The organism is Moorella naiadis (nom. illeg.) (genome assembly GCF_051020825.1).
Lineage (GTDB): Bacteria > Bacillota > DSM-521 > Neomoorellales > Neomoorellaceae > Neomoorella > Neomoorella naiadis.
In genome coordinates this window covers 1-44,048 of sequence record NZ_JAXGFQ010000029.1, presented here as the reverse complement: position 1 = coordinate 44,048, position 44,048 = coordinate 1, and the positions used below count along the sequence as shown (strand labels likewise).

The following is a 44,048-nucleotide window of genomic DNA, read 5'->3' as shown; positions in this document are numbered from 1 at the left end:
GGTGGGCTACCGGTACCGGGGCCTCCCGGGCGGCTTCAGCGAAAAGTTTAATTTCCTCCATGTCCAGATCAAAAGCCCTGCGAACCTTATGCAACCAATCCATGGGGTTGCCCTCCCTTAATATGGTTTATAATCCATTATATGCCGTGAAACCCGGGGCGTGACAGTTGGGCGGGCCAGAGGCGAACCGGGATTGACGTTGACGGGGGTATATTATAAGATTGACTGGTGAGGAGGAACGCCGGTGGATCTACAAATAGAAGGTTTTACCATTTATTTCGCCCGGGGAATCCGGGCCGCCCTGCCCATTGTCCTGGGCTATTTGCCCCTGGGTTTCGCCTATGGCGTCCTGGCCCGGGAGGCAGGGTTAAACCTCTGGGAAACGGTCCTGATGTCCGTCCTTCTCTATGCCGGTTCCGGCCAGTTTATTGCCGTTAGTCTCCTGAGTAGCGGTGTCGCCCTGGCGGCTATTATTTTTACCGTTTTCCTGGTCAACCTGCGCCACCTGCTGTTCAGTGCTTCCTTCGTCCCCCACCTGCGGCGCTTCAAGCCGGGAGTGCTGGCCCTCCTGGCCGCCGAGATCACCGATGAGACCTTCGCCGTGGCCATCAGCCACTACGCTGAACATGAAGTCCGCCTCCCCTACCACTTCGGTCTCCACCTGACAGCCCACTTCTCCTGGGTCCTGGCGTCTTTGCTGGGCGGGCTGGCTGGCAACCTCATCGGTGATCCGGCCAGGTTCGGTTTTAACTTTGCCCTGCCGGCCATGTTCATCATCCTGTTAGTCATGCAGCTAAAAGATAAAAAGATGCTGCTGGTTGCCGGGCTGGCGGCTATTTTTTCCGTTGCCATCGCCATCGCTTGGCCCTGGAATTGGAACATTATCCTGGCTACTATCCTGGCAGCTACCCTGGGGGTGATCCTGGAACCATGGACAGGCAGATCTTAATCCTTATCCTGGGTACGGCCCTGGTAACCTACCTGCCGCGGATGCTCCCCCTGGTTCTCTTAAGCCGGGCACAGCTGCCGGAGGTCTTTTTACGCTGGTTACGCTATATCCCGGCGGCTGTCCTGGCCGCCCTCCTGGCCCCAGGGCTCCTGTTGCCCGGGGGCAAGCTGGCCTTGGGTGGTAATCCTTACCTGCTGGCAGCCATTCCTACAGGGATCATAGCTGTCAAGACCCGCAGTATGGCCCTGACTATTTTAACGGGCATGGCGGCCATGGTCTTGATCCAGCACTGGATGTAAAGGGGGATTGACCGTTGACCACCTATCGTTCCGTCTGCCCCCTGGACTGTCCCGATGCCTGCGGCCTCCTCCTGGAGGTCAATGATGGCCGGGTGAAGGGAGTCAGGGGTGACCCGGAGCACCCCTATACCAGGGGCTTTATCTGCGCCAAGATGCGCCATTACGGGCCATTGATCCACTCTCCGGAGCGAATCCTGACGCCCCTGAAGCGTAACGGCCCCAAAGGCAGCGGCCTGTTTACCCCTATTTCCTGGGAAGAGGCCATGGAAACCATTGCCGGCCGCTGGGGGGAGCTTATAGCTCGCTATGGTCCGGAAGCGATCCTCCCCTACTTTTACGCCGGGGTCATGGGTCTTCTCCAGCGCAATGCCGGCCATCCTTTTTTCCACCGCCTGGGGGCTGCGGAACTCCAGCGCACCATCTGTTCCCCGGCCGCCGAGGCCGGCTGGCAGCAGGTCCTGGGTGCCACCTGGGGCAGCGACCCGGAGACCATTGTTGACGCGGACTTGATTATCATCTGGGGGATGGACCCGGCCGCTACCAGTATTCATTTAATGTCCCTGGCGCAACAGGCCCGGAGAAAGGGAACCCCGCTCATTGTCATCGACGCCTACCGCACCCGGACGGCGGCCCTGGCCGATGAGGTCGTCCTGGTGCGGCCCGGCAGCGACGCCGCCCTGGCCCTGGGCCTGATTCAGGTGCTGGTAGCGGAAGACCTAGTTGATAAGGATTTTATCGCCGCCCACGTCACCGGCTACGAAGAGCTCTGCCGCATCCTTCCCCCTTATTCCCCGGCCCGGGTAGCGGAACTTACCGGCGTTCCGGCTGCCACCATTATTAATCTGGCCCGGGCCTATGGCCGTGCCCGGGCGCCCTTTATCCGTATCGGCCACGGCTTTTCCCGCCACCGCCAGGGGGGCCTGGCCGTCCGCCTCGTTGCCTCCCTGCCAGCCCTGGTAGGGGCCTATGGTAAACCCGGCGGCGGAGCCCTGCAGAGTTCCGGCAGCGGCAGTGCCGTCAGGTTGGAGGCCATAACCAGGCCAGACCTGCGGCAGGGGCCGGTGCGGGCTATAAATATGGTCCAGCTGGGCCAGGTTTTGACCGGTAGCCTGGAGCCGCCTGTTATGAGCCTCTACGTCTATCACGGCAACCCGGCCACCGTGGCACCGGAGCAAAACCGCGTCCTGGTGGGCCTGCGGCGGGAGGACCTCTTTACCGTGGTTCATGAGCGTTTCCTGACGGATACGGCCCTTTATGCCGACATTATCCTGCCGGCTACCTTTGCTGTGGAACAGGAGGATCTCTACCGTAGCTACGGCCACTTCTACCTCCAGCGCACCCGGGCGATCCTGTTGCCACCAGGGGAGGCGCGCAGCAACTGGCAGACCTTCTGCCTCCTGGCCCGCGCCCTGGGTTTTGCTGAGGATATCTTCCGGCGTTCTGAAGCCGAGATGGTCGACGTTCTTCTCCAGAGGGTAGACCTCACCCCTGAGGAGCGGGAAGCCCTGGCGGCCGGGCGACCGGTGAAATTAAAATCGGCGCCGGGATTTGTCACCCCTTCGGGGAAGGTTGAGCTGATGGGCCCGACAGCTGGTTTACCTGCTTACCGGTTACCAGATGATGGCTGTCTGGCGGAGCGCTACCCTTTCTACCTCCTGACGACCCCGGCCCCCTTCGCTCTGAATTCCAATTTCAGGCAGTTGGCCGAACTGCGGGAGCGGGAGGGCGGTCCCCGGGTTCTGGTCAACCCCGATGACTGCCGGCAAAGGGGCCTGGTTGAGGGTGCCCTGGTGGAGGTTTATAACCAGCTTGGTTCCTGTCTCCTCCAGGTACAGGCCAGTAACGATGTGCCCCCGAGCGTCGTCGTTGCCCCCGGTGTCTGGTGGTGCCAGCACTCCCCTGGCGGGCGCAACATCAACAGTGTCGTTGGCGATGATTTAACCGATCTGGGTGGGGGCAGCACCTTTTACGGCCACCGGGTGGCCATCCGGCCCCTTTAAACGGCGGCGACAGACCGATGGCCGTGGGCTTTAAATTGGCCGCAGCCGGATGTTACTTTACCTGGCATCAAAAAACGCCCGGCCCTTTGGCGGCCGGGCGTTTATTTTCCAAGAAAACCAACAGGGCCTTGAACGTCATTGCTCAAGGCCCTGCTGGCTCAAGGAGGTCTTTGAAGAAGTGAGTGTGTATTCCTATTATAACCTCCCTGGTTAATCTTATACATGGTTGTTAAAAAATTTCTACCCCTGCCTATTCTCCTGTTTACAGCGGTGACTATCCCCCATGAGTGGTTCTTCCGAAATAAACTGCCATGAACCAAGTCGCCCTTCGCCTGTGCCGGCCAGTCCCTTCCCTCAGCCTACATTTCTTGGTTCGTAGAGGGGGGCGTTAGCCCTCCCCTGAGGGTTTCGTACAAAATGCGGCTCTACTGGTCATTGGCAGTTATCTCCTGGAAGGCCTCCCGGGCGGCTGTGATAGTCCGGTCGATGTCGGCTTCCGTATGGGCCAGGGACATAAAGGCTGCTTCAAACTGGGACGGAGCCAGGTAAATGCCCCGGCGAAGCATGGCCCGGAAGTAAGCGGCAAAGGTTAGGGTATCGCTGGCCGTGGCGGTGGCATAATCCGTTACCGGGCCAGGGTTAAAGAAGGTGGTGAACATAGCTCCTACCCGGTTGAGGGTCATCTGGACCCCGGCAGACGCGGCCGCGGCTGCCAGGCCATCAGCTAGGCGGGCGGAGAGGGCTTCCAGGCGATTATAAGTACCCGGTTTTTGCAGTACCTTCAGGGTCGCCAGGCCGGCGCTGACGGCCAGGGGGTTACCGGAGAGGGTACCGGCCTGGTAGACCGGCCCGGCCGGGGCGATGCGTTCCATGATCTCCCGCCGGCCGCCAAAGGCCCCTACCGGCAGGCCGCCGCCGATGATCTTCCCCAGGCAGGTAAGGTCGGGAGGGATCCTATAGAGGGCCTGGGCGCCGCCGTAGGCCACCCGGAATCCGGTCATTACTTCATCAAAAATCAACAGACTGCCGTACTGATTAGTTATGGCCCTCAGCCCGGACAGGAAACCCGGCGCCGGGGGGACGCAACCCATGTTCCCGGCAACAGGCTCGACAATGACGGCGGCGATATCCTCACCTGACTGGTGAAAGATGGCCTCCACGGCTGCCAGATCGTTATAGGGGGCGACGATGGTATTGGCGGCCGTGGCAGCCGGGACCCCGGGGCTGTTAGGGACGCCGAAGGTCAGGGCGCCGGAACCGGCCTGGATCAGGAAGTAGTCGGCATGGCCGTGGTAACAGCCGGCGAATTTGATTACCTTTTCCCGACCGGTATAACCCCGGGCCAGGCGCAGGGCGCTCATGGTAGCTTCGGTCCCGGAGTTGACCAGGCGCACCATCTCCACGGCCGGCATAGCGGCGGTGATCTCCCGGGCCAGATCGTTTTCCAGTTCCGTAGGGGCGCCGAAGCTGGTACCCATGGTCTGGATTACTTTTTCCAGGGCGGCCATGACCTCCGGGTGCCGGTGGCCCAGGATCAGGGGTCCCCAGGAGAGAACGTAGTCGATATATTTATGGCCGTCAATATCATAAAGATAAGCCCCTTCCCCCCGCTGGATAAAGGGCGGGGTCAGGCCCACGGATTTAAAAGCCCGGACCGGGCTGTTGACGCCCCCGGGCATAAGCTTGATGGCCTCGGCGTAGGCAGCCGCCGACCGCGGCCGGGCTTCTGGATCGATCAAAGAAGCTCCCACCTTCCTGCTGGTTTTCGATCTTAAAAACAGCCTTTTACCACTCTAGATGCACTACTGATGCCGCCAGGGTCGTACGGCCGCAGTTGTTTTAATGCCGCTTAAACGATATAAAAGCCTTTTAACGAGGGAAGCACGGCCGAATCTAAAAAGCGGTGGTAGTTAAGCACCGGGAGGGGCCCTGTGGCCTCCCGGCGTAACATTATCCTGCCGGCTCTGGTAAAGGCACCAGGGTTCGGCGGCCATGTAATCGCCGTGGTAATACCAGGCCCGGGCCCGGCAGCCGCCGCAGATCTTTTTATAGCCACAGCGGCCGCAGGCGCCGCTGTAGTTCTCGGTCCGCAGGCGCTGGAAGATCGGGCTCTCCTGCCAGAGGCGGCTGAAAGGCACCTCCCGGACGTTGCCCACCGGCAGGTTCAAATAGGCGCAGGGCTGGACATCACCCCGCGGGCTGATGATACAATAGGCAATACCGGCCAGGCACCCCCGGTTATAACGCACCGGGATCCCCATCTCCCGGGCAATGCGCATGAACTGGGGGGCGCAGGTAGGCTTTAACTCGATAGCAACCTGCTGTTGCTTTAGTAAGATACGCCGCAGGGTGGCTTCGTATTCAGCAGCCCGCAGCGACTCGGCCTCAATGCTTGCCGCCCGGCCAGTGGGTACCAGGAAAAAGAAGTGATGAGCCATAGCCCCCAGTTCCACCGCCAGATCGGTCAGTTGTTCCAGTTCGTCCTGGTTCCAATCGAAAACGGTGGTATGGAGCTGGAAGGGCAGGCCGGCCTCCCGGCAGGCCGCCATACCGGCCACGGCCTGCTGCCAGGCCCCCTCCTGTCGCCGCAGTTGGTCGTGGCAGCCGGGGTCGCAGCTGTCCAGGGAAATCCCTACGGCCCGGGCCCCGGCGGCCTTTAACTCCCGGGCCAGGGTCGGGGTCAGCAGGGTACCATTGCTACCCAGCACGGGGCGCAGGCCCCTGGCTGCCGCCCGGGCGATTAAATCCAGCAGGTCGGGCCGCAGCAATGGCTCGCCGCCGCTGAAGATCATAATCCGGAAGCCGGACCTGGCGGCCTCATCAATGAGGTTGCCGGCCTCGGCAGTAGTCAACTCATCAACAGCCCGGGCCCCGGCGTCGCGGTAACAGTGGTCGCAGTAAAGATTGCACTGGTTGGTGGTATTCCAAGATAAAAGCACGGTTGCTAAAACCCCTATCTCGTTTACTTAAGCCACTTAACTACTTCTTTAGCGTAGTAAGTGATAATGAGGTCCGCCCCGGCCCGTTTAATGGCCGTCAAGGTTTCCAGGACAGTTCTTTCTTCATCCAGCCAGCCGTTGGCGGCGGCGCTTTTCAGCATGGCGTACTCGCCGCTGACTTGATAGGCCGTTAGGGGAGCGTTAAAGTTGTCCTTCACCCGACGGATAATATCCAGGTAGGGCAGGGCCGGCTTGACCATGACCATATCGGCCCCTTCCTGGAGGTCGAGTTCGACCTCCCGCAGGGCCTCGTCGCTGTTGGCCGGGTCCATCTGATAGCCCCGGCGATCGCCGAACCGGGGCGTCGATCCGGCGGCGTCCCGGAAGGGACCGTAAAAGGCGGAGGCGTACTTGGCGGAGTAGGCCAGGATGGGTGTCTGGATAAAGCCGTGGGCGTCCAGAAGCTGGCGGATGGCCCCCACCCGGCCGTCCATCATATCCGAGGGGGCGACGATGTCGGCCCCGGCTTCCACATGGGAGAGGGCCGTTTTCGCGATTAATTCCAGGGTCGGGTCATTCAAGATTTGGCCGTCGTCCACCAGGCCGCAGTGGCCGTGGCTGGTATACTCGCAGAGGCAGACGTCGGTAAGGACCAGCAGCTCGGGGTAAGCCTTTTTGATGGCCCTGGTGGCCTCCTGGACGATGCCCCGGGGGTCGTAAGCGCCAGACCCCACTTCATCCTTCATGGCCGGAATGCCAAAGAGCAGGACGGCCGGGATCCCGGCAGCCACTACCCCTTCAACCTCTGGCACCAGGTTATCAACAGAAAGCTGGTAAACCCCGGGCAGGGAAGGTACGGGGTTCTTCACCCCCCGCCCGTGGATGGCGAAGAGGGGGTAGATCAGGTCACGGACGTTAACGTCGGTTTCCCGGACCATGGCCCGCAGGGTTTCGTTCTGGCGCAGGCGCCGTGGCCGGCAAATAGGAAAACCTGTCATGCTAATTCACCTCCGGCAATCTCTTTTTCCGTCAAATAGCAGGCTGGATCGGCATCCCAGAAATCGCCGGCGACGCTCTCCGCCCGGGCGCGACAGTTGCCGTTGCAGAGGTCCAGCCAGGCGCAGGTTGCGCAGCGACCCTTCAGCAGGGGTTTGCGGTCCCGCAGGCCCCGGAGCAAGGGGTTGCTTAAATCCGTCCAGATGGTGCCGAAGGGCCGTTCCCGGACGTTACCTAGGGTGTGGTGCATGGTGAACTGGTCCGGGTGGACGGCACCGGTCCAGTCGACAGCGCCGATAGCGATACCACTACGGTTGCCGCCATTCAAGCGCAATAACTCCCGGACGGCAGCCGCCCTTTCCGGGTCCTCCCGGAGCAGCCGCAAATATAAATAGATGCCGTCAGCGTGGTTGTCCACCGTTAGGATCTCTACATCCCGGCCCTGCCTTTTCAGGCGCCGGGTCGCGTCGATCAAGAAATCCATGGCCGCCCGGCTTTTTTCATGATCCAGGTCTTCGCCGGCCAGTTTGCTGCCCCGGCCGCTGTAGACCAGGTGATAGAAACAGGCCCGGGTGATATTCTCTTCCCGTAGGAGGTAGAAGATTTCTTCCAGCTGGTCGACGTTGTTCCGGCTGAGGGTAAAGCGCAGGCCCACCCGCTGGCCCACAGCCAGGCAGTTGCGGACCCCCTCCAGGGCCGCCTGGAAGGAGCCCCGGACACCCCGAAAGGCGTCGTGCTTATCCTCGACACCGTCCAGGCTGATGCCAACATAGCTGACATTAATTTTCTTCAGTTCCTTGGCGACGCTGGGATCGATAAGGGTACCGTTGGTGGAGAGGGTGACCCGCAGGCCCTGGCGTACGGCTACGGCCATGAGGTCAAAGACGTCCGGCCGCATCAGGGGTTCCCCCCCGGACAGGAGGAGAACCGGTACCCGGAAAGCCGCCAGCTGGTCCAGGAAGTCCCTGGCCTCTGCTGTGGTCATTTCCCCCGGGGCCGCCTCGTTCCCGGCGCCGGCGTAACAGTGGCGGCACTGCAGGTTGCAGGCCCGGGTACAGTTCCAAACGACTACCGGGCCGCTGTCCCGGCGGGCGCCGGCAGTTGATCCCCTGGCCTCCTGGCTGTAACGCAGGGAGTCACCATAGTAGTTATCATTAAAAAGTAGTTTGGTCAGGCTGATCAGTTCTTATCACCTGCCTTGGGTTTTGCCAAAAATGGTTATAAGTGGTTTCTTCTTGCGGGCTGGTGCTACAGGCTACAGGCTCCATGGTTCCGGCGAGCAAACGAGGCGTAGAGCCTTGCTCGGCGGTGGGGATGGCTTAACTTTTATAATAAGCCTCTATAGCCTGCGCCAGGCCTTCTTCCGTATATTCCGCCGCTGTGGCGGTTACTTCGAGGCCGGCTTCCCTGGCCGTGGCCGCGGTAACCGGGCCGAGGCAGAAAACGTCGACGCCGGCCATCAATTCCCCAGCCTCTTCCCCTAAAAGCCCAAGGAAAGCCTTAACCGTTGAAGAACTGGTGAAGGTGACGGCTGCCACTTTGTTTTCGGCCAGCATATCTTTCAGGCAGTCGGCGTCTTCTTGCACCATTACCGTCCGGTAGGCTGCCACCTCGGTTACCTTCGCCCCCCGGCGGCGGAGGTCCGCCGCCAGAAAGGTCCGGGCGATGTCGGCCCGGGGCAGGAGCACCCGCTGTCCGGCCAGCAAGGGACCCAGCCCCGCGGCTACCGCTTCGGCCACGTACTCCCTTGGTTGCCAGTCGGCCCGGATGCCCCGTTCCTGCAGGGCCCGGGCGGTAGCCGGGCCGATGGCCGCTATTTTAATTCCAGCCAGGGAACGGACATCTCGCCCCTTTGCCAGTAGGCGCTGCCAGCAATAGCGAACGCCGTTGGCGCTGGTAAAGATAATCCAGTCCAGGTCCTGGAGGGTATCCAGGGCCGCATCCAGGGGCTGCCAGTCGGCAGGGGGCTCTGTCCTGATTACCGGCATGGTTAGGACTTCCGCACCCATTTCCGCCAGGCGCCGGGATAACCCGGCAGCCTGGGGTCTTGGACGGGTAACGACCACCCGTCGGCCGAAAAGGGGTTTACCTTCCAGCCAGGCCAGGTTGGCCCGCAGATTAACCACCTGGCCGACAACAATAACGGCCGGGTTGCTGAAGCCGTTTGCTTGAGCCCGGCCTTCGACATCCGCCAGGGTAGCTACCAGGGTCTCCTGTTCAGCTCTGGTGCCCCAGCGGATCAGGGCCACCGGCGTCTCCGGTGGACGGCCGCAGGCCAGCAGGCGGGCGACGATATGGGGCAAGTTCGCCATGCCCATCAAAAAGACCAGGGTGTCCACGGCCCGGGCCAAGCCTTCCCAGTTAATGGCGCTGTTTTCTTTCCGCGGGTCCTCATTACCGGTTATCAAGGCTATGGTTGAAGCCAGGCCCCGGTGGGTTACCGGGATGCCGGCATAGGCCGGCACCGCAACGGCAGCCGTCACCCCGGGCACTACCTCAAAAGGAATACCCGCCGCCTGGAGGGCCAGGGCTTCTTCCCCGCCGCGGCCAAAGACAAAGGGGTCGCCCCCCTTCAGGCGCACGACCTGCTTCCCCTGCCGTCCCAGGCTGACCAGGAGAACATTAATTTCCTCCTGGCTCAGGGCGTGACGGTCAGGAGCCTTGCCGACATAAATCCTGTCTGCTTCCGGGGGCGCCCAAGCCAGCAGGGCCGGGTTGAGGAGTCGATCGTAGACAACGGCCTCTGCCCGGGCCAGGCATTCCCTACCTTTAATTGTTAACAAGCCCGCATCGCCGGGGCCGGCACCGACTAAATATACCTTGCCTTTACTATTTTCCACCTTTAGCCCTGACCTCCTGTAAAATCTCCCCCGCCCCTTGGACCAGGAGTTTCCGCGCCAGCTCCCGGCCGGCGGTCTCCGGATCCCGGGTGCTGCCGGAAGCAATATCCCGCAGCATTTCCCGCCCGTCCAGGCTGGCCACCATGCCCTGCACCACCAGGGCTTCGTCTTCTACGGTAGCCAGGGCGCCGATGGGTACCTGGCAGCCACCCTCTAATGCCCGCAAGAAGGCCCTTTCCGCCCGGACGGCGGCTGCCGTGGGGTGGTGGTTAATAGCAGCTACCAGTTCGGTTACCCGGCGATCATCAGCCCGGGTCTCGACGCCGATGGCCCCCTGGCCCACGGCCGGCAGGCAGATATGGTAGGGAATAGGTTCGCCTAGGGTCTGACCGTGATATAAACGCTTGACTCCGGCAGCCGCCAGGACAATGGCCGCCAGGCCATCCCGTTCCATCTTGGCCAGGCGAGTAGGTACATTGCCCCGCAGGTCCACCAGTTCCAGGTCCGGCCGGGCGTAAGCCAGCTGGGCCTTACGCCGCAGGCTGCTGGTACCCACCCGGGCCTTGATGGGCAGGCTGGCCAGGGTATAACCATCCCGGGAAATCAGGACGTCAGCCGGGTCTTCCCTCTGGCCCACGGCGCCGATGGCCAGGCCCTGCGGCAGGAGCGTGGGCATGTCCTTCATACTGTGGACGGCCAGGTCAATGGCCCCTTCCAGGAGGGCCAGCTCCAACTCTTTGGTAAAAAGGCCCTTATCGCCTATGCGCGCCAGGGCCACATCGAGGATTTTATCCCCTTTGGTTTTCAAGGTTACCAGGCGGCAATGCAGGCCAGGCCAGGCCTTTTCCAGGGCCTGGATGGCCCAGCGGGCCTGCCAGCGGGCAAGCTCACTCTCCCGGGAACCGACCTTCAGTTCAATCAAATCTATGGCCTCCTTCTACCCTGGCTGCTTTCTCTCCCGCGGGCCGGTCGTCATTAACCTGGAGCCCGAAGAGTTGCTGCAGGGCCTCGGTATAAAGGTGCCCCCGGGAAGTCAGGGCGGCTGTCTTCAAGTTAACGACGGCCTCATGGAGGAGCTGGTTGACAATAGTATTGGCCATGGCGGCGATTATATTTTGCTGCCTGGGTGTCAATTCCCCCAGGCGGTTGCAGGCCCGGCGCACCTCGGCGTCTTTGATGGCGCTGGCTTTTTCCTTCAGGGCCACGATAGTAGGTACGACGGACAGGGAACCCAGCCAGCGGAAGAAAGCCTCCACCTCGGCCGTAACAATGGCCTCGGCCTGCCGGGCGGCTTTCTTCCTTTCTTCCAGGTTGGCCAGGACCACCTGCTGGAGATCGTCAATATCATAGAGCTTGACCCCTGGCAGGCCAGCGACTGCCGGTTCGATATCCCGGGGTACGGCGATATCAATGAGCATCAGAGGCACCCCCGGGCGCGTCGCCACGGCCCGGGCCACCTGCTCCCGGTGCAGGATATAATGGCTGGCCGCTGTGCAACTGATGACAATATCAGCCCGGCTCAAGTAATCCTCCAGGGCATCCAGGCGTACAGCCCGGCCGCCAATGGCGTCTGCCAGGGCAACGGCCCGGTCATAGGACCGGTTGGAGACCAGGACTGTAGCCACGCCTTTATCCTTCAGGTAACGGGCTGCCAGGGTGCTCATCTTGCCGGCGCCGACCACTAAAACCGTCCGTCCGGCCAGGTCATCATGAAAAACCTGGCGGGCGAGTTCCACGGCGGCATAACTGACGGAGACGGTATTGGCATCAATGCGCGTCTCGGTGCGGACTCTCTTACCGGCAGTGATAGCCTGTTGCCAGAGGGTGTTGAGGACGTTATTGGTCGTTCCCGCTTCCCGGGCCACCTGGTAAGCCTCCGCTACCTGGGCCAGGATCTGGTCTTCGCCCAGGATCATGGAATCCAGGCCGGCGGCGACCCGGAACAAGTGACGGACTGCGTGATGGGTATTAAAGGTATAGAGATATCCCTCTAATTCCGCTGCAGCCAGGTGGCAGGAACGGCCCAGGAAGTTTTTTGCCGCCCTGAGGCCGGCTTCCTCCTGGCTGCAGGCTAAATAAACCTCCGTCCGGTTGCAGGTACTCAAAATTACGCAACCGGCTACCCCGGTTTCTCCTTTTAATTTACATAAAGCAGCCGGCAGACCGTGACGGGCAAAGGCCAGCTGCTCCCGGACGGCCACCGGCGCTGTGCGATGGTTTAAACCGGTGGCAACGATAAACACTGTTTAACTCGCTCCTTTGCCAGTTCTTCCTTGCCCCGGGCCACCAGGCGAAATAGAATCTCGTCCCCCGCCAGGCGACGCAGGAGTTCTTCCCGCCTGTGGGGATCATGGGGCCACACGGTTTTGAGAAAAGGGCGGAGTTCACCTAAAAAATCGACCCAGGGCCCATATTCGGGACCGATTTCGGCTTCGATTTGCTTGCGTAGCTGGCGGGCCAGGGCCGGGCTTTTACCGGCGGTAGAGATAGCAATCTGCAAATCCCCCCGCCGGACAACTGCTGGGACATTAAAAGAGCACAGCTCTGGGTTGTCGGCAACATTGACCAGGATGCCGGCCTGATGGCAAGTTGCAGCAATCCGGGCGTTGAGGTCAGGATTATTAGTGGCGGCAAAAACTAAAACCATCCCTTCCAGGTCACTCTCCCGGTACTCCCGCCGCCACCAGGCTACCTGGCTGGCCAGGGCGAGATCCGCCAGGGTACGGGTTACCTGGGGGCTAACAATGGTGATTTTAGCTCCTGCTTCCAGTAAATTCAAAACCTTACGCTCGCTAACATTACCCCCACCAATAACTAGGCAGGGGCGGTCGGTGAGCTCCATAACCAGCGGATATAAGCCCATTAAAAACCACGCGTCCTTACATAATAAGTCAGGCCGGTGAGGGTATCCCGGGCTGCCCCCGGGGGTAGGTAAGATGCCTGGCGCCTGGCCCGCTCTAGGTAACCCTCAGCTACGCCCAGGGCATATTTAATACCGCCACATTCCTTAATTATCTCGATGGCCTCCTGAATTTCGGCCGGGGTTTTATCCCGCTTTCCCAGGAGATGGATAAGTTTTTGCTTCTTCGGGCTGGCCTGCAGGGCATAGATAGCCGGCAGGGTAATGACCCCCTGGCGCAGGTCGCCGCCGGTAGGTTTACCCAGCTGTTCCGGGTCGGCTACCAGATCCAGGACGTCATCGGTAATCTGAAAAGCCAGGCCCAGGTTGCGACCGTAGTAACGCAGGTGGCGAACAGTTTCCGGATTCGCCCCGGCAGCGATGGCCCCTAGTTCACAACTGGCGGCTATCAATAAAGCTGTTTTCCGATAAATACGATCCAGATAATCCCTCAGAGTGATGGCGACGTCAAAGGTGGCTGCCAGTTGCTGGATTTCGCCCTGGACCATTTTGACGCTGACGCTAGCCAGCACCGAGGGTATCCGCGGGTCGTCATAGGTCGAGACCAGGATTAGTGAACGGGCAAAGAGATAATCCCCTGTATGCAGGGATAGTTCCTGACCCCAGCGGGCCCAGACCGTCGGGCGGCCGCGGCGGATAGGTGAAGCGTCGATAACGTCATCGTGGACCAGGGTGGCCATATGAATCATTTCCAGGGCCACAGCCAGTGGTAAGACGTCTTCCAGGGTAGCCCCACAGCACTTGGCCGCCAGGATGGCAAAGGCCGGCCGAAGTCTTTTGCCTCCCGCCTGGACCAGGTGCCGGGCGGCTTGGCTCAAGACCGGGTCAGGGGCGTCAATCTGCCGCAGCAGTTCAGCCTCTATCTGTTGTAAATCGGCTTGTACCTCCTGCCAGAGGGCTAACTCCTTCATAATTAGATTATACCACCTGTAGCTTTCCTTGCCGAATCTTTTCTTGCGAACTCCCTCATGCCGGGATCAGCCCTGGTTTATTACCGACGAATTGGACAAAGGCAGACAGATGGTGCGCCTACTTGACTGTCCGAATCGGGGCTTTTCAGCTCCCCAGGACGGGCAGGTTTTTCAGCTGGTCGTATTGTTTCGCCAGGTTGGCGTTGGCCTTTTGCACCCCGGCCAGGAGCTGGCCGGCCCGGACGTTATCCCCCTGGTGGAAGGCCAGCACGGCCTGCCACAGGTTGGCCTCAGCCTGGAGCTGTCCATCTTTAGCTGCCGCCGCTAGGTTGCCGGCCGCCTCCTGCTCCTGCCCCAGGAAGTACTGGGCGATCCCAGCCCGTAGCTGGATGGCTGGCGTTAAGGCTACACCACCGGGCTGGTGCAGGTCTTTAAATTCCCCCAGGGTATTCACTTTAGCCTCAACGGCCCCAGGCAGGGCAGCCGCCAGTTGGAACATCTGCCGCGCTTTATCCCGTTGCCCGGTCTGGAGATAGCGGACACCAGCGGCGTCATAGGCCTGGCCCAGGTTCTCCCAACCGGCCCCGGCCCAGGGGGCCAGCTGCCGGGCCCGCTCCATGGTGGCCACAGCCTGATCAACAGCACCCTCCTGCCAGTAGACCTCAGCCAGGCGATTTAAGACGGCCAGGTTGTAGGGGTCTTTGGCGCTGGCGGCCAGGGCCATGGCCAGGGCCTCCTTAGTTTTCCCTTGTTGCAGATAAATACCGGCCAGGTCGCTGTTATAGGAAGCAGTAAAGGGGTCATAGCGGCTGGCCTCTTCCAGGTAGGCAGTCGTGGCGGCAATATTCTGCCGCTGCAGGGCGGCGGCCGCCTGGCGGGCACTGGCAACCCCGGCCAGGTAAGAGCCGGCGAAGAGGATCAGCACCAGGGTCGCGATGGCTGCGGCCGTTGTCCAGGCCAGCTGCTGGTTTTTAAATACGTTTACAGGCAGTACGGGTTCCGGCCCCAGGCGCTGGCCTTCCAGGGCCCGGCTCAGGCCGAAGCAGGCCCAGAGCATGATGGAAACCGCCCCCAGGGCCAGGTCAAAATCGATAGCCGCATGGAGCCCCAGGTTAAGGGCGGCTATGCCGATGGCCAGGGCCTGGAGGCGCTCCGGACCCCGGCTGTGACGGTAGTTGCCGGCTGTAGCCAGCAAGAATAGCAACCATATTAGCGCCAGGACACCCAGGCCCAGCAAGCCCGTCTCTACAGCTACCTGGGCGTAATCATTATGCACCTGGGTAGAATTATAGAAGTAGCTCTGGTACTGGCGGTAAGCCGCTTCCCAGCCGCCACCGCCGAAGCCCAGGATCGGCCGCTCACGGATCATCTTCAAGGCGTCACCGGTCCAGAGAAGCCGTTCGCGGCTGCTCTTCGTCTCCAGGTTAATATCCTGGATGCGGGCCCGGATCTGGGACGGCAGGATCCTGGTGACGATGTTGGTAGCCTGTCCGCCGCTGGAGGCAGGGGTGACGGCCAGCTGGTGCTGGATGAAAAAGGCACCCGTTCCTACCAGGACGACCAGGACGGCTACCCCGGCTGCTACCCGGGCCCGGGGTGTAATTAACACTCGGCCTGCCCCCTGGATAAGCAATTGGCCAACCAGGGTTAGCGCCAATCCTAGGGCAAACCAGCCCCAGGCCGGCCCGTAGGCCTTGGCTGTAGCCAGGGGAATAAAGCGTACCATCCCCACCAGGGCGGCGGCAGCGCTGACCAGCAGGTGGGCCAGGGTATTAAGCCGGTAACCACCGGGGGTGAGGAGCCAGTAGAGGAAAACAATTATCGGGAAGATCAAATAGGCGCCCCGGGAGCCAGTCCCCAGGAAAACCATGAGCAACAGGTAGTTGGCTGCAGCATAGGGGTAGCGCCAGGGATTACTCGCCCGGGCCCAGAGGTAAAAGCCGAGGATGGCGCCAGCGCCTACATAACTGGCCAGGGCATTGGGGTACTGCAGGGTGGAATAAAAACGCCCGCCGACAAAACCGTCCTTGATATTGACCAGCCCCGTGGCCGTCAACAGGGCGGCCAGGGCCGCGCCCACGGCGGCCAGGTACAGGGCATGGATGATGTAGATGGTACGCCGCTGCCCGGCCAGGCGGGAGGTCAGCCAGAAGGTCAGGAAGTACAGGGCTATCTTGGCGACCTCGGCCATGGCCAGGCCCCGGCTGGCCGGTTTAATAGCCGCCAGGATGTAGATTGCCACCAGGGCTGCTGCCGCAAAATCCAGGGGCCGGGTGAGAAAGGCCGTCTCTCGGCGGGAGAGTTTCCAGAGGTAAGTAAGGAAAAAGAGAATGGCTGCCAGCATCAGGGTCCAGCGCTGCTCCACCGGAAAGAACAATCCCCGGAAGAAAGGCGGGTAAAATAGCAGGAGCAGCAGGCCGGCAAAGGCTACGACCATCAGGGTTTGACTGCCCCCCTGCGGCCAGAAGGGTTCCCTTGCCGTGTCCTGGCCTTGCTGGCGGCGCCAGGGAGCCACCGGGCTGCCTGTTGCCGCTTCTCTGGACGACTGGTCCTTGACCCTGCCCCTCGGACCTTTATTTATCGCTTTTTGCAGGGGGATAACCTTACCCCGGCGATTATCTTTACTTTTTTTGTTGTGTACCTGTGCCATGCGGCGGCCCCTTTCCTGTAGCATCTTTCTTAAGTATCCATTACATTTCATTCGCCGCGGGGGAGCCCTTTTCCTGCCAGAGGCAAGAATCATAGTCTGTACTTTAGTTTGACCTGATGGATGTTTAACTTGCACCAGTCCCATCCAGGGGCGCCTACACCAGATTCCTTTGACGCCGTGGGGCTCTGGTGCTATCCTTATATTACCTATTATCTTTTCCATACTTCTGGAATGGACTTCTACTGGAAAGTAAAGTACGTCGCCATAAGGTGGGCATCACAGCCCCCGGTAGTGATTCTCGGTTAGCAAATTTTGAGCCCATGTTGATATAATTGCGGAGGAAAAATAATGACGACTTTAAGCATCCTGGCCCTGCTGGCGGCCCTGATACTGGTAGTAAATGCCGGGTGGCACTTCATCCGCCGCGCCGGGAAAAAAGCCCGGCGCCAGATCCTATATGCCGTCTTGGCCTTTATCCTTTCGGTAGCAGCAGCTGCCGCGAACCCCGGAGGAACCCGCCCCCCCTCCCCGGTAGATAATCCGCATCCTCTCAACCAGATATTTGCCTCCGCTAAAGCGCCTGATGCTACGCCGGTACCAGCAGCCACTTCGGACACTGCTATCTCACCGGAACCCACCGCTACTCCTACCCCACCTCTAGATGCGGCCGGTAAATTGCGCGTCCATTTCCTGGATGTGGGCCAGGGGGATGCTATTCTGTTGCAGTTACCCGACAACAAGAATATCTTAATCGATGCCGGCAGCAACGAAGCCGGTCCTACGGTAATTAAGAACCTGAAGGAATATGGGGTGACGCAACTAGATTATGTTATCGGCACTCACCCCCATGAAGACCATATCGGCGGCCTAGCCCAGGTCATTGCTGCCTTCCCGGTGGGGAAAGTCTACCTGCCCCGGGTGACCCATAATACAGATACCTACCGGGATCTATTGCTGGCGATAAAAAATAAAGGCCTCCAGGCTACGGAGGCTAAGGCCGGTGCTAGCCTGCCATTGGGAGAAGACGTTCAGGCCACCTTTGTCAGCCCGGCGAAAAGCAACTATGAGGATCTAAACGATTACAGCGCCGTTCTGCATCTTACTTATGGCAAGACGACCTTCCTCTTTACCGGCGACGCCGGTACTACTGCCGAGCAGGAGATGCTGGCCGCACATCAGCCCTTAAAAGCCGATGTACTGAAGGTTGCCCACCACGGGTCCCGTACCGCCACCAGTACCGCTTTTTTAAAAGCCGTGTCTCCCAGGTATGCTGTGATCTCCGTCGGCCAGGGCAACGATTACGGCCATCCCCACGTCCAGACCTTGCAACGCCTGCAAAAAGCCGGGGCGAAGATCTACCGTACCGACCAAGAGGGAACAATTACGGCTGTTTCTGACGGAGAGAAGGTTACCATGCCGTGATATTACTATGCCTGGCATGATCATGGCGCCCGGTGCCCTGTCTTTGGGGATGAACCCCCAGGGTGACGGAAAAGCGAGGCGGTCTGGTATTTTACCCCCGCTGTGTCCCCGGACCGGTAGCTTGAGATGGGAAAATAGGATAATCAGAGTGATTATCCCATCATGATAAATCGTGATAAAATGAAGGTAATTAACGAAAGGAGTAATAATACGATGCCCCGCCAGGAACTACTGGTCATTGACCGTTTCGAAGAGGACGCGGCTGTCATTGAATACGGCCGCCAAACCTTTACCCTGCCCCGCTCTCTCCTGCCCCGGGCTGCCAAAGAGGGGGACGTCATTAAACTCGCCGTGGTCCTGGACAATGAAGCTACCCTCCGGCGCAAAAAAGAAGTCCGCTCCCTGGCGGACGAGGTGTTTGCGAAGTAATGTGCAATGCATTTAAGCTTTAGATTCCTAAATATGCTTCACGAATACGCTTATTAGCAAGTAGTTCTTTACTACTACCTTCCATAACTATTTTTCCTGTTTCTAAAACATAACCCCTTGAGGATACACCTAAAGCTTCTATTAAGTTCTGTTCTATTACTAGAATAGAAACGCCTTGCTTAGAAATATCGGTAATTATTTTAAAAACGCTTTCAACAACTATAGGAGCCAACCCTAAGGAAGGTTCATCAAGGATCAAAATTTTTGGGTGTAACATTAATGCACGTCCAATGGCTAACATTTGTTGCTGACCGCCACTTAAGGTACCCGCTAGTTGATTCTGTCGTTCTTTTAGTATAGGAAAGAGCCTAAAAACTTCTTCTAAAGTTTCTTTTCGTTGAGCCTTAGCCGCGGGAATATAAGCCCCAAGCATTAAATTATCAAATACCGACAAAGTACCCAAAACGCCACGTCCTTGGGGAATGTGAGCGATACCGTAAGATGGTACTGCGTGAGCTGGTATTCCTACTAAATTCTTATTATCTAGTATAATAGACCCAGACCATATAGGTATTAAACCTGAAATAGCTCTCAATAACGTTGTTTTACCAGCACCATTAGAACCCACAAGGGCAACAGTCTCACCATCATTGATTTGTAGGGATATACCATGTAGCACTTTCATATCACCATAACCAGTTACCAGTTCATTAATTTGTAACATGAGCAAAACCATCCCCTAAATAGGCTTTAATAACTTTTTCATCATTAATGACAGTTTGAGGGTCACCTTCAATTAATAATTCACCTTGATTTAGTACTATAATTCGATGAGAAAGGGCCATAACCGCTTTAATTACATGTTCAATAAATATTACGGTAATGCCTTCTTGGTTAATTCTTTGTACGAGTTTTATACCTTCTTCCATTTCTTTGGGGTTTAAACCTGCCATTGCTTCATCTAGCATTATTAAACATGGGTTTATTGCTAAAGCCCGGCTTATATCCAACCTTTTCCTAATTTCTATAGGTAAACTTGCGCATTTTATATCTCTATATTTCTCCAGACCAGTAAATTTAATTATTTCCTCAGCTTTTTTTTCTGCTTTTGATAGGGGTTCATGCAATAAAGCAGCTATTATAACGTTTTCCATTACAGTAAGGTTTAAAAACGGACGTGAGGCCTGGAATGTTCGGGCCACCCCTTTAGATGCTATAGTTGCAGCATCAAGACCAGTGACCTCATTTCCTTTTAATAGTACTTGACCAGCATCCGGATGATAAAGGCCACAGACAAGGTTTACAAAAGTAGATTTACCGGAACCATTAGGACCAATTAAGCCGACGATTTCTCCTTCTTGTACTTTTAGCGACACATTATTTATGGCTTTGATGCCGCCAAAGGATTTGTATAGGCCTTTTACTTGTAATAAATAGGTCATTAAAATTTACCCTCCTTAAGGCCTTTATTTCTAGGGTTACGACTAAATAGAGATATTAAACCCTTCGGCCTTAGGATTATAACAAAAATTAATAGTAACCCATATAAAGCCATACTGATACCACTTCGTGCAGATCCTAAATACATATTGGTTAGTTCCGTTAATAAAATAACAACAGCGCTACCGATTACAGGCCCCCAAAGAGTGCCTATTCCCCCAACTATAGCTATTACTGCAAATTCGATAGAGAGATTTAATCCTCCTACACTGTCAGGATCGATGTATCCAATAACAAAAGCATATAATATACCAGCAACAGCTGTTATTGCAGCACTAATAAGCAAAGCAGCCAATTTTACTTGATGGGTTTTTATACCTAAAGATTCAGCTGCATCTTGATCTTCTCGTATAGCAGTTAAATAATATCCTATCCTTGCTTTTTGGACCTTATTAGCAAGGATAAGAACTACTAAAAGCAATCCTAAAGCAAGATAATAATAGGGAGCTTTATCATAAAACTGAAGAAAAAGGGGTTGCTGACCTTTAAAAGGAATTGATACGCCATTAGCACCCCCGGTAAAATTTTGAAAATGCAACAACAATATGCGTATAATTTCAGCAGAAGCAATTGTTGCTAGAGTAAAGTACGGCCCTCTCAAACGGAAGCAGGGATAACCAATAATTAGGGCCGCAATTATAGCTAATAGAATACCTAATAATCCACCTATAAACGGTGTTAGGTTTTTGTAAGTCACCAGTAATACAGCCGAGTAAGCACCGATGGCAAAAAAAGCCGAATGTCCCAATGATAATTGTGCTGCATATCCACTTATTAAATTCCAGCCCACACCAACAGCGGCAAAAATAAATATCATAATAAACACATGTACATAATATTGTTGACTAACGAGTAATGGATAAATTAAAGCGACCAGTAACATTAAAGCATAAATTAGATAACGATAATTAATTTTTTGTTTCATTATTAACGTACACTCCTCCCGAAAATACCGCTCGGGCGTAGAAATAAAACAAGGAGAAAAATAACGAAGGTACCTAGTTGGGATAGGTCTAAGGAGATATAGGTTCCTGTAAGGGCTTCTACTATACCTATAATCAATCCACCTAGGAGTGCCCCTGCTACACTTCCCATCCCACCAAGGACCACTACAATGAAGGCTGTTGTATTAAAAAGCACGCCTACGGTCGGGTAAACATAAAACATGGGTGTTAATAATGAACCGCCTATGCCAGCTAATACTATGCCTAGGCTAAAAGCAATAATGAAACTTTGATTAGGGTTAATACCTAATAGGCAAGCCACCTCGCGATTCTCAGCACAAGCACGCATAGCTCGTCCTAAATCAGTCTTATTTAATACATATGTTAAACCAATTATCATGCCCAGACCGATAACAAATGCTATTAAACGCGGTATCGGTATAGAAATGTGGGAAATATGAAGAGCAGCATCTTTTAATGGGGTAGCAACAGATTGGTAATCGGCTCCCCATATTATTAAAGCCAAATTTTGCAACAAGATTGAGAGCCCTAAAGTCAGAAGGATATAGGCCTCATCACCTTTTCCTACTACGCGTGATATTAGGATTTTATAAACTAAAAATCCTACGAAGAACATTAAGGGGCCAATAATTAATATGCCGGGATAAGGAGCAATACGAAATAAACTCGCAAGTATCCAGCTACCATACATCCCTAGCATTACAAATTCACCTTGAGCGAAATTAACAATACCCATGACACCAAAAATTAATGTTAAACCCACTGCTACTAAAGCATACACGCCACCGATCATCAACCCATTAATAATAGTTTGGATCAATGTATCCATTATATATCCACCTCAAAAAAGTGATTATAGGAGGGGAGAGCTTATCCCCCCTCCGCGTAATTAGCATTTATTACTTAGCAGGTTGATAACTACGAGTTGCATCACTTTCTGGAAAGACTGTTCTAGGTTTATTATCTTGCCACTGAATCATTACGGGGTGTACAGGGCTATTGAAGCCATTAGCATCGAATTTAACATGTCCTGGTTGCATTAAAGCGGGCATTCCCTTATTCACATCTAATTTAGCCAGCGCATCTCTTACCTTAATCGGATCAGCTGATTTGGCCTGTTCCATCGCTTCTGCTAAAAGCCAAACGGCAGTATAAGTTGGTCCTGCATGTTCTGTCATAAAGTAGCCATATTTCTTTTCAAAGCGTTCTGGAACTGCAGCAAGATCGGGATTAGAACTGATGTTTTTTGAATCCCAATTCCAGGAAGCAACACTAATAAATCCATTTACATTATTTCCCATTTCTTGACCAAAAGCTGGCCATAAGAAACCTGCACCACCACCGATAATTGGCATAGTTACATTCATTGCTTTCATAGTATTAATAATCAGTTTGGCATCAGTTGTATAGGCTACCGGGAAAAGTGCTTGAGCACCAGATCTTTTAATATCTGTTACAAGAGAGGAAGCATCTGTAAAACCATGAGGATAAGATTCATAAAGGGATATATTTAATCCTGCTTTTTGTGCGATATCCTTTACTCCTGCCGCTGTAGATACCCCATATCCGGAGTTTTCATAGACAACGGCGATATTCTTAATCCCAAGTTTGTATTTATCATTTAGCCACTTTAAAAATTCAACTTGCGTGCTACCGAACTGACTTCCTTTAGGTGCAATCTGAAAGGTAAATTTGTATCCTTGTTGAGTGATTTGATCATTTATAGAATTGGTAATAATAGGTATACGTGATTTTTCTGCTACAGGTAGGATTGGCATAGTAAGTGCAGTTATACCTGTTCCCACGGCCCCGGCAATTTTTTCGGTGCTAAATGTTCGTTCGGCCACTGAAGCCGCGCTTTTAGGATCGCTGGTAGTGTCTGATACAACCAGTTTTAATTTTGCACCTCCTAAGGCCTTTATTCTACCGGCGTTATTAATATCTTCAACAGCTAACTGAGCAGCATCAAGATCTTGTTTACCAGCATCCACATTACTGCCTGACAACGGATTTAGGAAAGCAATTTTTACTTCGTTTACCTTATTTCCTGTACCACCACAACCGGCTAACATCAACAACAATAAAGAAAGAATGGTTGCTAAAACTACTAATCTCTTGGCAATCTTTTTACGCATACATTTTTCCTCCTTGTTATTTATTAGTAAGGGCTTGTACCCTATACCAACCTAACCTTTAACCGTTTGAATTAATACATACTAGTATTTATAAAATCCCTCTCCAGATTTGCGACCTAAGCGACCGGCTTCAACCATTTTTTTCAAGAGTGGGCAAGGTCGATATTTAGGATCGCCAAGATTATCATATAATCCTTGCATGGTTGCTAAAACAATATCGAGACCGACGAAATCAGCTAGTTCAATTGGGCCCATAGGATGATTACAGCCATATTTCATTCCTGCATCAATATCCTCAGGTTTAGCTCCTTCCATTATACAAAAGATTGCTTCGTTAATCATAGGCACTAAAATCCGGTTAACTATAAAACCAGGATAATCAGGTGCATCAATACCCACTTTTCCAATTCGGTTCACCAAATTGGAAATAACCTTATAAGTTTCATCGGAAGTACTTAGGCCGCGAATTATTTCAACTAACTTCATTACCGGTGCAGGATAGAAGAAGTGCATTCCAATAACTTTATCTGGTCTTTTTGTTATTGCTCCTAATTGAGTTATCGATAAACCGGAAGTATTGGAGGCCAAAATTACATCTTTCGGCATTATAGGATCTAATTCTTTGAACAGGTTTTTCTTTGCCTCTAAATTTTCATTTATAGCTTCAACTACTAAGTCGTTTTTTGTTAAAGAAGATAAGGTAGCTCCTGTTGTTATCCTATTTCGTATTTGAGTGGCATCTTTTGTGGAAAGTTTACCTTTATCAATTGCCCGTTTTAGATTTTTTTCGATTGTTGTTAGGCCTTTTTTTAATTGTTCATCAGATATATCTACTAAAGTAACATTTAAATTAGCTTGAGCAAAGGTTTGGGCAATACCGGCCCCCATTAGACCGGCACCAACTACTCCTATATGAAATGGCTCCCTCATAATAATAACCTCCCAATAATTTTAAAGCTAAAGTACCATACCACCTCCTACATTGATTACTTCCCCGGTTATATATCCTGCTTCTTCGGAAGCCAGGAAAGCTACAAGGTTGGCCACATCCTCGGGTTTGCCCGCCCGGCCCATGGGAATTTTGCTGACCATAATTTCCCAGACCTTTTCCGGTACTCCCCTGGTCATATCGGTATCGATAAAACCCGGGCAAATGGCATTGGCAGTAATTCCTTTCCGGGCCAGTTCCCTTGCTGCTGTCTTGGTAAGGCCGACCACGCCGGCTTTGGAAGCGGCATAATTTGCCTGGCCTATATTTCCCAGCCAGCTCGCTGAAGCAATATTGATAATCCTACCTGTTCCCCTTTCCCGCATCAGCCGGGCGGCTACCTGCGTGCAGTTAAAAGTACCGGTAAGGTTTACCGCAATAACCTGATCCCACTGTTCCAGAGTCATCTTGTGCAACATGGCATCGCGATTGATGCCAGCATTGTTAACCAGGCAATAAAGGGTACCCATGTTCTCTTCTACGTATTTAAACATATTTTCTACTTCTGCACGTTCGGCAATGTTGCACTGATAGGCTACTGCGTCGCCCCCCCGGGATTTAATCTCGTTTACGACTGCATTGGCGTTGTCTATGATAACATCGGCTATAAGGACCTTCGCTCCTTCATCAGCCAGTTTGATAGCGATACCTTTACCAATCCCCCGGCCGGCGCCAGTGACAACGGCCACTTTACCTTCTAATCTTTTCATTATTATCCTCACCTTTATTGATATTTAGCGGGATAGACTTCTGGTCGTTAGCCAGGATTACTTTTTTGCGTTGATTATCTCTTTTAGTCCATATTTACCTTGTTTATAAATAGCGGAGCTGCCTATCCGTAGTGGTTCGGCAATCCGTGGGCGGAATTCCATCTGGGCCAGGACATCCTTTTCCAGGTCTATACCGGGAGCTATTTCCGCCAGTACTGGACCATCTTCCAGAAACTCAAAAACAGCCCTCTCGGTCACAAAATGTACTTTTTGTTTCTTCCGGCGAGACAAAGAACCACTAAAGGAGATCTGTTGCACCTGTTTAACTAGCTTTTTAATTTTACCTTCCTCAAGGATCTTTACTTTACCATCCATAAAAGCTACCTTGAGACCTCCAGTGGTAAAAGTTGAACAAAAAATGACATGCTTGGCCCCCTGGGTGATATCGATAAACCCGCCGGCACCGGCGGCGCGGGTACCCATTTTAGTAGCATTAATATTACCATCGGCATCCATTTCGCCGGCTCCCATGAAGGTGAAATCAGCCCCGGCTCCGGTATAAAAATCAAATTGGTCGTCGTGTCTGATTAAAGCATCGGTATTTTTGGCAATACCGAAATCAATACCCCCGGCTGGGATGCCACCATAGACCCCAGATTCCACAGTGATTGTAATATCGTCTAAGATGCCCTCTTCGGCAGCAATGGGGCCGACAACGTCATTGGGAATGCCAGTACCCAGATTGATGATGGCATCAGGTTCCAATTCCATCATAGCTCGCCGGCCGATTACCTTACGGATATTCAGCGGCAGAGGTTCTATTCTGGAAACAGGTACCCGTAAATCGCCACAGTAGGCAGGATCGAAAACCCAGCTGGAGGTTTGACGGTGATCCTCTTCGGGATTTTGACAGACGACGACGGCATCAACAAAAACTCCCGGGACAACTACCTGTTTGGAATGCAGGGTATGGGCCTGAGCTAACCTTTTTACCTGGCAGAAAACCTTACCGCCGAAGCGCTTAGCTGCCAGGACGGCCGGTAAAACTTCTAGCTTCATAGCCTCTTCTTCTGCAGTAATGTTTCCGTTTTCATCAGCCGTCGTTCCCCGGATGATTACGAAATCTATAGGGGGAATTTTATAAAGGAGGTACTCTTCGCCGTCAATGGTGACCACTTCGATCAGTTCTTCCAGGGGCTTGGTGCGGTCGTTCATTTTACCGCCTTCAATCCGCGGATCGACAAAGGTACCCAGACCGATTTTAGTTAATTTACCCGGCTGACCACAGGCGACACTGCGGTATATCTGCGCCAGCTGGCCCTGGGGCATGCAATATGCTTCTACTTTGTTGCTGCTAATCATCTCCATCCAGCGCGGTTGCAGGCCCCAGTGGGATCCGATGATACGCGTGACTAGTCCTTCATGAGCATAGTGCTGGATACCCCGGTCGCGGTTACTCTGGCCAGCGGAGTGGATTAGTGTCAAGTTCCGGGGATGGCCGGTCTCTAAGAAACGCTTTTCAATAGCCTTAAGGATTTCTTCACTGGCACTTACCAGGGTCATTCCCACTGAAGCAATTACTGCCCTGTCAAAGATTAATTTGGCAGCTTCTTCACCTGTCATAAAGTTGGGACGTTTCATAGCCTCACCCGATTTAATTAATTTTTGGGAGGAAAGTAGCCAAACCATGATTACAGGATAGCTACTCCATCGGCACGTAATGGTTTAAGTTATATTTTCAAAAACCGTAGCAATACCCTGACCGCCACCAATGCACATGGTAACGACACCATATTTAGCGTTGCGGCGTACCATCTCTTTTTGCAACTTAACCGTCAGGATTACTCCGGTGGCCCCAATGGGGTGACCCAAGGCAATGGCACCACCATTGACGTTTACTTTTTCTTCTGGTAACTCGAGGAGACGCATAACGGCAATGGACTGGGAGGCAAAGGCTTCATTTAGTTCGAAGAGATCAATGTCATCCAGACTCAATCCTGCCTTTTCTACAGCTTTTTTTGTTGCCGGGGCCGGACCGATACCCATAACATCAGGATCAACGCCAGCTACTGCCTGGCTACGAATTAGCAACAAAGGCTTAACACCAAGTTCGTTGGCTTTTTCAGCCGACATTACAACTACGGCTCCGGCGCCATCGTTGATACCAGAGGAGTTACCCGCAGTAACTGTGCCACCTTCTCTGAAGGCAGGTTTTAACTTTGCCAGTTGCTCCATGGTGAGGCCAAATCGGGGATGTTCATCCTGGGCAAACATTTTGGTTTCCCGTTTGCCGGCAGGGACTTCTATTGGCAGGATTTCCTCAACAAATTTGCCGGTCTTGATGGCTGCTTCAGCTTTACGCTGGCTATTTAAAGCAAATTCATCCTGTTCTTCCCGGGAAATCTTATAACGTTCTGCAATATTCTCGGCCGTAACCCCGTTTGGATACGATCCCAGAGGCCAGGTTAAAATGGTAAGCAAACCATCTTCAAACTGGCCATGACCAAAACCGTAACCGTAACGGGCTTTACGCACATAATAGGGTAGCTGGTCCATATTCTCAGTGCCGCAGGCGACGACAATTTCGGCGTTACCGCTTTGGATTTCCTGAACGGCGCTATTGATGGCCTGCAAACCTGACCCGCACTGGCGGTTAACGGAGTAAGCCGTCGTTTCCAGGGGAAGTCCGGCCTTTAAAGAGCACATCCTGGCAATAAAGCCACTCTCGGCTACCTGACCAACATTACCAACAATAACCTCGTCAATCTGGTTGCCTTCCAGGCCTGCTTGTCGGACGGCTTCTTTAATAACTATAGCCCCAAGATCTGCCTGGTGAATATCCTTTAGACTACCACCTTTAGTTCCTACTGCTGTACGAACACTACTAATAATAACGACATCTTTCATTTCAAGAGCCCCCTTTATGTGTTAAAAACGCTACCAAATCTGGATATGCTTTTTGTTTACTGTTTCCGCAGGAGCTTTTTGATGATTTTACCATTGGCGTTCTTCGGCAGCTCTTCTACAAAATCAACATATTGTGGTACTTTATATTTGGCCAATCTATTTCTTACCCATTCCTGAATTTCAGACCCAGTAATGCTGCCGGGCTGGGCAGGTACTATTACGGCTCTGGCAACCTCCCCATAAATTGGATCGGGTACACCAACGACGGCTACTTCTTTAACCTGTGGGTGGGAATAGATAACGTTTTCTATTTCCAGTGAATAGATTTTTTCACCACCCCGGTTAATCATATCTTTGACCCGATCCAGAATATATACATAACCTTCACCATCTATACGGGCTATATCACCGGTTCTAAACCAGCCATCACGAAATACCCTGGCAGTAGCCTCCGGGTTATGCCAATATCGTTCAGCAACCATTGGACCACGGATACATAACTCTCCCTCACCGGTGCCGGTTATGTCATTACCATTGGTGTCGATTATCTTGCAATCAGCTATCGGTATGGGCAACCCGGAGGTGCCAATATGGGGGCTTGTTGCTACATCACCGGGAAACAGTGTCGCCGGAGAGCTGGTTTCCGTTAACCCATAAACAGTGTGAAACTCCAACTGGGGAAGCCATTTCTTTAACTCTTTTATAGTTCTAACCGATATTGCCCCGCTACCACAGGCAGCTTTACGCAAATTTGGTAATAGGTAATTGCCATACCCGTCCTCTAGAAGCATGATATAGACTGTAGGGGAGGCATGAAAGAAAGTAATATTATTTCTCTCTAACATTGCCAGAGTTTCCTCAGTATTGAAGAAAGAGAGCAGATACACAGTACCACCAATATGCATAAATAGAAGGAAAAGAGCGGCTAAGCCAGTAATGTGGAAAATTGGAACAGCAATTAAGGTGGTATCCCAGGAGGTTAATTGTAAGGTGCGCTCGTAGCTAATAATGCTTTGGAGAAGATTAAAATGGGTCAAGTAAGCACCTTTGGGATATCCGGTAGTTCCTGAGGTATACATAATAACTGCCCCATCATCCTGGGAAACAATGACCGGGGGTATTATAATCCTCGTAAAAACCTCAGCAAAGGGCGTCATGGTAGCGTTACCAAAAATAGCGTTAAAATTACGTTTAACAGGTTTTGTGGCTATGATAACTTCTACCCTGGTCTCATTAAGGAAAGGCAGGATATTTGGTAACCAATCCGGGTTAGCTATTATAATCCTTGCGCCGGAATCCTGAAGCATAAATTTTAATTCTGTAGCTTTTAGTTTAGTGCTCAAAGGTGCTGCTATTGCTCCCAGGTACATGGATGCATAAAATCCCACGCAAAATTCAATGCTATTAACCATTAACAGGGCAATAACATCACCCTTTTGGACTTGAAATCGTTTCGCTAAACCGCTGGCAAATTTCTTTATTTCTTCCTCGAGTTCATGATAAGTTAATGATTGGTCACCTGTCTTTAGAGCCACCTTATCAGGGTATTTAGCGGCATTTTGCATAAAATCCTGCCATAAATTTTTGACCTTAGTTTTATAATAGCGGTACCCAATACCGTCAAGCTTTTGGGTTATTATATCCTTTTCAGCCGAATTAAACCACTTGCCATAACCAGAAACAGCCATCATAAGTCCCTTCTATAGTTGGATTTACCTTATTTAAATTAATTATTAATGACCTGGCTTATATACGGTGGTACTCTCACGGATAATCAACCTGGGGGTAAATATAATACGTTTTGGCGCACCTATTTTACCCTTCATTCTGTCTATTAAAACCTCGGCGGCCGTCTGACCCATTTCATACTGGGGCTGGCGAATAGTAGTTAATTTGATCCTGGCCATGGAGGCCAGCGCTATATCATCATAACCGATAATACTAATGTCATCAGGAACGTCCCTGCCCATTTCGATAAGGCCCTCAATAAGCCCCAGGGCCATGAGATCGTTTCCACAAAAAACGGCAGTAATCTCTGGATGAAGTTTCAAGAATTCCTTTGCAAATTTATGACCGGCTTCCATCTGCAAATTGCCGTAGACTATTTTGTCTTCGCTTATTTCAATATCATAATGTTTTAGAGCATCAATGAAGCCGCGTAAACGGTCGCGGGTAGCACTGGAGTTTCTGAAGCCAGCCAGGTGGGCAATATTACGATGACCTAATTTAAAAAGATACTCTGCGGCCCTGTACCCTCCCTCATAATTATCAACGGAAATAACATCTGTTTCTACAGAAGGAAGATAGCGATTTAATAAAACCACCGGACACTGTAACTTTTCAAGTTGCTGCACCAATGCTTCGGTTTCCATGGCAGTAATCATAATAATGCCTGCAAAACCATGCTCGTCTGCCGTCCGGATGTAGACTTCCTCTTTTTCCGGGTCATAATCGCTATCGCAGACTACAACCATATAGCCTTCTTGATTTAGTACATCTTTTACAGCACGAGTTAATTCCGCATAGAACGGGTTACGGATATCACCGATTATAAGAGCAACAATATTGATTTGCCCGGTAACCAGGCCCCTGGCAATGCGACTTGGGTGATAACCTAGCTCCTTGATAACGCTTTTTACTAGCTCCCTGGTTTTGGGATCAACATTGGGATGGTTCGTTAAGACGCGGGAAACAGTTGAATTAGAGACTCCACTTTTTTGGGCAATATCTTTGATTGTTATACGCATCTTTTTCATCCCTCGTGGTAACGGTTCCATGATTATAATAAAACAACAACCGCCGGTTGTCAAGTGTTTTTTAATAAGAACTTAACATGCATAAAGCCCCTTTAACAGGGGCCTTATCTTCACCGGGCTGCATCTACGATGCCTCTAATTTGAGCATCCACTTGATTGGCTACTTCCTTCAGGTCGGCCTGGGGGAAGAACTCGGCCAGCATGGTAGGCCGCAAGGCGCTGATGTAGGTCTTACCCTCCCTGGTGTAGACGTTCACCTTGCAAGGCATCATCAGGCTGATCATCACGTCCCTGGCCAGGACTTCGTGGGCGTAGCGGGCATTGCAGATCTCAATGATTTTTAGCGGCTCAGAATCGTAGCCTTTGCTCTTCAGGGTGGCCTGGACGTCATGGACATGCTGGACCTTCATGCCCTGGGCGGCAGTGGCCTCTTCGACGGCTTTAACGGCGGCTGCAAAATCCTTATCTGTAGTGACGGTATAGCTGAGGTCTTGCTGTTCCATGGTAATACCCCTCCATTGAAATGTAAAGAATGCCCTTTAAAGTCTGTCTTTCATGGCTTATTACTATGATACTAATCATTATATACGCTGTCAATAGGTATAGGGGAGCTTTGGTAAAGGCAATACTCTAGAAACGTTAAGAAATTGAGCGCGAAAAAAGGATAGGTTCTTTCATGGCCTTCATGACCAGTTCAATACGGTTAGCGTCGGCGGCGGCCACCAGTTTAATGGCTTGAGCCTCACCTTCAGCCCTTTTAATTAGAGTAGGAACCTGTTACGTCCATGTCCGGCGTGCTAAAATATAAGTAGCGTGAAGACAGGCAAGGGAAGTTGTTCCGGGCGTAAGTCCCGGTCTGAACGTTCTAACCTGGTGGGAAAAGGGGGGTATCCTTGCTTTTTACCGGCCTGCAAACAAAAAAAGGGCCTGCTCCCATTGTTGTCGCCGCACCCCACGACGGGGATGATACCGACGGCTTTTCCGATGGCAACAGTGGCCTGATTGCTGCGCGCCTGGCGGCGAAACTAGGAGCGCGGCTGGTCCTGGCCCGCAATTTACGCCGCCTGGTGGATGTCAATAAAGACCCGGAAAGCATTTCTAATCCCCGCCTGGCCGCCTGGTGCCACCGTTACCAGCAGCATATCTTTCGCCCTCTCCCCCTGCTGGTGCTGGAGATCCACGGGCACATCAGCGGTAATTTTGACCTGGAGATCTCTACCGGTTACCAGTTTATTGACACTCCCTTTCGCCGGCGCCTGGAGCTTTACCGCCAGGACCTGCAGCAGGCTATTGATAAAATATGGCGTCCCGGCGGGCCTTTAAAAGATGTCAAAAAGCCTACCCTGGGAGTTTTCCCCCTGGACCAGGATGTCAAATTGAAAGCTACCCGCACTTATACCTTTCGCCTGGTCCGGGCCTTGCGTTTGCTGGGTTACCCCTGCTATGGCCTGCATGTGGAGATCGCCCGTTACCTGCGCCTCGTGCCGCCGGAGGGACTCGCTATTCACGCCGCTGTAGTGGCGATTCTCAGTACCGGTCTTAAGCACTTTATTCCCAGGTTATCTATTATTAATCGTAATCGTTTTACCATGACAAAATGAAAAACTTAGGCATCATCACCTGGCGCCGGTACCTTAACCGCTTTTCGCCAGGGCGATAAGGCTGCGCAGCGCCTGGTAGGTCTCCAGGTAATCGGTACCCGTATAGACCACAGTAACAGCGTTGAGGCGCCGGCTGCGGGGCAGGATAGCAGCCGCCGCGGCCCGGGCCGGGTCGTTAAAGACGATGGTTACCGTAGCCGGTGCTGGTGCAGGCAGGGGTTTGAGGTTTTTCTTCTCCAAGGCCCGGGCTATTCCCTGCAGGAGTTTCTCTTTAACCTGGCGGGGGGATAAAGAGCGGACGGCGTGGTAATTAAGGGCCTCTTTGACGATTACCACTTCTACTTCTCCCAGCAATTTCCTGGCCTCGCCAGCCAGGACCTGATCCCCGCTGACCATAACCACCGGCACGCTGAAATAACCGGCCAGCAGGGCGTTCAGGCCCAGTTCGCCCATTTCCTGCCCGTTGACTTGCAGGCGGTGGACCACGTCGCTGTAGGTGTGGGCCAAGACCCCTGGGCTGCCGGCCCGGGCGTGGTAACCCAGAAAACAGGCAGCTGTAAAGCCCCGCTCGATACCCTCCATCATGCCCAGCTTTTTCGGCGTACCGCTGATTAACTGGGCACCGGGATGCAGGTTTTCCGCCAGGAGGTTACGCATTCCGCCGTGGGCGTCATTGACGTAGACGGTAGTGGCCCCGGCCTTTAGGGCTCCTTGGATGACGGCATTAACTTCCGCCGTCATTAACCTCTGGTAGCGGATATACTCCCCTCCCCCACTGGCTTCGACCTGCTGCCAGGCGCAAACACCGGCTACTCCTTCCATATCAGCCGATATGTAGACGCGCATCTCCATTACCTCCCCTGTTAGAATTATATGGAAGCTGTTCGCCGGTTAGGCGACCATGCCGCTGGCGGTAACACAGAAGCTGAAAATGTAAGATCGGCAATGGTTTAAGTAATGATTTTATATGTAGGAGGGCCGACCGGCCCTAGGAACAGCTCCTTCAAGCCTTCTGGATATAGCGGTAACCGAGTCTGGTAATGTGGTAGCCGATGGTTTCCAGGTTCATTTGCGGTAGATTATAGGTCACGGTCACCCGCCGGTGCCGGGGGATAATATTTACGCCCACTACACCCGGCAGGCTCCGCAGGGTATCGCCAATTTTTTGGCAATCCTCTTCGGTCTTCATGTCGGTAATAATCAGGGTTATGGTGACCTGCCTGATCTGGGGGGAATAACCGGATTGCAGCTCGCGAAATTGTTTTCCTGCTAAAACATTCATAGCCTGCTGGCTATACCAGCTCATAATGAGTCCCTCCCTTTATTTTCTCCCTTGCGATGGTAGCGGCTTGCCACCATGATGGGTTACCTGCCTCGACCCAAGTCTCCTTTCGCCTGTACCCGCCAGCCCCTTACTTGGCTCGGATTTTGAAACCTTCTTGACGGGGGTATTGGCCTTGCCATCTTGGAATCACATTGTCAGTTTAGTGGGCCACCGGCTCACCGGCTCCCGCTTCAGGGGCTCAGGCGCCGGAACTCCACCCCTTTCTGAAGCAGCAGGTAATCGATAAAGGACGGCGTGATCCTCTCCGGGTCGTAGATGATTTTTACCAGGCTACCGCCCTGCTGGGGCAGCTGGATCTCCCGGACCAGGGCAGCCAGGGTATAATAAACAGTTTCCCGGATGGTTGGGGTTTCCATATGGGGTATAACGTAGGTAACTTCCTGGTATGGCTGTGGTTGAGATTTTTCCTGGCGGGCATCAATCCACATCCTTACCTTGCGTTCCATTCTTTCCTCACCTCCAGAGATGGCACCGGCTTGTTCAGCAATAAGGCCACGCACCGGGGTCAATGCCGTGTTCCCGGCCAGTCACTTTCCCTGCTGTATATCTTATGCGCTCGTCTGCCTGTTGTCAGCCTGAAAAAGTGTTAGCAAAATAACCCAGCTTGTAACCCGGCCTAATTTCCCAGGTTCATCCTACCCTTCGATGGCATATGCTGTAATAGTGATTCTAGGAAATGAGGGGTGAAAGATGGCTAAGATTTTGTTGGGGAGCACCCCCCTGTCTTCAGGGGAACTGGATGATTTGAGTAAAGCCCTGTTACCGGGCCTCTGCCGCAGTATGGCTATTAGTTTCATGGAAGACGAAGCTGGGAACCTGATTTTGGAACCGCCCTTGGGTAACAGGATGATCGTTTTACGTCCCTTGCCCGGGCCGCCGGAGCAAGAGCTGAACCTCCTTTTGACTACCCTGAGCAAGGAGTTAAAGGGACAGGGAGCTAATGTTTTAATCGTGCCGGCCGGGGCCAGTGATGGGCAGCTCTTTCGTCTCTGGCAGACTCAGGTTCTCTTTGCCTTCTCCCAAAATGAGGCTCCGGGAACTATGCCTGGGCTTCGCTTCTTTTACGCCCCCGGGAAAAAGGAAGCAAGCCTGGGTTTGATTGCGGCTTTGGTGCGGGCCATGTTGAGTACAGGGGATCCTCCCACTTATACTATCCCCGGTACCTGGGAGCATTTTAAAAACTTCCGCTATCGCCGGCTGCTGAACAATGCCGGCGTGCCTTCGGTTTTAATTGAATTCTGCCGGGTTGACTTGAATCCGGCTTTTGTCCACCACCTGTCAGCCTGGCTGGTCAATGGTCTGATTCAGTATTTCCAGAGACCAGTTGAGGAAGCAACGATAAGCAAACTCCAACCGCTGTTACATCGCCTCCAGGATAGCCTTACCCTATCAGGTTCGCCGGACGAAGGAGCTACCGATAAGGTCAAGGGGGAGGACGGGGAACTGCCGGTGCGGGCCAGGCAGGCCGCCAAAGGGTCTGCCGAGGTAGCGGCACCAGCGGTAACGGCACCTGCAGATCAAGCACCGGGGGTTACCAGCGCTTTCCAAGAGAACAGGGCAACAGCTGAACAAGAAACCACTGCTAAGGATAATATCGCTACGATTATGGTTGGTGAACTTAACGTCGGTGAAAAGGTTACAGCTCAGGAGAACCGCATGGAGAACGTTTTAGCAGAAGAGGCTACACCTGACGGCATCACCATTGAGAGTAGTGCCACCAGGGAAGGCGCTATCGTTAGAACAGCTACCGAGGAAAAGGAGGAGATTTCCAGGAAGCAGCTACGCGTAAGTACTCCAACGGACGTAACGGCAAGCCAGGGAACTGGGCAACAAAGGGGGAAGCAGCAGTCTGATAAAGTAAGCGCAGCACCGGCCCAAGCATCTAAGCCATCCGCCCCAATACCCATAGAGGATCAGGCCGTAGCTGTTTCTTCCGGCACCGGGGCTCAGGCCAGAACGACCATTGGAGGTACAGTCCTGTCCCGCCCGGCCAGGCACCGCCACCGGAGCAATTCATTTGCCCCTCCCGGTGATGGGCCGGTATTTGTCTTCCAGCGGCCGCCGGAAATTGCCCGATTCCCCTCCTTTTTCCCCCAAGATGTGCTGGAACGAATGATTCCCACAGCGGTACAGAGCACCTTTTTAACCGGGCAACAAGCTAAAATGGGAACTCCAACCCTAACCTCGACCAGATCTACCTGGCAGGCGCCGCTACAGAAACAACCGGCCCAACTTGACCGGCAACCCGTTGGCCACCCTGAACCTCTTATGCCCCAAGCCCCCCCCGTCCTATCACCAGAACCGGTGGCGGTTAACCTGGGCGAGACTAAACCGGCAACCAGCATTGCACCAGATGAAGACAATGACACCACCCTGGTAGAGCTCAAAAGATTAAGGACTGCCATCCTGACTTCGGAACAGTTGTTGGAACCTACACGAGAACCCCAAAATGGCGAAGCACCGTCAATTTGACGGTGCTTCTTTCTGACGCGCCGGGGCTGCTACCTGGAGTTTTGTTGCACGCGATGTCTGGTAGAAAGAAGGGGTGCTGCCAGCGTTGGCCAATCCGGCTAGAAGCACTGGGCCGGTGGTGCTGGTGGACAGACACCGGGGGCCACCGCGCAGGGAGCCGGGACGCAGAAGCCGTAGCTGGGTACCAGGAGCTGGACGGTGAGGACGGTCTTGATAACTACGCAGACCTGGAAGTCGCAGGTAACGGTTATGGTGCCAACTCCCACGGCCGAGACCACGCAGTTGCAGAACAACAGGGTGCTTTCGCTACAGTCAACGGCAACACCATCGGGGGCGCAGAGGGTGACGACCTTGGTAAAGGTAAAGACCCGGTTGGCCGTTTGGGTCGGTGCATTGGGGTTGGTCAGGGTAATCGGTACGGAGACTACCAGGGTTAAGGTGGCAAAATTCCCTGTTGTGGTGACTTTATTAATAACACTACAGGAGATAGAGCTACCGGTGGTCAGGGCACAGGGGATGGCCTGCCCGACAGTAAAGGTGCCGGTCGCAAACTCCCCGCCGACGCCAGTGGTTACAGTCGTATCCCGGCTGCGGCTTTCAACTTGGAAACAGCTGTCATAGACTTTGTCGACCATGATGCACTCGATGCGGGTCGGGGGCGGGCAGCCCTGGGGCGGGCACACGCCTGGGCCAATTACTTGCTGCTGGATGCTGACTTCATCAGCCATGCTTTTTTACCTCCCTGGGGCAAAGTTTTACTGGTTATTGCCTGGTATATAATATTGAACTCACCGGGTAAATGTTACCTGCCGGCTTAATTAAAACTGCAGTCGAAAGGTGGCCCCAGGGCGGGCAGATGCCGATCAGAATCAATATTTTTCTTACCAGTATAGCATATGCATTGATTAGGTGCCTTTGGCCCTTACAGGGGGTGAGATAATGTTTACATCTCTGGTAACTTTGGAAGATAGCTGGCAATTGGTTTGCCACGAGGGGATTTTAAGATACAGGTATACGGCCACCGGCCAGCCCATGGTCAACTTGCAGTCTTATAAAGCGGCTATTGATCACTCCGGCCGCCTGCATATTGTTGTTACTTTACTTGATGGCCGGTTGATTTACGCCCGCTGGCAGGGCCAGCGCTGGGTAAGCAGCGGCCTGCCCGTGGCTGGCACCCTCCTGCTCCTGACCTTGGATAGCCTGGGTCACCCGCACCTGTTGCTGACTGGCTCCCGGGGCAGGGCGACCCATCACCTTTGTCGCAACGATAACCACTGGCGGCAGCAGGTTTTGCCCTTTCACCTGGCCGGCCCGCCTTTATTACTTAAACCTCTGCCCCAGGGTAGATTATTTCTTGCCGGTCAGGAGGCTGGCAAGGGCAAAGGCCACGTGCTGGTTACAATCTATAACCCGACCACTGCCTGGCAAGCGCCGCAGATTCTCCTGGATACAGAACTAGCGGTCCAAAGATACGGCTACTGGTATCAGAGCCATTTGTATTTATTATCCTGGCGGCAGCAAGAATCCGGTTACCAGCTGCATTTAATAAAAGTTAATTCCGCCGATAACACTATCCTGTCATCCTTGTCTCCGGGGGTAGTAAACGATCTGCCTGACGATCGACCGGTTCTCATCGGCCAGGGTGATACTCTTCTTTTTATCTGGACCTCCAGTAATCGCCTGGCCTATTGCTTTTCCCAGGATAACGGGCACAGCTGGTCATCGCCCCAGAGTGCTTATTTCTTTTTTCCGGCACGAATAAGACTAGTTGAGGGGCCGGACGGCCCCTCGACCGAGCAGGTAGCTTTTACTAAGATCAGCGGTCTGGAACTCGACTGGCCCCTGCTAATTAACTTTAAACCTTTATTTTCCTTGTGCAAGGCAGTCCTAACCCAACAGGCTGGTGGGAAGTCTTCTTGGAAACAATAAGGAGAATCACCTGGTTAGTTGGGGATACAGATACCTGGCCGGGATAAATCAGGTTCGGGTCTTTGACCTGGGGATTGGCCGCCATCAGGGCCGCCAGGCTGACATTAAACTTCTGGGTGATAGTGTGACTTCATCGTTATTGCTTCTTGATCCAGGCAACCATCTGGTCTCCGAGATATGGGCATACTCCCTTTTTCGGTTAACCCTCTATACCGCTTGCATATTACTGGCAGAAATCTGCACTGTAGTAATATGAGTAATATGCCGGGCCAGGAGACTGTCTTAGATAATGATCGGGAAGACAACCCCCAGGAATAGAGGACCAAAGAAGAAGGGGAACCTGCGGGCGGCACCGATTAAAAAGACCGGATCGCCACCCATCGCACCATCCATCATATGATGACACATCATCATGCCATGGGCCATGGGCATCATTTCAACTACCTTAAACTTTTCCATCTCGTGGTACCGTACCATGAGGGCTATATGGTCCATGCCAAAATGCCGGGGGTCGGGTAGATCTCGAGCGACGACAAGCAGCTCCCGCTTTTCAATATCAATCATCCCCATACCCATCGCTCCGGGGCAATGGTGGGTGGGATGCATCATAAAACAGTGGCGCCGGTGATGCATCGGTGGCATGATGGGGATGCAAATACGCTGGCCGGGATAAATCAAATTGGGATTAGTTATCTGCGGGTTAGCTGCCAGGATTTGTTCCACGGTGGTACCAAACATGCTGGCAATGCCGTTGAGGGTATCGCCGGGCTGGACGATATAAATAAAGCCGTTAGGACAGGATGCGGGTGAAGGTTTAGCCGGGATACAGAGTACCTGGCCGGGGTAGATAAGGTTCGGGTCGGCTACCTGGGGGTTAGCAGCTATGAGAGCTTCCAAGCTGACGCCAAAGCGCTGGGCAATGAAATACATAGTATCACCGGATTGGACGGTGTACAGGAAGCCATTGGGACAAGGTGGTACCATATGCTGGGTTTCCACGCCGCCCGTGGCCGCTGACTCCACCTTTTTAACTTCCTCACTCATAGAACTGGTCTCCTCCCTTTATTAGCATAAAATGCTAGTATAAGGTATGAAGCCGGCTGGTCAGGGGTGACAAAAAGCGCCCCTACCGGGCGCTGAAATTTTAGAGGTGCTTGCTTATTCCCGTTTAGAAACCAGGGTTGGGTATTTATCCCTAACATAGCTTAAATTTCAGGTAATCCCGCAGCCTGGTGGTCGGCCAGCCTAACAGCGAGGTGCATGTGGCTAGCCAGGTTGCATAATACTGGCGGCATATAGTCCGAAGCGGCTGAGTATGGCAGTGCGGCGATGGCCGGGGTAGCTACGCGAGATATCTATATTTACTAGATTTAATAGCGCATCCTTACGACTGGGAAACGATCCGGTAAAACAATCCCGGCCTTCTTGACCAAGGCCGCCGCCCTAGCCTGGGCCTGGTCCAGCACCTCTTCTTCATTGACCGTCAGGACCTTTTTATCGCGCATTAACCAGCGGCCGTCGCACATGGAAGACTCCACATTGCTGGCGTGCATGGCATAGACCAGGTTGGCGATAGGATCGTGAAGGGGCAAACTACCGGCGCTCCGGGGGTTAATGATTATCAGGTCGGCTTTCTTGCCGGGTTCCAGGGAGCCGATCTCCTTATCCCAGAGGAGGCAGCGGGCGCCGTCGATGGTGGCCATCTCCAGTACCTTTTCGGCCGGCAATATTTTCGGGTTCAAGTTGCGCCCCTTGTGGATCAGGGTAGCCAGGTACATCTCGTCAATCATGTCCATCCTGTTGTTGGAAGGCGCGCCGTCGGTACCAATGGAAACGGTAATCCCCTTGGCGATCATTTCCGGTACCCGGGCAAAGCCCAGGACCCGCATGGCTGCCGCCGGGTTATGGGAGACCTTGACATCGTACAATAGGAAAAGGTCGATCTCCTTTTCCGTCAACCAGACGGTGTGGACGGCCAGAAAATTGGCATCCAGGACCCCTAATTTTGCCAGGTGCTCCACCGTGGCGTGGCCGCGTTCCGCTCTGGCAAAGCGCACCTCATCATTAATTTCGGCAACATGCATATGGACGCCGACGCCGTATTTATCGGCCAGGTCCTTGGTACGTTTGATTAGTTCATCGGAATTGTTGAAGATCGTCCGCAGGCCGAACCATACTTTTATGCGGCCGTTGGCCTGGCCGTGCCAGCGCTTGATATGTTCCTCCTGTTTCCGCAGGGCGTAGTCGGTACTCTCGCGCCATTTGGGCGGCAGACCTTCGCCGCAGTCCATGGTCGAACGGGCTAGGATCCCCCGGAGGCCTATTTCCTCTATGGCCCGGCCCATACCGTCGACTTCCTGCCCACCGGGCTCGGCAAAGGCCGTCACCCCGGAATGGATTAGTTCCAGGCAGCAGGCCAGGGAGGAAATATAGGAATCTTCTACATCCATGCTGCTTTCATAGGGCCAGATGCGCTCGTGGAGCCAGGTCAGGAGGTCAACGTCATCCCCCAGGCCCCGCCCCAGCTGCTGGGACAGGTGCACGTGGGTATTGACCAGGCCCGGCAAAACGATTTTGCCAGTGGCGTCTATTATTTCCGCGCCCGGTTGGATAAGCTCCGCCGGCACCTGCCCCACGGCAAGGATTTTATCCCCTTCCACCAGGACATCGCCGCCGGCAAACACCTGCCGGAGCGGGTTCATGGAAACTACGTAGCCGTTTTTGATGAGCGTCTGTGGCATTGTTGTAGAGCCCCCTAATTTTCGTTTAGATTACTCGGTAGCTAACACCGGGTCTGCCAGAGCCATATCGTAGACATTAACTAACTAATAAACCCTCGATATCACCACGGCCAAATTTTATGCCTGCAAATTCCATTGCTAAATCCCCTCCTTAATATTGTCATCTTAGATTAGTTAAGCCTCTTTTTACTTCAGTTTTTACCTGTACTACAGGAGGAATGATTAAATTGAGGACGACGGCCGATAGCGCGCCGACAGCAATTCCTGAAGAAACCAGGTAATTAATAAAATTAGGCAAGCTATACAGTAAATCTTTAGGCATCAGAGTAGCCGCGAGGGTTAGTAGAATCGGCAAACCTACTACCAGCATATTGCGTTCATCGAGTTCCACCTGGCGCACTACCCGGAAACCATTCATAGCGATGACCACACATACTACCCCGAAGACGCCGTTAATCACTGTACCTGGTATGCAAGCTATGACATTCATGAGCTTGGGAATCATCCCTAAAATTATCAGGATAATTCCTCCAGCTATAATAGCCCAACGGCTGCCTACCCCAGTGATGGCGATAATACCGGCATTGGTGGAATAACCAGTTACCGGGGTACCACCAAAGAAAGAACCCAGAAAGCAACCAATCCCTTCCCCAACTGCGCCTCCGTTAAGACGGGTATCATTCAATTCGGCATCAGTAACTGCTGCAACAGCAAACCAGGTTCCGGTTGTTTCCACCAGAACGACAAAATAGATGAATATAAGGGTCAAAACAGCATTGAAATCAAACACCGGCACTCCAAAAGGCAATAATTGCGGCAGAGCAATCCAGGGGGCTTTGGCTACGGGACTAAAATCGACACTACCAAATAAGGAAGCAGCGAGGGTACCTCCAGCTAACGCTAGAATAACCGACGCCAGCCGAATAAACCGGCCATACCCCTGTAACCTGGTTCCAAGTATTACAAAGAACACTAGCAAGGCAGCTGATATAAAGGCGATCAGACCATTTATGCCGGCACTACCAGAAGCTGTATAAATACTTTGCAAGGCAATAGGCATCAAGGCGATGCCAACAACAATAATTACAGTTCCGGCGACTATTGGCGGAATAAAAGCTTTAATTATACGACCCAGTAATCGTAAGGGATAGCCTAAAATAGCGATAATCAAGGCCCCCGGCATCAGACTGCCGATCATTGAACTTAAACCGAGGCTTTTACCTATAGCTGCCAGGGCACCAAGAGGTACGTAAGATGGCCCCTGCATAACCGGCAAGCGCATTCCCACACCAGCTTGAATTAAAGTCGCGATACCGGCGGCAATAAAGGTCATTTCGATAAAAAGGGCAGTGTGAGCAGTATCCAGGGATAAAAGTCCCGCCAGGATAATAGGTACAATATACAAATCCATAGCCAGAACATGTTGCAGCCCCAGAACAAATGCCTGCACGATATTTAATTTGTCGTCTATCCCCACCAGTAGATTTACTTCCTTATTTTTACTCATACGATCACCCCTTTAATTACTCCACCATCAGTACAGGGTCGATGACTTTTTGCTGCAATACGTAGATAAAACCATGATCGGTAATGGCATACTCGGGAATGGTAGCCATGGTCCAGGCACCCAAGTCGCTCAGGAGACCCAGCACGAGGAAGGGAACCGCATAGATTGTTTTTCACCTCCAATTGATTAAATAATAAGTTCCTCTGGGAATATGATGCTACTACATTGATTACCCCCTTCCATTTTGTTATTGTACGTTAAAGATAACAATGTAGTTTATAACGAACACTATAATTGATTCGCCTTATTTTTGTTTTTTCCTGCTCGGCTAGATAAAAATATTTATTTTTCTATCATGACTTTGAAGTTGGAGGCTAGGTAAGGATTAGTTTATAAAAGAGCCTGAGACAGTCTATTGCTCCTATCTCAGGCTCTTTGCCATAATTATATATTATACCTATGCTATATTATTATATTTAAAACAAAGATGGGGTGGCGACTATTAAAAACCTGGCTTCTGTTTCTTTTGAAGGATTAAACCAGCGGTGGGGAATGGTACACGGATAATAAAGGCTGTCACCTTGCTCAAGGTCATAATTCCTAACTCCCTCAAGTGAGTATTGCAATTGCCCCTCTAACACATAGATAAATTCTTCACCCGGATGGGATATGGGTTTACCGGAATCGGCATGTGGAGGAACACTGATTAGAGCCGGCTCCATCTGAAAGTTGCGTCCCTGAGCAAGGAATTCTTCAATTAGATCTCCTGTCGGCGTAGTGTTGCGAATCAACCGCTGGCGTTCATCATGTTTTACCAGGCTGATCCTGTTGTCCAGATCATCAAATAAAAAGGAGATAACAGATATACCCAGGGCCTCAGCGATAGCCTTCATGGTTAAGATATTAGGGATTGATTTTCCGGTTTCAATCTGGCTAATGGCGCTGGGCGATAACCCGGCTAACCGCCCCAATTCCCGAACCGATAAGCCCTTGGCTAAGCGATGTGCCTTAATGGTGGCTCCTATTTCCAATGACAACCTGCTCTCTCGTAGTTAAAAGTATTTTACAATGTTTAGTATAATGTATAGAGGCGGTTATGTAAAGACCTACTTTAACACCCGCGGGGTTTTCCTTTTACCGATCACGATATTATTCTTTCCCTGGGCTTTAGCCCCATAGAGGGCCCGGTTGGCCAGGCGGATCATTTTTTCGGTACTGGCAGGCCAGCAATGGTTGTATGTAGCTATACCACGCCCTACTGCTGCCTCCTTACCCGCCAGATCCCTGGCGGTTTTGGCCACGCGTTGCAGGCAACGATCACCTTCCTGATGGCCCAGGGTATCGTTTATTATCTTGAAGTCGTCGAGATCCAGAAGCAGGATTGATAAGGGTTTATCCTGCCGGCGGGCTTCGGAAAAGGCTCCTTAAAAAAAGGTTTCAATCTGCCGGCGGTTATAAACGCCGGTCTGCCATCTTTGCAAAAAATAACCCCCTTAACTAGGATTATTTGACACCGCCGGCATAATTCCTACATTACACCTCGCCACCGCCAAATATTGTCGGTCTAAAATAATTGGGTCGTGCGGCTGAGCAATGCCGCGGGATATAGTGGGTGGGAAGCCCATCTGGTAAGGTCTAGCCAACCGCCAGTAGCCAGCCTTGGAGCCTGTAGGGTAACCGGCAGGTTTAAGCGTAGGTAGGCAAGACAGCGGGCCGAAAGCCATAGCGCTGAAGGGATTGAGCCTCGAAATGATTTATTAGTCGGGAGGGCCGATGCTCTGACCCAAGCAGAAGGCAACATGGCGGTAATCATTAAAGGCGAGATTACCCTCACCTCCCCGGGGTCGCAGACCTCGGCACGCTGGACATCGCTATCCCACGGTAACTCAGGAGACCCTGCCACCTCTTCCGGTTTCAGGAAGTATGGCCGACAAACGATACAAAGTGAGGATGCCAAACAGGAGGCAGGGAGTCGGATTACGGCGTAGTACCAAGGAAACCGGGTAACGCCGGCGGAGGAAAGGCCGTAACAAGGGATCGCTCTTGTAAGGGGAACAATTCCCACACCCAGAGGTGGAACCGGATTGACAACGAAACTTGCAAGAATAACGGAAGTTGCCCGAACGCGACCGAAGGA

The 44,048-nt window shown here is 52.9% G+C and carries 39 protein-coding genes and 1 pseudogene; 8 read left to right on the top strand and 32 right to left on the bottom strand.

What is annotated here, in order from left to right; translation table 11 throughout:
- Positions 1 to 244 precede the first annotated feature (244 nt).
- From SDD30_RS14590 to SDD30_RS14580, 3 genes are read left to right on the top strand one after another with little or no spacing between them, the layout of a single operon-like run.
- Positions 245 to 949, top strand: coding sequence for an AzlC family ABC transporter permease (locus tag SDD30_RS14590; RefSeq protein ID WP_434075668.1), 705 nt, complete (start codon positions 245 to 247; stop codon positions 947 to 949).
- The gene (locus SDD30_RS14585; RefSeq protein WP_434075667.1) at positions 931 to 1,248 is read left to right on the top strand and encodes an AzlD domain-containing protein; all 318 of its coding nucleotides are present in this window, start codon (positions 931 to 933) and stop codon (positions 1,246 to 1,248) included. Before SDD30_RS14590 ends, SDD30_RS14585 begins: the two co-directional genes overlap by 19 nt.
- A 14-nt stretch (positions 1,249 to 1,262) precedes the next feature.
- Positions 1,263 to 3,248, top strand: a complete 1,986-nt coding sequence (locus tag SDD30_RS14580) for a molybdopterin oxidoreductase family protein (RefSeq protein ID WP_434075666.1) — start codon at positions 1,263 to 1,265, stop codon at positions 3,246 to 3,248.
- Positions 3,249 to 3,673: 425 nt separating this feature from the next.
- Here SDD30_RS14580 and hemL read toward each other — a convergent pair whose 3' ends face one another.
- From hemL to SDD30_RS14530, 10 genes are all read right to left on the bottom strand, one after another.
- Complete coding sequence (gene hemL / locus SDD30_RS14575; protein WP_434075665.1) at positions 3,674 to 4,987, bottom strand: glutamate-1-semialdehyde 2,1-aminomutase; 1,314 nt, start codon at positions 4,985 to 4,987, stop codon at positions 3,674 to 3,676.
- Between the two features lie 171 nt (positions 4,988 to 5,158).
- Positions 5,159 to 6,187, bottom strand: a complete 1,029-nt coding sequence (gene nirJ2 / locus SDD30_RS14570) for a putative heme d1 biosynthesis radical SAM protein NirJ2 (RefSeq protein ID WP_434075664.1) — start codon at positions 6,185 to 6,187, stop codon at positions 5,159 to 5,161.
- A 23-nt stretch (positions 6,188 to 6,210) separates the two neighbouring features.
- Positions 6,211 to 7,185 (bottom strand): porphobilinogen synthase, encoded by a 975-nt coding sequence (hemB, locus tag SDD30_RS14565; protein WP_434075663.1) that lies wholly within the window; start codon positions 7,183 to 7,185, stop codon positions 6,211 to 6,213.
- Complete coding sequence (locus SDD30_RS14560; RefSeq protein ID WP_434075669.1) at positions 7,182 to 8,366, bottom strand: radical SAM protein; 1,185 nt, start codon at positions 8,364 to 8,366, stop codon at positions 7,182 to 7,184. The genes hemB and SDD30_RS14560 overlap by 4 nt, the downstream gene beginning before the upstream one ends.
- A gap of 136 nt (positions 8,367 to 8,502) precedes the next feature.
- Complete coding sequence (gene cobA, locus SDD30_RS14555; protein WP_434075662.1) at positions 8,503 to 10,023, bottom strand: uroporphyrinogen-III C-methyltransferase; 1,521 nt, start codon at positions 10,021 to 10,023, stop codon at positions 8,503 to 8,505.
- Positions 10,013 to 10,945 (bottom strand): hydroxymethylbilane synthase, encoded by a 933-nt coding sequence (gene hemC, locus SDD30_RS14550; protein ID WP_434075661.1) that lies wholly within the window; start codon positions 10,943 to 10,945, stop codon positions 10,013 to 10,015. The genes cobA and hemC overlap by 11 nt, the downstream gene beginning before the upstream one ends.
- Positions 10,938 to 12,266: a glutamyl-tRNA reductase gene (gene hemA / locus SDD30_RS14545; protein WP_434075660.1), complete on the bottom strand. Its 1,329-nt coding sequence runs from the start codon at positions 12,264 to 12,266 to the stop codon at positions 10,938 to 10,940. Before hemA ends, hemC begins: the two co-directional genes overlap by 8 nt.
- Positions 12,242 to 12,886, bottom strand: coding sequence for a precorrin-2 dehydrogenase/sirohydrochlorin ferrochelatase family protein (locus SDD30_RS14540; protein ID WP_434075659.1), 645 nt, complete (start codon positions 12,884 to 12,886; stop codon positions 12,242 to 12,244). The genes hemA and SDD30_RS14540 overlap by 25 nt, the downstream gene beginning before the upstream one ends.
- Entirely contained in the window at positions 12,886 to 13,854 is a 969-nt protein-coding gene (locus SDD30_RS14535; RefSeq protein WP_434075658.1) for a polyprenyl synthetase family protein, read from the bottom strand. Before SDD30_RS14535 ends, SDD30_RS14540 begins: the two co-directional genes overlap by 1 nt.
- Positions 13,855 to 13,999: 145 nt before the next feature.
- Positions 14,000 to 16,504 (bottom strand): O-antigen ligase family protein, encoded by a 2,505-nt coding sequence (locus SDD30_RS14530; protein WP_434075657.1) that lies wholly within the window; start codon positions 16,502 to 16,504, stop codon positions 14,000 to 14,002.
- Positions 16,505 to 16,852: 348 nt separating this feature from the next.
- Here SDD30_RS14530 and SDD30_RS14525 point away from each other — a divergent pair, with 348 nt between their 5' ends.
- Together SDD30_RS14525 and SDD30_RS14520 are read left to right on the top strand one after the other, a co-directional pair.
- On the top strand, positions 16,853 to 17,926 hold the full coding sequence (locus tag SDD30_RS14525) for a ComEC/Rec2 family competence protein (protein WP_434075656.1): 1,074 nt from the start codon (positions 16,853 to 16,855) through the stop codon (positions 17,924 to 17,926).
- 213 nt (positions 17,927 to 18,139) lie between these two features.
- Positions 18,140 to 18,355: a DUF3006 domain-containing protein gene (locus tag SDD30_RS14520; protein WP_434075655.1), complete on the top strand. Its 216-nt coding sequence runs from the start codon at positions 18,140 to 18,142 to the stop codon at positions 18,353 to 18,355.
- Between the two features lie 19 nt (positions 18,356 to 18,374).
- Here SDD30_RS14520 and SDD30_RS14515 read toward each other — a convergent pair whose 3' ends face one another.
- The 12 genes from SDD30_RS14515 to SDD30_RS14460 all read right to left on the bottom strand — a co-directional run bounded on the left by SDD30_RS14515 (position 18,375) and on the right by SDD30_RS14460 (position 30,819).
- Positions 18,375 to 19,079: an ABC transporter ATP-binding protein gene (locus SDD30_RS14515; protein ID WP_434075654.1), complete on the bottom strand. Its 705-nt coding sequence runs from the start codon at positions 19,077 to 19,079 to the stop codon at positions 18,375 to 18,377.
- Entirely contained in the window at positions 19,066 to 19,797 is a 732-nt protein-coding gene (locus SDD30_RS14510; protein WP_434075653.1) for an ABC transporter ATP-binding protein, read from the bottom strand. The genes SDD30_RS14515 and SDD30_RS14510 overlap by 14 nt, the downstream gene beginning before the upstream one ends.
- Positions 19,797 to 20,780, bottom strand: a complete 984-nt coding sequence (locus SDD30_RS14505; protein WP_434075652.1) for a branched-chain amino acid ABC transporter permease — start codon at positions 20,778 to 20,780, stop codon at positions 19,797 to 19,799. The genes SDD30_RS14510 and SDD30_RS14505 overlap by 1 nt, the downstream gene beginning before the upstream one ends.
- A gap of 2 nt (positions 20,781 to 20,782) precedes the next feature.
- Positions 20,783 to 21,649, bottom strand: coding sequence for a branched-chain amino acid ABC transporter permease (locus SDD30_RS14500; RefSeq protein ID WP_434075651.1), 867 nt, complete (start codon positions 21,647 to 21,649; stop codon positions 20,783 to 20,785).
- A 70-nt stretch (positions 21,650 to 21,719) separates the two neighbouring features.
- A complete protein-coding gene (locus SDD30_RS14495; protein WP_434075650.1) occupies positions 21,720 to 22,955 on the bottom strand; it encodes an ABC transporter substrate-binding protein in 1,236 nt (411 codons plus the stop codon).
- A gap of 81 nt (positions 22,956 to 23,036) precedes the next feature.
- The gene (locus tag SDD30_RS14490; protein ID WP_434075649.1) at positions 23,037 to 23,885 is read right to left on the bottom strand and encodes a 3-hydroxyacyl-CoA dehydrogenase family protein; all 849 of its coding nucleotides are present in this window, start codon (positions 23,883 to 23,885) and stop codon (positions 23,037 to 23,039) included.
- Between the two features lie 27 nt (positions 23,886 to 23,912).
- A complete protein-coding gene (fabG, locus tag SDD30_RS14485; protein WP_434075648.1) occupies positions 23,913 to 24,653 on the bottom strand; it encodes a 3-oxoacyl-ACP reductase FabG in 741 nt (246 codons plus the stop codon).
- A 57-nt stretch (positions 24,654 to 24,710) separates the two neighbouring features.
- Positions 24,711 to 26,294 (bottom strand): acyl CoA:acetate/3-ketoacid CoA transferase, encoded by a 1,584-nt coding sequence (locus SDD30_RS14480; protein WP_434075647.1) that lies wholly within the window; start codon positions 26,292 to 26,294, stop codon positions 24,711 to 24,713.
- An 84-nt stretch (positions 26,295 to 26,378) separates the two neighbouring features.
- The gene (locus tag SDD30_RS14475) at positions 26,379 to 27,560 is read right to left on the bottom strand and encodes a thiolase family protein (RefSeq protein WP_434075646.1); all 1,182 of its coding nucleotides are present in this window, start codon (positions 27,558 to 27,560) and stop codon (positions 26,379 to 26,381) included.
- 56 nt (positions 27,561 to 27,616) lie between these two features.
- Positions 27,617 to 29,251, bottom strand: a complete 1,635-nt coding sequence (locus SDD30_RS14470) for a class I adenylate-forming enzyme family protein (RefSeq protein ID WP_434075645.1) — start codon at positions 29,249 to 29,251, stop codon at positions 27,617 to 27,619.
- Between the two features lie 42 nt (positions 29,252 to 29,293).
- Positions 29,294 to 30,307 carry a LacI family DNA-binding transcriptional regulator gene (locus SDD30_RS14465; RefSeq protein ID WP_434075644.1) on the bottom strand — a complete coding sequence of 338 codons (1,014 nt, stop codon included), beginning with the start codon at positions 30,305 to 30,307 and terminating at the stop codon, positions 29,294 to 29,296.
- A 119-nt stretch (positions 30,308 to 30,426) separates the two neighbouring features.
- Positions 30,427 to 30,819 carry a DUF302 domain-containing protein gene (locus SDD30_RS14460; protein WP_434075643.1) on the bottom strand — a complete coding sequence of 131 codons (393 nt, stop codon included), beginning with the start codon at positions 30,817 to 30,819 and terminating at the stop codon, positions 30,427 to 30,429.
- Between the two features lie 390 nt (positions 30,820 to 31,209).
- Here SDD30_RS14460 and SDD30_RS14455 point away from each other — a divergent pair, with 390 nt between their 5' ends.
- Positions 31,210 to 31,917: a hypothetical protein gene (locus SDD30_RS14455; protein ID WP_434075642.1), complete on the top strand. Its 708-nt coding sequence runs from the start codon at positions 31,210 to 31,212 to the stop codon at positions 31,915 to 31,917.
- Positions 31,918 to 31,950: 33 nt separating this feature from the next.
- Here the strand turns inward: SDD30_RS14455 and SDD30_RS14450 are convergent, their stop codons facing one another.
- The 3 genes from SDD30_RS14450 to SDD30_RS14440 form a co-directional block, all read right to left on the bottom strand.
- Entirely contained in the window at positions 31,951 to 32,763 is an 813-nt protein-coding gene (locus tag SDD30_RS14450; RefSeq protein ID WP_434075641.1) for a M55 family metallopeptidase, read from the bottom strand.
- Between the two features lie 157 nt (positions 32,764 to 32,920).
- Positions 32,921 to 33,223 (bottom strand): heavy-metal-associated domain-containing protein, encoded by a 303-nt coding sequence (locus SDD30_RS14445; RefSeq protein ID WP_434075640.1) that lies wholly within the window; start codon positions 33,221 to 33,223, stop codon positions 32,921 to 32,923.
- Positions 33,224 to 33,432: 209 nt separating this feature from the next.
- Complete coding sequence (locus tag SDD30_RS14440) at positions 33,433 to 33,708, bottom strand: hypothetical protein (protein WP_434075639.1); 276 nt, start codon at positions 33,706 to 33,708, stop codon at positions 33,433 to 33,435.
- Between the two features lie 244 nt (positions 33,709 to 33,952).
- Between SDD30_RS14440 and SDD30_RS14435 the strand changes: the two genes are divergently transcribed.
- Complete coding sequence (locus SDD30_RS14435; protein ID WP_434075638.1) at positions 33,953 to 35,734, top strand: hypothetical protein; 1,782 nt, start codon at positions 33,953 to 33,955, stop codon at positions 35,732 to 35,734.
- A gap of 98 nt (positions 35,735 to 35,832) precedes the next feature.
- On the opposite strand, the gene SDD30_RS14430 is transcribed toward SDD30_RS14435, so the two are convergent.
- Positions 35,833 to 36,462: a hypothetical protein gene (locus tag SDD30_RS14430; protein ID WP_434075637.1), complete on the bottom strand. Its 630-nt coding sequence runs from the start codon at positions 36,460 to 36,462 to the stop codon at positions 35,833 to 35,835.
- Between the two features lie 211 nt (positions 36,463 to 36,673).
- On the opposite strand from SDD30_RS14430, the gene SDD30_RS14425 reads away from it, so the two are divergent.
- A complete protein-coding gene (locus tag SDD30_RS14425; protein ID WP_434075636.1) occupies positions 36,674 to 37,663 on the top strand; it encodes a hypothetical protein in 990 nt (329 codons plus the stop codon).
- A gap of 282 nt (positions 37,664 to 37,945) precedes the next feature.
- Here the strand turns inward: SDD30_RS14425 and safA are convergent, their stop codons facing one another.
- The 6 genes and pseudogenes from safA to SDD30_RS14395 all read right to left on the bottom strand — a co-directional run.
- Positions 37,946 to 38,707: a SafA/ExsA family spore coat assembly protein gene (safA, locus tag SDD30_RS14420; protein WP_434075635.1), complete on the bottom strand. Its 762-nt coding sequence runs from the start codon at positions 38,705 to 38,707 to the stop codon at positions 37,946 to 37,948.
- A 326-nt stretch (positions 38,708 to 39,033) separates the two neighbouring features.
- Complete coding sequence (locus SDD30_RS14415) at positions 39,034 to 40,404, bottom strand: amidohydrolase (protein ID WP_434075634.1); 1,371 nt, start codon at positions 40,402 to 40,404, stop codon at positions 39,034 to 39,036.
- Between the two features lie 160 nt (positions 40,405 to 40,564).
- A complete protein-coding gene (locus SDD30_RS14410; RefSeq protein ID WP_434075633.1) occupies positions 40,565 to 41,911 on the bottom strand; it encodes a solute carrier family 23 protein in 1,347 nt (448 codons plus the stop codon).
- Positions 41,912 to 41,927: 16 nt separating this feature from the next.
- Positions 41,928 to 42,056: a hypothetical protein gene (locus tag SDD30_RS14405; protein WP_434075632.1), complete on the bottom strand. Its 129-nt coding sequence runs from the start codon at positions 42,054 to 42,056 to the stop codon at positions 41,928 to 41,930.
- 331 nt (positions 42,057 to 42,387) lie between these two features.
- A complete protein-coding gene (locus tag SDD30_RS14400; protein ID WP_434075631.1) occupies positions 42,388 to 42,942 on the bottom strand; it encodes a helix-turn-helix domain-containing protein in 555 nt (184 codons plus the stop codon).
- Between the two features lie 263 nt (positions 42,943 to 43,205).
- A pseudogene (locus SDD30_RS14395) lies at positions 43,206 to 43,302 on the bottom strand (diguanylate cyclase); the annotation flags it as partial.
- Positions 43,303 to 44,048 lie beyond the last annotated feature (746 nt).

Excerpts from the sequence above, each read along its gene's own strand:
- SDD30_RS14585 (WP_434075667.1), top strand. The coding sequence starts at position 931 with ATGGACAGGCAGATCTTAATCCTTATCCTGGGTACGGCCCTGGTAACC.
- hemB (WP_434075663.1), bottom strand. The coding sequence starts at position 7,185 with ATGACAGGTTTTCCTATTTGCCGGCCACGGCGCCTGCGCCAGAACGAA.
- SDD30_RS14540 (WP_434075659.1), bottom strand. The coding sequence starts at position 12,886 with ATGGGCTTATATCCGCTGGTTATGGAGCTCACCGACCGCCCCTGCCTA.
- SDD30_RS14535 (WP_434075658.1), bottom strand. The coding sequence starts at position 13,854 with ATGAAGGAGTTAGCCCTCTGGCAGGAGGTACAAGCCGATTTACAACAG.
- SDD30_RS14530 (WP_434075657.1), bottom strand. The coding sequence starts at position 16,504 with ATGGCACAGGTACACAACAAAAAAAGTAAAGATAATCGCCGGGGTAAG.
- SDD30_RS14525 (WP_434075656.1), top strand. The coding sequence starts at position 16,853 with ATGACGACTTTAAGCATCCTGGCCCTGCTGGCGGCCCTGATACTGGTA.
- SDD30_RS14520 (WP_434075655.1), top strand. The coding sequence starts at position 18,140 with ATGCCCCGCCAGGAACTACTGGTCATTGACCGTTTCGAAGAGGACGCG.
- SDD30_RS14515 (WP_434075654.1), bottom strand. The coding sequence starts at position 19,079 with ATGTTACAAATTAATGAACTGGTAACTGGTTATGGTGATATGAAAGTG.
- SDD30_RS14510 (WP_434075653.1), bottom strand. The coding sequence starts at position 19,797 with ATGACCTATTTATTACAAGTAAAAGGCCTATACAAATCCTTTGGCGGC.
- SDD30_RS14505 (WP_434075652.1), bottom strand. The coding sequence starts at position 20,780 with ATGAAACAAAAAATTAATTATCGTTATCTAATTTATGCTTTAATGTTA.
- SDD30_RS14500 (WP_434075651.1), bottom strand. The coding sequence starts at position 21,649 with ATGGATACATTGATCCAAACTATTATTAATGGGTTGATGATCGGTGGC.
- SDD30_RS14495 (WP_434075650.1), bottom strand. The coding sequence starts at position 22,955 with ATGCGTAAAAAGATTGCCAAGAGATTAGTAGTTTTAGCAACCATTCTT.
- SDD30_RS14490 (WP_434075649.1), bottom strand. The coding sequence starts at position 23,885 with ATGAGGGAGCCATTTCATATAGGAGTAGTTGGTGCCGGTCTAATGGGG.
- fabG (WP_434075648.1), bottom strand. The coding sequence starts at position 24,653 with ATGAAAAGATTAGAAGGTAAAGTGGCCGTTGTCACTGGCGCCGGCCGG.
- SDD30_RS14480 (WP_434075647.1), bottom strand. The coding sequence starts at position 26,294 with ATGAAACGTCCCAACTTTATGACAGGTGAAGAAGCTGCCAAATTAATC.
- SDD30_RS14475 (WP_434075646.1), bottom strand. The coding sequence starts at position 27,560 with ATGAAAGATGTCGTTATTATTAGTAGTGTTCGTACAGCAGTAGGAACT.
- SDD30_RS14470 (WP_434075645.1), bottom strand. The coding sequence starts at position 29,251 with ATGATGGCTGTTTCTGGTTATGGCAAGTGGTTTAATTCGGCTGAAAAG.
- SDD30_RS14465 (WP_434075644.1), bottom strand. The coding sequence starts at position 30,307 with ATGCGTATAACAATCAAAGATATTGCCCAAAAAAGTGGAGTCTCTAAT.
- SDD30_RS14460 (WP_434075643.1), bottom strand. The coding sequence starts at position 30,819 with ATGGAACAGCAAGACCTCAGCTATACCGTCACTACAGATAAGGATTTT.
- SDD30_RS14450 (WP_434075641.1), bottom strand. The coding sequence starts at position 32,763 with ATGCGCGTCTACATATCGGCTGATATGGAAGGAGTAGCCGGTGTTTGC.
- SDD30_RS14445 (WP_434075640.1), bottom strand. The coding sequence starts at position 33,223 with ATGAGCTGGTATAGCCAGCAGGCTATGAATGTTTTAGCAGGAAAACAA.
- SDD30_RS14440 (WP_434075639.1), bottom strand. The coding sequence starts at position 33,708 with ATGGAACGCAAGGTAAGGATGTGGATTGATGCCCGCCAGGAAAAATCT.
- SDD30_RS14435 (WP_434075638.1), top strand. The coding sequence starts at position 33,953 with ATGGCTAAGATTTTGTTGGGGAGCACCCCCCTGTCTTCAGGGGAACTG.
- SDD30_RS14430 (WP_434075637.1), bottom strand. The coding sequence starts at position 36,462 with ATGGCTGATGAAGTCAGCATCCAGCAGCAAGTAATTGGCCCAGGCGTG.
- SDD30_RS14425 (WP_434075636.1), top strand. The coding sequence starts at position 36,674 with ATGTTTACATCTCTGGTAACTTTGGAAGATAGCTGGCAATTGGTTTGC.
- safA (WP_434075635.1), bottom strand. The coding sequence starts at position 38,707 with ATGAGTGAGGAAGTTAAAAAGGTGGAGTCAGCGGCCACGGGCGGCGTG.
- SDD30_RS14415 (WP_434075634.1), bottom strand. The coding sequence starts at position 40,404 with ATGCCACAGACGCTCATCAAAAACGGCTACGTAGTTTCCATGAACCCG.
- SDD30_RS14410 (WP_434075633.1), bottom strand. The coding sequence starts at position 41,911 with ATGAGTAAAAATAAGGAAGTAAATCTACTGGTGGGGATAGACGACAAA.